General features: G+C 66.6%; 56 protein-coding genes (1 of these 56 cut by a window edge). 25 read left to right on the top strand and 31 right to left on the bottom strand.

Translation table 11 applies throughout. The annotated features are described in order from the left end of the window. The 3 genes in view from ACZ6YI_RS10015 to ACZ6YI_RS10005 are tightly spaced (each overlapping or abutting the next) and all read left to right on the top strand, a layout consistent with a single transcriptional unit that may run on beyond the window. Nucleotides 1-333 carry the 3' end of a hypothetical protein gene (locus tag ACZ6YI_RS10015; protein ID WP_465778514.1) on the top strand. 978 nt of this gene lie to the left of the window's left edge, so the window shows 333 of its 1311 coding nt (coding positions 979-1311); its start codon lies beyond the left edge, outside the window; it ends in the stop codon at nucleotides 331-333. Then, nucleotides 326-1045 carry a hypothetical protein gene (locus ACZ6YI_RS10010; protein WP_465778513.1) on the top strand — a complete coding sequence of 240 codons (720 nt, stop codon included), beginning with the start codon at nucleotides 326-328 and terminating at the stop codon, nucleotides 1043-1045. Before ACZ6YI_RS10015 ends, ACZ6YI_RS10010 begins: the two co-directional genes overlap by 8 nt. Beyond that, nucleotides 1038-3830 carry an AAA family ATPase gene (locus ACZ6YI_RS10005; RefSeq protein WP_465778512.1) on the top strand — a complete coding sequence of 931 codons (2793 nt, stop codon included), beginning with the start codon at nucleotides 1038-1040 and terminating at the stop codon, nucleotides 3828-3830. Before ACZ6YI_RS10010 ends, ACZ6YI_RS10005 begins: the two co-directional genes overlap by 8 nt. 94 nt (nucleotides 3831-3924) lie before the next feature. Here the strand turns inward: ACZ6YI_RS10005 and ACZ6YI_RS10000 are convergent, their stop codons facing one another. Both ACZ6YI_RS10000 and cysK read right to left on the bottom strand, forming a co-directional pair. Next, nucleotides 3925-4533, bottom strand: a complete 609-nt coding sequence (locus ACZ6YI_RS10000; RefSeq protein ID WP_465778511.1) for an EGFR-like transmembrane domain-containing protein — start codon at nucleotides 4531-4533, stop codon at nucleotides 3925-3927. Between the two features lie 201 nt (nucleotides 4534-4734). Beyond that, complete coding sequence (gene cysK / locus ACZ6YI_RS09995; protein ID WP_465778510.1) at nucleotides 4735-5688, bottom strand: cysteine synthase A; 954 nt, start codon at nucleotides 5686-5688, stop codon at nucleotides 4735-4737. A 78-nt stretch (nucleotides 5689-5766) separates the two neighbouring features. On the opposite strand from cysK, the gene ACZ6YI_RS09990 reads away from it, so the two are divergent. From ACZ6YI_RS09990 to ACZ6YI_RS09975, 4 genes are all read left to right on the top strand, one after another. After that, the gene (locus ACZ6YI_RS09990; RefSeq protein ID WP_465778509.1) at nucleotides 5767-6117 is read left to right on the top strand and encodes an EF-hand domain-containing protein; all 351 of its coding nucleotides are present in this window, start codon (nucleotides 5767-5769) and stop codon (nucleotides 6115-6117) included. A gap of 57 nt (nucleotides 6118-6174) precedes the next feature. Continuing rightward, the gene (locus ACZ6YI_RS09985) at nucleotides 6175-7362 is read left to right on the top strand and encodes a cation:proton antiporter (protein ID WP_465778508.1); all 1188 of its coding nucleotides are present in this window, start codon (nucleotides 6175-6177) and stop codon (nucleotides 7360-7362) included. Next, nucleotides 7355-8614, top strand: a complete 1260-nt coding sequence (locus tag ACZ6YI_RS09980) for a TCR/Tet family MFS transporter (protein ID WP_465778507.1) — start codon at nucleotides 7355-7357, stop codon at nucleotides 8612-8614. Before ACZ6YI_RS09985 ends, ACZ6YI_RS09980 begins: the two co-directional genes overlap by 8 nt. Nucleotides 8615-8687: 73 nt before the next feature. Continuing rightward, nucleotides 8688-10055: a GGDEF domain-containing protein gene (locus ACZ6YI_RS09975; RefSeq protein ID WP_465778506.1), complete on the top strand. Its 1368-nt coding sequence runs from the start codon at nucleotides 8688-8690 to the stop codon at nucleotides 10053-10055. Nucleotides 10056-10153: 98 nt separating this feature from the next. Here the strand turns inward: ACZ6YI_RS09975 and ACZ6YI_RS09970 are convergent, their stop codons facing one another. Together ACZ6YI_RS09970 and ACZ6YI_RS09965 are read right to left on the bottom strand one after the other, a co-directional pair. Next, complete coding sequence (locus ACZ6YI_RS09970) at nucleotides 10154-10849, bottom strand: VIT1/CCC1 transporter family protein (RefSeq protein ID WP_465778505.1); 696 nt, start codon at nucleotides 10847-10849, stop codon at nucleotides 10154-10156. After that, the gene (locus tag ACZ6YI_RS09965) at nucleotides 10846-11448 is read right to left on the bottom strand and encodes an FUSC family protein (protein WP_465778504.1); all 603 of its coding nucleotides are present in this window, start codon (nucleotides 11446-11448) and stop codon (nucleotides 10846-10848) included. Before ACZ6YI_RS09965 ends, ACZ6YI_RS09970 begins: the two co-directional genes overlap by 4 nt. A 77-nt stretch (nucleotides 11449-11525) precedes the next feature. Between ACZ6YI_RS09965 and ACZ6YI_RS09960 the strand changes: the two genes are divergently transcribed. Then, nucleotides 11526-12035: a DUF1993 domain-containing protein gene (locus ACZ6YI_RS09960; RefSeq protein ID WP_440329044.1), complete on the top strand. Its 510-nt coding sequence runs from the start codon at nucleotides 11526-11528 to the stop codon at nucleotides 12033-12035. A 104-nt stretch (nucleotides 12036-12139) separates the two neighbouring features. Here the strand turns inward: ACZ6YI_RS09960 and ACZ6YI_RS09955 are convergent, their stop codons facing one another. Both ACZ6YI_RS09955 and ACZ6YI_RS09950 read right to left on the bottom strand, forming a co-directional pair. Next, complete coding sequence (locus tag ACZ6YI_RS09955) at nucleotides 12140-12901, bottom strand: ABC transporter permease (RefSeq protein ID WP_440329042.1); 762 nt, start codon at nucleotides 12899-12901, stop codon at nucleotides 12140-12142. Then, nucleotides 12898-13848 carry an ABC transporter ATP-binding protein gene (locus ACZ6YI_RS09950; RefSeq protein ID WP_440329041.1) on the bottom strand — a complete coding sequence of 317 codons (951 nt, stop codon included), beginning with the start codon at nucleotides 13846-13848 and terminating at the stop codon, nucleotides 12898-12900. Before ACZ6YI_RS09950 ends, ACZ6YI_RS09955 begins: the two co-directional genes overlap by 4 nt. A 120-nt stretch (nucleotides 13849-13968) precedes the next feature. Here ACZ6YI_RS09950 and ACZ6YI_RS09945 point away from each other — a divergent pair, with 120 nt between their 5' ends. From ACZ6YI_RS09945 to ACZ6YI_RS09925, 5 genes are all read left to right on the top strand, one after another. Beyond that, nucleotides 13969-14460, top strand: coding sequence for a DUF1993 domain-containing protein (locus ACZ6YI_RS09945; RefSeq protein ID WP_465778503.1), 492 nt, complete (start codon nucleotides 13969-13971; stop codon nucleotides 14458-14460). Further along, nucleotides 14457-15041 carry a DNA-3-methyladenine glycosylase I gene (locus ACZ6YI_RS09940; protein ID WP_465778502.1) on the top strand — a complete coding sequence of 195 codons (585 nt, stop codon included), beginning with the start codon at nucleotides 14457-14459 and terminating at the stop codon, nucleotides 15039-15041. Before ACZ6YI_RS09945 ends, ACZ6YI_RS09940 begins: the two co-directional genes overlap by 4 nt. Nucleotides 15042-15143: 102 nt before the next feature. Continuing rightward, nucleotides 15144-15422 carry a DUF2188 domain-containing protein gene (locus tag ACZ6YI_RS09935; protein ID WP_440329036.1) on the top strand — a complete coding sequence of 93 codons (279 nt, stop codon included), beginning with the start codon at nucleotides 15144-15146 and terminating at the stop codon, nucleotides 15420-15422. 41 nt (nucleotides 15423-15463) lie between these two features. After that, nucleotides 15464-17560 carry an ATP-dependent DNA helicase DinG gene (dinG, locus tag ACZ6YI_RS09930; protein ID WP_440329034.1) on the top strand — a complete coding sequence of 699 codons (2097 nt, stop codon included), beginning with the start codon at nucleotides 15464-15466 and terminating at the stop codon, nucleotides 17558-17560. Further along, entirely contained in the window at nucleotides 17557-18087 is a 531-nt protein-coding gene (locus tag ACZ6YI_RS09925) for a HutD/Ves family protein (protein ID WP_465778501.1), read from the top strand. The genes dinG and ACZ6YI_RS09925 overlap by 4 nt, the downstream gene beginning before the upstream one ends. A gap of 77 nt (nucleotides 18088-18164) precedes the next feature. Here ACZ6YI_RS09925 and ACZ6YI_RS09920 read toward each other — a convergent pair whose 3' ends face one another. After that, entirely contained in the window at nucleotides 18165-18584 is a 420-nt protein-coding gene (locus ACZ6YI_RS09920) for a hypothetical protein (protein WP_465778500.1), read from the bottom strand. Nucleotides 18585-18665: 81 nt separating this feature from the next. Here ACZ6YI_RS09920 and ACZ6YI_RS09915 point away from each other — a divergent pair, with 81 nt between their 5' ends. After that, on the top strand, nucleotides 18666-19196 hold the full coding sequence (locus tag ACZ6YI_RS09915; RefSeq protein WP_465778499.1) for a lipocalin family protein: 531 nt from the start codon (nucleotides 18666-18668) through the stop codon (nucleotides 19194-19196). 65 nt (nucleotides 19197-19261) lie between these two features. Continuing rightward, nucleotides 19262-19654, top strand: coding sequence for a YchJ family protein (locus ACZ6YI_RS09910; RefSeq protein WP_465778498.1), 393 nt, complete (start codon nucleotides 19262-19264; stop codon nucleotides 19652-19654). Nucleotides 19655-19748: 94 nt separating this feature from the next. Here the strand turns inward: ACZ6YI_RS09910 and ACZ6YI_RS09905 are convergent, their stop codons facing one another. Continuing rightward, nucleotides 19749-20543 (bottom strand): SDR family NAD(P)-dependent oxidoreductase, encoded by a 795-nt coding sequence (locus ACZ6YI_RS09905; RefSeq protein WP_465778497.1) that lies wholly within the window; start codon nucleotides 20541-20543, stop codon nucleotides 19749-19751. Between the two features lie 274 nt (nucleotides 20544-20817). Between ACZ6YI_RS09905 and ACZ6YI_RS09900 the strand changes: the two genes are divergently transcribed. Further along, entirely contained in the window at nucleotides 20818-21351 is a 534-nt protein-coding gene (locus ACZ6YI_RS09900) for a hypothetical protein (RefSeq protein ID WP_465778496.1), read from the top strand. Nucleotides 21352-21366: 15 nt separating this feature from the next. Here ACZ6YI_RS09900 and ACZ6YI_RS09895 read toward each other — a convergent pair whose 3' ends face one another. The 3 genes from ACZ6YI_RS09895 to gltB form a co-directional block, all read right to left on the bottom strand. Beyond that, nucleotides 21367-22128 (bottom strand): NRDE family protein, encoded by a 762-nt coding sequence (locus tag ACZ6YI_RS09895; protein ID WP_465778495.1) that lies wholly within the window; start codon nucleotides 22126-22128, stop codon nucleotides 21367-21369. A gap of 173 nt (nucleotides 22129-22301) precedes the next feature. After that, nucleotides 22302-23738, bottom strand: coding sequence for an FAD-dependent oxidoreductase (locus ACZ6YI_RS09890; RefSeq protein ID WP_465778494.1), 1437 nt, complete (start codon nucleotides 23736-23738; stop codon nucleotides 22302-22304). Then, complete coding sequence (gltB, locus tag ACZ6YI_RS09885; protein ID WP_465778493.1) at nucleotides 23735-28183, bottom strand: glutamate synthase large subunit; 4449 nt, start codon at nucleotides 28181-28183, stop codon at nucleotides 23735-23737. Before gltB ends, ACZ6YI_RS09890 begins: the two co-directional genes overlap by 4 nt. Before the next feature lie 220 nt (nucleotides 28184-28403). Here gltB and ACZ6YI_RS09880 point away from each other — a divergent pair, with 220 nt between their 5' ends. Together ACZ6YI_RS09880 and ACZ6YI_RS09875 are read left to right on the top strand one after the other, a co-directional pair. After that, on the top strand, nucleotides 28404-29576 hold the full coding sequence (locus ACZ6YI_RS09880; RefSeq protein WP_440329202.1) for a murein hydrolase activator EnvC family protein: 1173 nt from the start codon (nucleotides 28404-28406) through the stop codon (nucleotides 29574-29576). Nucleotides 29577-29590: 14 nt separating this feature from the next. Continuing rightward, entirely contained in the window at nucleotides 29591-30937 is a 1347-nt protein-coding gene (locus ACZ6YI_RS09875) for a S41 family peptidase (RefSeq protein WP_465778492.1), read from the top strand. Between the two features lie 107 nt (nucleotides 30938-31044). Here ACZ6YI_RS09875 and ACZ6YI_RS09870 read toward each other — a convergent pair whose 3' ends face one another. The 5 genes from ACZ6YI_RS09870 to ACZ6YI_RS09850 form a co-directional block, all read right to left on the bottom strand. Continuing rightward, nucleotides 31045-31656, bottom strand: coding sequence for a hypothetical protein (locus ACZ6YI_RS09870; RefSeq protein ID WP_465778491.1), 612 nt, complete (start codon nucleotides 31654-31656; stop codon nucleotides 31045-31047). Nucleotides 31657-31661: 5 nt separating this feature from the next. Continuing rightward, the gene (gene tatC / locus ACZ6YI_RS09865; protein WP_465778490.1) at nucleotides 31662-32414 is read right to left on the bottom strand and encodes a twin-arginine translocase subunit TatC; all 753 of its coding nucleotides are present in this window, start codon (nucleotides 32412-32414) and stop codon (nucleotides 31662-31664) included. Further along, a complete protein-coding gene (tatB, locus tag ACZ6YI_RS09860) occupies nucleotides 32401-32823 on the bottom strand; it encodes a Sec-independent protein translocase protein TatB (protein ID WP_465778489.1) in 423 nt (140 codons plus the stop codon). The genes tatC and tatB overlap by 14 nt, the downstream gene beginning before the upstream one ends. Before the next feature lie 15 nt (nucleotides 32824-32838). Further along, nucleotides 32839-33078: a Sec-independent protein translocase subunit TatA gene (gene tatA, locus ACZ6YI_RS09855; protein WP_440329193.1), complete on the bottom strand. Its 240-nt coding sequence runs from the start codon at nucleotides 33076-33078 to the stop codon at nucleotides 32839-32841. 74 nt (nucleotides 33079-33152) lie between these two features. Continuing rightward, nucleotides 33153-33842: a lipid-binding SYLF domain-containing protein gene (locus tag ACZ6YI_RS09850; RefSeq protein ID WP_465778488.1), complete on the bottom strand. Its 690-nt coding sequence runs from the start codon at nucleotides 33840-33842 to the stop codon at nucleotides 33153-33155. Nucleotides 33843-33948: 106 nt separating this feature from the next. Here ACZ6YI_RS09850 and hemH point away from each other — a divergent pair, with 106 nt between their 5' ends. Together hemH and ACZ6YI_RS09840 are read left to right on the top strand one after the other, a co-directional pair. Then, a complete protein-coding gene (gene hemH / locus ACZ6YI_RS09845) occupies nucleotides 33949-35070 on the top strand; it encodes a ferrochelatase (protein WP_465778487.1) in 1122 nt (373 codons plus the stop codon). Continuing rightward, a complete protein-coding gene (locus ACZ6YI_RS09840) occupies nucleotides 35063-35899 on the top strand; it encodes an alpha/beta fold hydrolase (protein ID WP_465778486.1) in 837 nt (278 codons plus the stop codon). Before hemH ends, ACZ6YI_RS09840 begins: the two co-directional genes overlap by 8 nt. Nucleotides 35900-35955: 56 nt before the next feature. Here the strand turns inward: ACZ6YI_RS09840 and cyoE are convergent, their stop codons facing one another. From cyoE to ACZ6YI_RS09820, 4 genes are read right to left on the bottom strand one after another with little or no spacing between them, the layout of a single operon-like run. Next, on the bottom strand, nucleotides 35956-36852 hold the full coding sequence (gene cyoE / locus ACZ6YI_RS09835) for a heme o synthase (RefSeq protein WP_465778551.1): 897 nt from the start codon (nucleotides 36850-36852) through the stop codon (nucleotides 35956-35958). Nucleotides 36853-36869: 17 nt separating this feature from the next. Next, entirely contained in the window at nucleotides 36870-38015 is a 1146-nt protein-coding gene (locus ACZ6YI_RS09830) for a COX15/CtaA family protein (RefSeq protein ID WP_465778485.1), read from the bottom strand. Beyond that, nucleotides 38015-38575, bottom strand: a complete 561-nt coding sequence (locus ACZ6YI_RS09825; RefSeq protein WP_465778484.1) for a hypothetical protein — start codon at nucleotides 38573-38575, stop codon at nucleotides 38015-38017. Before ACZ6YI_RS09825 ends, ACZ6YI_RS09830 begins: the two co-directional genes overlap by 1 nt. Further along, nucleotides 38572-39303: an SURF1 family protein gene (locus tag ACZ6YI_RS09820; protein WP_465778483.1), complete on the bottom strand. Its 732-nt coding sequence runs from the start codon at nucleotides 39301-39303 to the stop codon at nucleotides 38572-38574. The genes ACZ6YI_RS09825 and ACZ6YI_RS09820 overlap by 4 nt, the downstream gene beginning before the upstream one ends. A 41-nt stretch (nucleotides 39304-39344) precedes the next feature. Between ACZ6YI_RS09820 and ACZ6YI_RS09815 the strand changes: the two genes are divergently transcribed. After that, nucleotides 39345-39581: a twin transmembrane helix small protein gene (locus tag ACZ6YI_RS09815; RefSeq protein WP_211352661.1), complete on the top strand. Its 237-nt coding sequence runs from the start codon at nucleotides 39345-39347 to the stop codon at nucleotides 39579-39581. 117 nt (nucleotides 39582-39698) lie between these two features. On the opposite strand, the gene nadS is transcribed toward ACZ6YI_RS09815, so the two are convergent. The 8 genes from nadS to ACZ6YI_RS09775 all read right to left on the bottom strand — a co-directional run bounded on the left by nadS (nucleotide 39699) and on the right by ACZ6YI_RS09775 (nucleotide 45177). Next, a complete protein-coding gene (gene nadS / locus ACZ6YI_RS09810) occupies nucleotides 39699-39986 on the bottom strand; it encodes a NadS family protein (RefSeq protein WP_465778482.1) in 288 nt (95 codons plus the stop codon). Beyond that, the gene (locus tag ACZ6YI_RS09805; RefSeq protein ID WP_465778481.1) at nucleotides 39983-40306 is read right to left on the bottom strand and encodes a type II toxin-antitoxin system RelE/ParE family toxin; all 324 of its coding nucleotides are present in this window, start codon (nucleotides 40304-40306) and stop codon (nucleotides 39983-39985) included. Before ACZ6YI_RS09805 ends, nadS begins: the two co-directional genes overlap by 4 nt. 178 nt (nucleotides 40307-40484) lie before the next feature. Further along, nucleotides 40485-41048, bottom strand: a complete 564-nt coding sequence (locus ACZ6YI_RS09800) for a hypothetical protein (protein ID WP_465778480.1) — start codon at nucleotides 41046-41048, stop codon at nucleotides 40485-40487. Nucleotides 41049-41053: 5 nt separating this feature from the next. After that, the gene (locus tag ACZ6YI_RS09795; RefSeq protein WP_440329184.1) at nucleotides 41054-41944 is read right to left on the bottom strand and encodes a cytochrome c oxidase subunit 3; all 891 of its coding nucleotides are present in this window, start codon (nucleotides 41942-41944) and stop codon (nucleotides 41054-41056) included. A gap of 32 nt (nucleotides 41945-41976) precedes the next feature. Next, nucleotides 41977-42102 carry a hypothetical protein gene (locus ACZ6YI_RS09790; protein ID WP_465778479.1) on the bottom strand — a complete coding sequence of 42 codons (126 nt, stop codon included), beginning with the start codon at nucleotides 42100-42102 and terminating at the stop codon, nucleotides 41977-41979. A 3-nt stretch (nucleotides 42103-42105) separates the two neighbouring features. Beyond that, a complete protein-coding gene (gene ctaD / locus ACZ6YI_RS09785) occupies nucleotides 42106-43719 on the bottom strand; it encodes a cytochrome c oxidase subunit I (RefSeq protein WP_440329180.1) in 1614 nt (537 codons plus the stop codon). A 50-nt stretch (nucleotides 43720-43769) separates the two neighbouring features. Next, on the bottom strand, nucleotides 43770-44675 hold the full coding sequence (gene coxB / locus ACZ6YI_RS09780) for a cytochrome c oxidase subunit II (RefSeq protein ID WP_440329178.1): 906 nt from the start codon (nucleotides 44673-44675) through the stop codon (nucleotides 43770-43772). A gap of 19 nt (nucleotides 44676-44694) precedes the next feature. Further along, nucleotides 44695-45177: a DUF2244 domain-containing protein gene (locus tag ACZ6YI_RS09775; RefSeq protein WP_440329177.1), complete on the bottom strand. Its 483-nt coding sequence runs from the start codon at nucleotides 45175-45177 to the stop codon at nucleotides 44695-44697. A 144-nt stretch (nucleotides 45178-45321) separates the two neighbouring features. Here ACZ6YI_RS09775 and putA point away from each other — a divergent pair, with 144 nt between their 5' ends. The 3 genes from putA (at nucleotide 45322) to ACZ6YI_RS09760 (ending at nucleotide 50003) form a co-directional block, all read left to right on the top strand. Next, nucleotides 45322-48507: a bifunctional proline dehydrogenase/L-glutamate gamma-semialdehyde dehydrogenase PutA gene (gene putA / locus ACZ6YI_RS09770; RefSeq protein ID WP_465778478.1), complete on the top strand. Its 3186-nt coding sequence runs from the start codon at nucleotides 45322-45324 to the stop codon at nucleotides 48505-48507. 196 nt (nucleotides 48508-48703) lie between these two features. Then, nucleotides 48704-49303, top strand: a complete 600-nt coding sequence (locus tag ACZ6YI_RS09765) for a hypothetical protein (RefSeq protein WP_465778477.1) — start codon at nucleotides 48704-48706, stop codon at nucleotides 49301-49303. Nucleotides 49304-49511: 208 nt separating this feature from the next. Then, entirely contained in the window at nucleotides 49512-50003 is a 492-nt protein-coding gene (locus ACZ6YI_RS09760) for a hypothetical protein (RefSeq protein WP_465778476.1), read from the top strand. A gap of 125 nt (nucleotides 50004-50128) precedes the next feature. Here the strand turns inward: ACZ6YI_RS09760 and dcp are convergent, their stop codons facing one another. The 3 genes from dcp to bioD all read right to left on the bottom strand — a co-directional run bounded on the left by dcp (nucleotide 50129) and on the right by bioD (nucleotide 53566). Beyond that, complete coding sequence (gene dcp, locus ACZ6YI_RS09755; protein WP_465778475.1) at nucleotides 50129-52318, bottom strand: peptidyl-dipeptidase Dcp; 2190 nt, start codon at nucleotides 52316-52318, stop codon at nucleotides 50129-50131. A gap of 201 nt (nucleotides 52319-52519) precedes the next feature. After that, nucleotides 52520-52858 (bottom strand): hypothetical protein, encoded by a 339-nt coding sequence (locus ACZ6YI_RS09750; RefSeq protein WP_440329170.1) that lies wholly within the window; start codon nucleotides 52856-52858, stop codon nucleotides 52520-52522. A 36-nt stretch (nucleotides 52859-52894) separates the two neighbouring features. Then, nucleotides 52895-53566: a dethiobiotin synthase gene (bioD, locus tag ACZ6YI_RS09745; protein WP_465778474.1), complete on the bottom strand. Its 672-nt coding sequence runs from the start codon at nucleotides 53564-53566 to the stop codon at nucleotides 52895-52897. A gap of 76 nt (nucleotides 53567-53642) precedes the next feature. On the opposite strand from bioD, the gene ACZ6YI_RS09740 reads away from it, so the two are divergent. Next, the gene (locus tag ACZ6YI_RS09740) at nucleotides 53643-54131 is read left to right on the top strand and encodes a GAF domain-containing protein (protein WP_465778473.1); all 489 of its coding nucleotides are present in this window, start codon (nucleotides 53643-53645) and stop codon (nucleotides 54129-54131) included. Nucleotides 54132-54256: the final 125 nt, after the last annotated feature.

Genomic DNA, 54256 nt, shown 5'->3' with positions numbered 1-54256 from the left:
CCCGATACGGCCGACCTGCCCATGGGCGAGGAAGACCTGCGTTACCTCGACGACTGGCACGCCGAACTGGCCGCCATCGTGGCGCCGCGCGAACTCGCCGAGACGCTGATCCCGAACGATTACGCATTGTCCGCCTACCGTCTTTCCCTGCTCGGCCTGCTCGGCGACCCTGAATCCGCAGCGCTGGAGGGCGGCACCGCCGACCTCGCCCGCCTGCCGCTCGCGCTGGAAATCGACCCCGTGCTGATCGACCCCGAATTGCCCCAGATCGCGCTGGTGAGCGCCGGGCGCCTGCGCCCGCGCACCGCCGCGAAGGACACCCCCGATGCATGACGAAACCGCCAGCCTGGTGACCCGCCTGCTCGCGCAACGCTGGCTGCCGCGCGATGACGTGCAGGCACGCAAGGCGCTGCTCGACGAGGCCTTCCGCGAAGACCTGGACCGCCGCCTCGAGGCGGTCGGCCTGGAACTGCGCGAACACCCTTACGCCGCGTACATCGGCCTCGCCGTCGCCCGGCGCAGCGAGCGCGCCGTGTTCGGCGGCAGCGACAGCTGGATCAGCAACACCATGCAGCTCGACCGCGACGGCGTCGCCCTGCTTGTGGTGATCTGGGCGCTGATCGTTCTGCCCAAGCGCCAGCGCCAGGTCGAGCGGCAGGAGATCGAGGCCGCCGCGTCGCAGTCGCAGATGTTCGCGGAAGAAAAACCCATTCCGCGTGACCCGACGATCTCACCGGTCATCGCCGAGCGCACCCTGCTCGCCGACTTCGCCGACAAGCTCGGTGGCAAGACGCGCGTGAACTTCAACCTCGGCACGCTGAACCGCCTGGGCTTCATCATCCGCCGCAAGGGCGAAGTAGCCGAAGGGCCGCTGCTCGACCTCGCCTTCGATTACGAGCGCACCGCACGGCGCATCCTCGATGGCGCGCTGGGCGACCTGCTCGCCGATGCCGCGTCGCGCGCGGCGAACGCGCCCGCCGATACGGCCGACGACGAGCCGCTGTACGACACCGAGACCGATCCCGAGGCCACCGACGATGTTTGATTTCCGCAGCCTCGAAGTCGTCCATTGGGATTACTGGCAGCGCTTCAGCCTTCCGCTCGATACCAACATCGTCACCGTCGTGGGCCCGAACGGTTCGGGCAAGACCACGCTGCTCGATGCCCTGCGCACGCTGCTGACCATCGACTGCGCGGGCAACCGCGATTACAAGAGTTACCTTCGCCACAACGGCAAGCCGTTCGCGTGGCTGCGCGCCCGGGTCGGCAACATCCCCGGCCCGAATGGTGAGCGCCCGTTCTTCCCACTGATGGATCGCGAGGTCACCCTGGCCTGCCGTATCCAGAAGAAGGGTGGCGAGTGGACCCGCCAGTACGCCGTGCTCGGCGGCGACGTCAGCGTGGAAGAGATCGAGGCGCGCAACGACTTCCTCGGCCTGCGCGAGTACCGCGTGCGGCTCGAGGGCGCCGGCCTCTCGCAGGCGATCCGCCGCGTGCTCACGCTGGAACAGGGGGCGACCGACAAGCTCTGCCAGCTGCCGCCCAAGGCGCTGCTCGACCTCGTCTTCGACGTGTTCGGCGACAAGGCCGTGCTCGACGATTACCAGCGCGCGCGCAACGAACAGTCCGAGGCCGACCGCGAACAGCACGGCCTGGAGCACCAGCTTTCCCTCATCGGCGTGAGCCTGCAGGAAGCCGAGGCGCGCGCCCGTTCCTACCAGGAATGGAACGCGCTGAAGGACGAGCGCGTGTCGCTCGTTGCCGAAGTGCTCCCGCGTACCGAATTCGCCGACCTCGCCGCCAGCGTGCGTGGCGCCCGCCCGGCGCTGAACGGCGTGAAGCGCCGCGTCGCGGAACTGGAGCAGCGCGATGCCGAACTGACGCGCCAGCTCGGCGAGCTCGATGCCACCGGCGAGCAGCTGCGTGGCGAACAGCACGAGGCGGACATCGCCCGCCAGTCGACGCAGAAGAGCCTCGACGCGGCACGTGCTGCCCTCGCCCAGAACGACCTGGTCATCCGCCAGGAGAATCGCCTGCGTGAAATGGTCGCCGCGCAGAACGGCGCTGACCACGAGCGCCTCGCCGACATCGCCCGCGACGCGCGCGCCCGCCTGCATGCGCTGCAGACGGAAGAGACCGGCCTGCGCCAGGAACTGGGCACGCTCACCACCAAGCTCACCGCCTGGCGCAGCGGCCGTCGCTACACGCCTGAGTTCGAGGCGGCTTTCCGCCGCGCGCTCGATGACGCGGGCATCCGCCACAGCATGCTCAGCGAGATCGTCGAGATCACCCAGCCGCGCTGGCAGCCGGCGGTCGAAGCGGTGCTCGCCGGCTATCGCCATGTCGTGCTGCTGGATGATCCGCGCGATCGCGAGAAAGCCTGGAAGCTCGGCGAATCGATGCGCTACAAGCATTTCGTCGTCGCCGACCGCGCGCCGGCCGAGAAGCCTGTCGCTGGCTCACTGCATGAAGTGGTCGAATTCTCCGCCGCCGCGCCGGACTGGCTGCTGCGCAACCTCGATCGCATCCAGCGCGTGGAAGACGTGCCGGAGGGTTCGAAGCTGGGCCGCGACCAGGACTGGATCACGCCGCAGGGTTATTTCCGTGAGCGCCGCGGCGGCCGCCACCTCGGCGTGGATGACATGTATTTCGGCGCCTCCGCGCGCGAGCGCCAGCTGCGCGATGGCGAAGCGAAGCTGCGCGAGATCGAAGGCCGCCTGCGCGACATCGCCGACGAGCGCAAGACCGCCTCGGCCCAGGCCGGCGATGCGGAGAGCATCCTGCGCGGCGCGAACGCCAGCAGCCAGCTCGCCGATCGTGCGGAAGAGTTCAACGAAGCACGCGAGCAGCAGCCGCGCCTGCAGGAAGACGTCCAGCGCACGGCCGACAGCCACGCCGCCGCCGAGCAGTATTACGAAGGCGTGCGCGAGAAGCGCCTGAAGACCTCCAACGGCCGGGATAACGCCGCGCGCGAACAGCGCACGGTGCAGAACCAGCTGGCGGACTCCGTGCGGCAGTACCACACCTCGCGCGGCGAGCAGGTGGAGCGGCTCAAGGCGTTCCGGGCGAAGCGCAAGGGCGTCGTGCTCGCGCACCGCACGCGCGCTGCCATCGCGGCGCTGCGCGAGCGCTTTGAATCCCCCGCCGCCGTGCGCCGCGAGATGGATCGCGTCGAGCGCCGGCTGGAAGAAGGCCATTGGGAACAGGATCCCAGCGTGCTCGCCTTGCGCGAGAAGCTCGGCGCCGACCATGAAGGCCTGAAGCACGATCTCGAGAAGCGCCGCCTGCACCTCGAACGCGCCGGCCGCATCACGCATGAAGCGCGCGGGGCGTATATCCATGTGCTGCGCAACACCGTGCGGCGCTACGCGAAGAACCTGAAGATCCTCGCCGAGCTCGCCGGCATCGGCGTTGAAGTCGATCTGCCCGAACTCAATAACGACGACCTCGCCCTTGCCTCGGCCGCGCTGCACGTGCGCTTCGAGTTCGACAAGAAGGGCTGGATCGGCATGGACGACGGCGAGGCCTCTGGCGGCCAGCAGGTGATGAAGTCGCTGCTCCTGCTCGTCGCACTGATGCGCGACGAAGACCGCCCCGGCGGCTTTGTGTTCATCGATGAACCGTTCGCCCACCTCGACATCTTCAACATCGACAAGGTCGGCGCGTTCCTCAAGAGCACCCGCGCCCAGTACATCCTGACCACCCCGGCGACGCACAATGTCAACGTGTTCCAGCCCTCGGAGCTGACGCTCGTCACGAGCAAGCGCCGACCGGGCGCGGTCTGGGCACAGCCGCTGGCGGTGCTCCGCCGGCGGGCCGAGGTCGCCTGACACGCCATCGCGCGCAAGCGCGCTCCCACAGGGCATTCGCAGACCTTGTGGGAGCGCGCTTGCGCGCGATGTTTTTCAGCGAGCCGTCAAACGATCAGTACAACCCGCTCTCACCCGGCACCGGGTTGTCCTCACCCGAGCCATCCAGCGCGTCGCCGGAGTCGTTGCTCGCGCGGTAGCGGGTCGGGTCGTGTTCGTCGTATTCCAGTTCGGCCTGCTGCTTGAGCTGGTGACGACGGAGCAGCCACGCGGCGGTAAGCGCGGCGATACCAAGACCGGCACCCACGGCGATCGAGGTGCGCGGATGACTGCGCATCTGTTTACCGGCACGCGCTGCAGCGGCGCTGGCCTGCTTGCCGGCACGTGCGGCGGCCTTGCTTGCGCGCTTGCCGGCACGGGTCGCGGCATTGCCTGCCTGCGCGCCCGCGAGTTCGGCCAGCTCACTGGCCTGTTTCTGTGCGAGGGCGGCCAGGTCGACGGACCGATGGCCTGCGTGGTTGGCGAAACGGCTGGCCCGTTTCTCGGCCTGGGCGAGAAGCTCGCGCACATCATCACCGACGCGCGAGGCGACGACGCCAGCGTGGCCGGCGTACTGCCGGGCGGCGCCCTTCAGCTCAAGCGCACGGTCGTGGGTAAGCGCACCGGCCAGGCGCTGGGCGCGGCCACCGAGTTCCGCCGTGAGGCTCTTGCGGAAGAGGGACATGGGTGGGGTCTCCTTGGGCATGCTGAGGAGTCCACGTTGCCGCCGCGGGCGTGATGATCGTGCGTTGGGGATGTTCCCATCGCGTCATGGGTTCAGCTTTTCCCATGGGTTTGTGGGAGCGGGCTTGCGCGCGATGGGTGCTCGCGGCTAGCCCTATCGCGCGCAAGCGCGCTCCCACAATGGGTCTGGCACTCGAATGCTTTAGAGGCTGTTGAGCCAATCCTCGTCCGTGCCTTCGTTCACGCCTTCGAACAGGAAGGTGGAGAGGTAGCGTTCGCCGGTGTCGGGGAGCATGGCGAGGATGACGCTGCCTTCGGCGGCGCCCTTCGCATACTCGAGTGCCGCGGCGACCGTGGCGCCGGCGGACACGCCGACGAACAGGCCTTCCTCCGCGGCAAGGCGGCGGGCGGTGTCACGGGCGACCACCTCATCGACGACCAAGTCCTGGTCGAAGACCTTGCGGTTCAGAACGTCGGGGACGAAGTCCGGCGTCCAGCCCTGGATCTTGTGCGGCGACCATGGCTTGTCCTGGAGCAGCGGCGCGGCCGCCGGTTCGCAGGCGATGATCTTCACCTCCGGCCGGGCGACCTTCAGCACCTCGCCCACGCCGGTGAGCGTGCCGCCGGTGCCCCAGCCGGTCACGAACGCATCGAGGCGGCGGCCAGCGAAGTCCTGGAGGATCTCGGCGGCGGTGGTCTGGCGGTGGTAGGCCGGGTTGGCCGGGTTCTGGAACTGGCGCGGGAGGAACCAGCCGTGCTTCGCCGCGAGTTCCTCGGCCTTCTTCACCATGCCACTGCCGCGCTCGGCGGCAGGCGTCAGGATGACCTTGGCGCCATAGGCGCGCATGAGCTTGCGCCGCTCGACGGAGAAGGAGTCGGCCATCGTGGCCACGAACTTGTAACCCTTGGCCGCGCAGACCATGGCGAGGGCGACGCCGGTGTTGCCGGAGGTGGCTTCGATCACCGTATCGCCGGGCTTGAGCAGGCCTTTCTGTTCGGCATCGAGGATGACCGCGATGGCCAGGCGATCCTTGACCGACCCACCGGGATTGAAGGATTCCACCTTCGCATACAGACTGACGTGCCTGGGGGCGATGCGGGGCAGGCGCACGATCGGGGTGCGGCCGATCGTGTCGAGGATGCTCTCATGGATCATGGAAGGTTCCCGGATTGGACGCAGTCCTTCGAGAGTACGCCGCTCCGACACGACCGACAAACACCTATGCAGGTTTCCATGTACCGGACTTCCCGCGGCCTGCTGGCCGCCTTCGCCCTCTTCGCCGCCACCGCCGCGGCCGCCCAGGATTTCCCCAGCACGCCGAAGGAATACCTGCGGCGGGTGGACGCCAATGGCGATGGCAAGGTGGATGATGCGGAATACGTCCGTTACATGAGCCAGGGCTTCCAGCGCATGGACATCAATGGCGATGGCGTGATCGATGCGAACGACGGCCCGATGCGCCCCGGTGCCCGACCGATCCACCTGGATGAGTTCCAGCGCAACCTCATCCATCAGTTCCACAAGCTGGATACGAACAAGGATGGCTACCTCAATGCACGCGAGCTGACCCAGCCGCCGCAGTAGCCCGATTGGCGCGGCCGCGCCGGTCAGCTACCCTCTCCCGATCCTGGGGAGGACTTGATGAGTACAACGGAATTGTTCCTGGTCGCCATGGTGATCATCCTTGGCGTGCCTTACCTGATCTGGCGGATCTTCCGCACTGACTACTGGGCACCGCTGGTCGTGGTGCAGATCATGACCGGCATCCTGCTGGGGCCAGGCGTGCTGGGCAAGGCCTTCCCCGATTACTACGCCACGGTGTTCGCGCCGCCGGTCATCGGTGCGCTGAACGGCATCGCGTGGTGGGCTGTCATGTTGTTCGTCATGATCGCCGGCATCGAGCTGGATCTCCGCGAGGTGTGGCGCCAGCGCAAGGAATGCGGGACCACCGCCGCCCTGGCGCTGGGCGCGCCGCTCGCCGCCGGCTGTGCGGCCGCACTGGGCCTCATGGCGTGGCGCAGCGGCTGGATCGGCGAAGGTACCCAGCCCTGGCAGTTCGTGCTGGGCATCGGCATGTCCTGCGCCGTCACCGCCCTGCCGATCCTGATCCTGCTGATGGAGAAGCTCGACATCCTCCGTGCCCCACTGGGCCAGCGCGTGCTGCGTTATGCCAGCCTCGACGACATCGCCATCTGGGCGGTGCTAGCGATCCTGCTGCTGGACTGGAAGCGCGTCGGCCACCAGGCCGCCTTCCTCGCCATCTTCGCCGTTGCGGCGTGGGCGTTCCGCTTGCTGATGGCGCGCCTGAAGGAAACCGACCGCTATTACGTCAGCCTGATCTGGCTTGCCGCCGTGGCCTACGGCGCCGACTGGTGCGGCCTGCACTTCATGGTCGGCGCGTTCCTCGCCGGTGCGATCATGGAGCGCGACTGGTTCGATCTCGAACGCCTCGACGGCCTGCGCCACAACGTGCTGCTGACCATCATGCCGATCTACTTCCTGTCGACCGGCCTGCGCACGAACTGGAACATCGGCGGCACCGCCGTGTTCGTAGCGGCGGGCGTACTGCTGGTGGCGTCGGTCGTCGGCAAGCTGGCCGGCGTCGGCCTGGCGGGCAAGCTGCTCGGCTGGAAGCGTGGCGATGCCTGGCTGATCGGCTGGCTGCTGCAGACCAAGGCCCTCATCATGATCATCTTCGTCAACGTGCTGCTCGATAAGCACATGATCACCAGCGAGACGTTCACCGCGCTGCTGCTCATGGCCGTCGCCAGCACCATGATGACCATTCCCATCGTCGCACCGCGACTGAAAGCACTGGGCTATGTCTGACGCCGAACACACCGTGCTGGCCACCCCCGTGCGTCGCGCGGCGGTGGTCTTCGTCTTCATCACCGTGCTCATCGACATCCTGGCGTTCGGCATCATCATCCCGGTGCTGCCGCACCTGATCGAATCGATGACCGGCGGCACCGTGAGCAACGCCGCGTGGTGGGTGGGCGTGTTCGGCACGGTGTTCGCCGCCGTGCAGTTCTTTTCCTCGCCGATCCAGGGCGCCCTCTCCGACCGGTTCGGCCGGCGCCCCGTGATCCTGCTCTCGAACCTGGGCCTGGGCCTGGATTTCGTGCTGATGGCGCTCGCGCCGTCGCTGTGGCTGCTGTTCGTGGGCCGCATCATTTCCGGCATGACGGCGGCGAGCTTCACCACGGCCAACGCTTACATCGCCGATGTCACGCCGCCGGAAAAGCGCGCGGGCGCGTTCGGCCTGCTGGGCGGCGCGTTCGGCATCGGCTTCATCATCGGCCCGGCGCTCGGTGGTTTCCTCGGCGGCATCGACCTGCGCCTGCCGTTCTGGGTCGCCGCGGGGCTGGCCCTCGCCAACTTCCTGTATGGCTTCTTCATCCTGCCCGAATCGCTGCCGCCGGAACGCCGCGCCGCCCGTTTCGAGCCGCACACCGCGCACCCCATGGGTGCCCTGCGCCTGCTCCGCTGCAGCCCCACGGTGTTCGGGCTGGCCATCGTCACCTTCCTGTTCTACCTGGCGCACTACGTGCTCCAGACCACCTTCGTGCTCTACGCCGATTACCGCTACCACTGGGGCGCGCAGGCGGTGGGCTTCGTGCTGGCCCTGGTTGGTGCGTGCGACGGCTCCGTGCAGGCGTTCCTGACCGGCCGGCTCACCAGCCGCTTCGGCGAGCGGAAGATCCTGGTCACCGGCCTGCTCTTCGGCACGCTGGCCTTCGCGGTCATGGGCCTGGCCAATACCGGCTGGGTGTTCCTGCTCGGCATCCCGCTTATGGCGCTTTGGGGCCTGTCGGGGCCGCCGATGCAATCGATCATGACCCGCTGCGTCTCCGCCGACCAGCAGGGCCGGCTGCAGGGCGCGATCACCAGCCTGGGCAGCTTCGCCGGGATCTTCGGCCCGTACCTGTTCGCGCAGATCTTCGCCTTCTCGATCGCCCCGGAGCGGACGGTCCATGTGCCGGGGGTCGCCTTCCTGCTCGCGGCCGTGCTGATCGGCGTCGGGGCGGTCGTGGCGGCCCGGGCGACGCGGTGGATGCCCGGCCCGCAGGATCCCCCATAAGGCAGATCGAAATTCCCAGATTTCATCGTATGATGCGCGACGTATTTGAGAAACTTCACGCGACGGTCGGGGCGTGCGTTTGGACAGCCAGCTCTGGGAAAATAAATACCGCGAGTCCGTCGAACGGCTCACCCGTGAGGAAGCCCAATGGCGGGCCGTGGAGTCCGTGCTCCGCCAGCTCGTCGCCAGCCTTACCCGCGCCGCCCATGGGGCGCATGACCAGGTCGATCCGCACATCGAGCGCCTGAGCGCGGCGCTTGCCGCCGGGGCGGCGGACGCCATGGTGCTGGAAACCCTTTCCAACAGCCTGCGCGACTCCCTGGAAGGCCTGGCCACCCGGCCCCTGCGCGTCCCGGAAGAGCGCGCCATCCCGATCACCCGGCCGCAGCGCACCGAGTACGGCTCGTCGGTCCAGGCCTCCCTGCACCGCCTCGTCGACCGGATCGTCGTCCAGCCCAAGCTGGCCGACCGCGCCAACGGCCTGCGCCGCGACGTGGCCGATGCGGGCGACCTGGTGGCCCTGGCGACCTGCAGCGACCGCCTCGCCGACCTGGTCAACGAGCAGCGCATCGGTATGCAGCGCGAGATCGATGCCCTGCAGGCGGTGCTGCGCCACGTGGCGGGCCGCCTCGACGAGATGACCCAGTACATGGCCCGCGAGCTCGCGGACCAGTCCACCGGCGAATCCAACGGCCAGGCCCTGGATGCCTCGGTGGCCCACGAGATGCGCCTGCTCAGCGAAGCGATCCTCGAGGCCGAGGATGCGCACGAGCTGCGCGAGCGGGTGAACGCAAGCCTCGAGACGATCGCCGCGTGCTTCCGCGATTTCCGCGAACGCGAGGGCTCGCGCCTCACCGCGTACCGTGACCGCGCCGAGAAGATGCGCCAGCGCGTCGAGCAGCTCGAGACCGAGCGCAATGCGTTGCAGCGTTCGCTGGAGCGCGAGCACGAGCTGGCCCAGACCGACACGATGATCGGCATGCCGAACCGGCTGGCCTACGAGAAGCGTATCGAGGCGGCTTACGAGAGCTGGCTGACGACGTCGCGCGCGCTCTCCATCGCCGCGATCGACATCGACCATTTCAAGAGCATCAACGATACGTATGGGCATACCGCGGGCGACGCGGTGCTGCGTGTGATCGGCCAGGCGCTGCTTAAGCACGTGCGCCCGGTGGATTTCGTCGCGCGTTACGGCGGCGAGGAATTCATTGTCATCTTCGATGGTGCCGATGAAGCCGAATCGCTGCAGGTATGCGAGCGGTTGCGCGGGAAGATCCAGCACCTCGCCTTCCACGCCAGCCGCCAGCCGGTGCGCGTCACCGCCTCGATCGGCGTGGCGCAGTTCCGCCAGGGCGATACACCGCAGTCCGTGTTCGAACGCGCCGACCTCGCGCTTTACACGGCGAAGAACGGCGGGCGTAACCGCTGCGTGGCTGGCTGAGGCCATCGCGCGCAAGCGCGCTCCCACGAAAGCATCGTTCGCAAGCTCACTCCCACAACGCTACAGAGAGGTTGTGGGAGCGCGCTTGCGCGCGATGGCTACGCCGCAACGCCAAATAGCCGCCCAACCACCGCCGTAAGCGCCATCGCCGCCGCACCCCAGAACAGGATCCGCACGACACCGCGCCACATCGCCGCGCCGGCAAGCCGCGCGCTCGTCGCGCCCAACACCGCCAGTGCGGCCAGCGAGACCGCGACCGTCACCGTCGCCATGTGCTCGCGTGGCGTGGCGGCCGTCGCGAGGATCGGCACGATCGCGCCCACGGCGAAGCTGGCCGCCGAGGCCGCGGCCGCCTGCAACGGCCGCGCGGCCGTGGCGGACGACAGGCCCAGTTCGTCGCGCGCATGCGCTTCCAGCGCGTCATGCGCCATCAACTGTTCGGCCACCTTGCGCGCCAGCTCGCGGTCGAGCCCACGGTGCACGTAAATCTCCGTGAGTTCCTTGTGCTCGCCATGCGGGTCCTCGCGCAGCTCGCGCAGCTCCACCGCCAGCTCGGCGCGTTCGCTATCGGCCTGCGAGCTCACGGAAACGTACTCGCCCGCGCCCATCGACATCGCGCCAGCGACCAGGCCTGCCACGCCCGCGATCATCACGCTGGAAGCGCCCGCTTCCGCGGATGCCACGCCGACCAGCAGGCTGGCGGTGGAAAGGATGCCGTCGTTGGCGCCCAGCACGGAGGCGCGCAGCCAGCCCAGGCGGCCTAGCCGGTGGTGTTCGGAATGTTTGCGGATCAACCCTCGTCCCCTTCAGCCTTTGCTTCCACGCGGTGTTCCAGGCGGGATACCAGCCAGCCCACCACCAGCGCGCATACCGTGCCGCATATCACCTCGCCCAGCCGGGATGCGGCCACCTCCCAGCGCGGGCCGGTCGCCGGCACCAGCAGCACGATGGCCGAGGTGATACCGCCGATCTTCGCCGCCGCACCCGCGTTCGCGGTCCAGCACGCCACGGTGACCAGCGCCAGGGCCAGCGCGAACGACACCAGGTCGCCCGTGCCGCCGACCCACAGGCCAAGCAGGCCCGCGATGCCGCCGAAGGTCGTGCCGAGCACCCGGTCGCGGCCCGCCCCGCGCGTGTCGCCATAGTGGGGCTGGGTCACCGCGACCGCGCTGATCGCGGCCCAGAACGCCTCCTCCGGCCTCAGCAGGTAGCCGGCGCCGTAAGCCGTGATCGAGGCGAGCATGGCCTTGAACGCCATGAACAGGCCCACGCGCAGGCGCGATGCGAGCGGCAACCCCTTGAACAGCCGATCGAGCAGCCGTTGCGCCCGGCGCACCCGCAGGATGTCCAGGGCGCCGCGCCGTGTCGACCGTTCTGCCTCGGGCTCGCTCATGCCCCTATCGTAGCTTTTCGCGCGCACAATACGCGCCGCCCCGGCCAGCCGGCCGACCCACCACCAAGAGCCCGTCCATGTCCATCACGATGTACCAGACCACCGTCCCCGTCCTCGTCCGCGCCCTGACGAACCTCTCCGGCGTGCTGAAGAAGGGTGCCGAACACGCGAAGGAACGCAACATCGCCGAAGAAGTGCTGCTGAACACCCGCATCACCCCGGACATGTTCCCCCTGGTCCGCCAGGTGCAGATCGCCACCGACATGGCCAAGGGCGCCGCCTTCCGCCTCGCCGGCGAAGAAGCCCCGAAGATGGAAGACAACGAAACCACGTTCGACCAGCTGCAGGCGCGCATCGCCTCGGTCATCGACATGCTGAAGGGTTTCAAGCCGGAACAGATCGACGGCAGCGAGAACCGCGAGATCGTGCTGAAGCTGCGCTCGGGCGACATGCACTTCAAGGGCCAGCCGTACCTGCTCGGCTTCGTGCTGCCGAACGTCTATTTCCACTGCACCACCGCCTACGCGATCCTGCGCGGCGTCGGCGTGGTGCTCGGCAAGTCCGATTTCATCGGCAAGCCGGAGTAAGCAATCCGGCCGTCGTGGGGGGGGGGGGGGGGGGGGGGGGGGGTTTTGGTGGGGGGGCCCCCCCCCCCGCCCCCCCCCCCCGCTCCCACAACAGTGTCGGCAACTCAGTTCTTCAGCTTCCACCCCGTGCGGAAGATCCACCACACGATGGCGAGGCACACCAGCATGAAGCCCACGGTGGCCGATACGCTCACCACGACGTTCACGTCGGCCTGCCCGTAGAAGCTCCAGCGGAAGCCGTTCACCAGGTACACCACCGGGTTGAACAGGGTCACTTTCTGCCAGAACGGCGGCAGCATGTTGATGGAGTAGAAGCTGCCACCGAGGAAGGTGAGCGGCGTGATCACCATGAGCGGCACCACCTGCAGTTTCTGGAAATCATCCGCCCACAGGCCGATGATGAAACCGAACAGGCTGAAGGTCACCGCGGTCAGCATCAGGAACGCGACCATCCAGACCGGGTGCATGATCTGGTAATCGACGAACAGGCGGGACGTCACGAGGATCAGCGCGCCAAGGATCATCGACTTCGTCGCCGCCGCGCCGACGTAACCAAGCACCACCTCGACATAGTTCACCGGGGCGGAGAGCAGTTCGTAGATCGTGCCCGCCCATTTCGGCATGTAGATGCCGAACGAGGCGTTCGAGATGCTCTCGTTGAGCAACGAAAGCATGATGAGGCCCGGGATGATGAAGGCGCCGTAGCTCACGCCGCCTATCGCGCCCATGCGTGAGCCGATCGCCGCGCCGAACACGATGAAGTACAGCGACGTCGAAAGCACGGGCGACGCGATGCTCTGGGTCAGCGTGCGGAACGTACGGGCCATCTCGAAACGATAGATGGCGCGGATGCCGTGGATATTCACAGGCCACCTCCCCTGACGAGGCTGACGAAGATATCTTCCAGCGAGCTCTCGCTGGAGTGCAGGTCCTTGAAGTCGATACCGAGCGCGCCGAGCTTCTTCAGGAGTTCGGCGATACCCGTGTCGTCGGCCTGCGTATCGAAGGTGTAGGTCAGGCTCAGGCCGTCCTTCGACAACTCCAGGGGCCAGTGCTCGAGCCCTTCCGGCACGCACTGGAGCGGAGCCTGCAAGGTCAGGGAAAGCTGCTTCTTGCCCAGCTTCTGCATCAGCGTCCGCTTGTCTTCCACGAGGATCAGCTCGCCGTGGTTGATGACACCGATGCGGTCGGCCATTTCCTCGGCCTCTTCGATGTAGTGCGTGGTGAGGATGATGGTGACGCCCGATTCGCGCAGGCGACGCACCATCTGCCACATATCGTGGCGCAGCTCGACGTCCACGCCGGCGGTGGGTTCGTCGAGGAACAGCACGCGCGGCTCGTGCGAGAGCGCCTTGGCGATCAGCACGCGGCGCTTCATGCCGCCGGAGAGCGCCATGATCTTCGAATCCTTCTTCTCCCACAGCGAGAGTTCGCGCAGGATCCGCTCGAGGTATACGGGGTTCGGTGCCTTGCCGAACAGGCCGCGACTGAAGTTCACCGTCGCCCACACCGTCTCGAACGCATCGGTGGAAAGCTCCTGCGGCACCAGGCCGATCAGGCTGCGCGCGGCGCGGTAGTCACGCACGATGTCGTGGCCATCGACGGCCACGCTGCCACCCGTGCCGTTGACGATGCCGCAGATGATGCTGATCAGCGTGGTCTTGCCGGCGCCGTTAGGGCCGAGCAGCGCGAAGATTTCGCCGCGCCTGATCTCGAGATCGACATGTTTGAGTGCCTGGAAGCCCGTCTTGTATTCCTTGGACAGGCCACGCACCGCGACGATCGCGTCGGGTGCCGGTGGGGAAGAGGACATGGGGGACCGTTCGTGGCGGGGATGGCGGGTGATGGTAGTCCCTTGGGTTCCAGCGCGCACGGGCCTTGAAGGCGCGCCCCGCCCGCCCCAACATCGATGGATTACCCAGGAGCCACCGCCATGAGCATCTCGCTACACGAAGCCTCCGCAGCCGCCTACATCCGCGGTTTCCGCGTCCTTGCCGACCTGCTGGCCAAGGCGAAGGAACATGGCGGTGACGCCCTGGTCGAGCAGCGTCTCGCCCCCGACATGCTGAACCTCGCCGGCCAGGTCCAGCGCGCCAGCGACACCGCCAAGTTCGGCATCGCCCGCGTGGCCGAGGTCGATCCGCCGGCGTTCGAAGACAACGAAACCACGATCGACCAGCTGATCGCGCGCATCAACGGCACGGTGGACTTCATCAAGTCCGTACCTGCGGAGAAGGTGAATGCCGGCGCATCGCGCACGATCACGCGCAAGTTCGGCCCGAACGAGCGCACCTTCACGGCGAGCGAGTACCTCATGGTCTTCGCCCTGCCCAACTTCTATTTCCACATCACCACCGCGTACGACATCCTCCGCCACAACGGCGTCGGCGTCGGCAAGCTGGATTACCTCGGCTTCGCCGGGTGAGTGACGGCCTGGTCCGCTGCGCCTGGGGCGAGGCGGACGAGCTCATGCGCGGTTACCACGACCGCGAATGGGGCGTCCCCGAGCGCGATGGCCGCAAGCTCTGGGAGAAACTGGTCCTGGACGGGTTCCAGGCCGGCCTGTCGTGGCGGACGATCCTCGCCCGCCGCGATGGCTTCCGCGCCGCGTTCGAGGGCTTCGACCCGGAGGTCGTGGCGGCCTATGGTCCGCGCGAGGTGGAGCGCCTGCTCGCTGACCCGGGGATCATCCGCTCGAGGAGCAAGATCGGCGCCGCCATCAACAATGCGAAGGCCTACCTGGCCATGCGCGACGCCGGCGAGGATTTCGCCACGTTCTGCTGGCATTTCGTTGGCGGCGAGCCCATGGCCTGGGAGGGCCCGGTGCCGCCGAACAGCCCGCTCTCGGAGCAGGTCTCCAAGGCGCTGAAGCAGCGCGGGTTCACCTTCGTGGGGCCGACCATCGTTTTCGCCTGGATGGAGGCCACGGGGTTAATCAACTCCCACGCCCCAGACTGTTTCCGGCGCGCCCTTTTGCTTCGTAAACCCTTGCGGAACAAGGCTTAATGGTTTTTTTAGCCGCTTAGGCGTAGCGTCGGAACCCAAGGCCCGCGGCATCCGCCCCCGGCCCGTTCGTCTGGCCTGACCACCGACCTATGCGAGGGTTCCATGGCATCGAGCTCCGCCCAACTGTTCATTCCGTACAACGAATCGACACAGGGACCGTGGATCGTCCGCCACGGTACCGCCGACACGCTCGGCCGGTATCCCACGCAAGCCGACGCCATCCACGCCGCTGAAGGCCTGGCCCCTGGTCTCTCCGACAGCCTCGGCCGCCCGGTCGCCATCCACGTCCAGCAGGCCGACGGCACGTGGGAGGAACACACCTGGGTGGTGGCGGGACTGGTCGCCGGCGCACCGCTCAGCCCGCCGATCCACGCGCGCTGACGACACGGGGTGAGACCCCGATAAGGTAACCTTGGTGGGCTATGCTCACCGAAGACACCAAAGCCGCGATCCGCGCCGCCTATGCGCGCCTGAAGGACGGCCTTGCGGGGTTCCGCGGGCGTCCGTCGCAGCTGAAGATGATCGCCGAGGTCGCCAAGGCGCTGGCTGAGCCGGCGGGCGCGGCCGTGATCGAAGCGCCCACCGGCACCGGTAAGTCCATGGCCTACCTGATCGGCGGGCTCGAGGTGGCGCGGGCGCAGAAGAAGAAGCTGGTGATCGCCACCGCGACCGTGGCCCTGCAGGAACAGCTGGTCCAGCGCGATATCCCGCAGTACATGAAGCTGTGCGGCGTCGAGGCCAAGGTGGCCCTGGCCAAGGGCCGCGCGCGTTACCTGTGCCCGCGCAACCTCCGCATGGCTGGCTCGGAGCCCAGCGCCCAGGGCGGCTTCGATTTCGACGCCGATGTGGCGCTGTGGTCACGGCCGCCGGCCGAGCGCGATACGAAGGCCATCGAGAAGCTCGGCAAGGCATTTGAGTCGCGCGAGTGGAACGGCGATATCGATACCAGCCCGGAGCCGCTGTCGGATCTGGTGCGCGGCATGATCACCACCAGCGCTGGCGGGTGCACCGGCCGCAAGTGCAACGCCTTTGCTGTTTGCCCGTTCTTCCTCGCCCGCCGCGCGATTGGCGAAGCGGACATCGTCGTCGCGAACCAGGACCTGGTCCTCGCCGACCTGACCATGCCGCGCGATGAAGACACGTTCGGCGGCGTGATCCTGCCGAAGCCCGAAGAAACCCTGTACATCTTCGACGAGGCGCATCACGTGCCGTCGAAGGCGATTGATCGCGGCGCCGCCGACGTGCATCTCGCAAGCGCGGTGCGCCGCATCGGCCGCCTGCAGAACCAGGTGCACGCGGCGTATTCGCTTACCGACAAGGAATCCATCGGCAACCTCACGCTGGAAACCGGCGACGAGAAGATGCTGGAGATGTCGAACGCGTTGGAGGAGATCGAGCGCGAGATCCGGCTTTCATGGACGCCTTCGTCCAGCGAGCTGGAGCCCGTGTTCCGCGCTTCGCTCGGCCAGTTGCCCGAAAACTGGGTAATCCACGCCTCGCACCTGCATACGGTGACGCGCGACGTGCAGCGCTGGCTGCGCACGGTGCGCCGCACCGTCGTGGAAATGGAAGCCGGTGGCCCCACGCAGGAAGCTCTCTCGCGCGAGCTGGGCATGGCGCTGGAGCGACTCGAGCGCCAGGTGCGCACGTGGTACGCGTGGTCGACCGAGGATCGCGAGAACGGCCCGCCGCTGGCGCGCTGGGTGAGCATGGGCTCGGACCAGCAGCTCATCTGCCATGCCTCCGCGGTATCCGCGGGCGGCTTGCTGCGCAACGTGCTGTGGGACAACGCGTCGGCGGTGGTGATGACCTCCGCGACGCTCTCCGCGGGCGGTAACTTCCGCGGCTTCGCCGATTCCGTCGGCCTGCCGAACGAAGCGGTCACCATCAGCCTGCCTTCTCCGTTCGACCTGGAGCGACAGGCGAAGCTGGAAGTCCCCGCCTTCAACACGCTGCCCGACGACCGCGAAGGCCACGCACGCGAAGTCGCGGGCTGGCTGGCGAAGCACCTCGACTGGGATGCCGGCAACCTCGTGCTGTTCACCTCGCGTGCGAAGCTCGACCGCGTGTTGCAGGTGTTGCCGATTGACCACGTGCGCCGCGTACGTGCGCAGGGTTCGCTGGCGAAAGCCCAGCTGATCGCCGAACACTGCGCGGATATCGAAGCCGGCAAGGGCAGCACGATCTTCGGCCTGGCCTCGTTCGGCGAAGGCCTCGACCTGCCCGGCAAGCTGTGCGAAACGGTGGTCGTTACCCAACTCCCGTTCGCTGTACCGACCGATCCGGTCGGCGCCACCTACGCCGAATGGCTCGAATCGCGCGGCCGCAATCCGTTTATCGAAGTCAGCGTGCCGGATGCCACGCGCATCCTCACGCAGTACTGCGGGCGCCTGATTCGTACGGAAACCGACACCGGCCGCATCGTGCTGCTCGATCGCCGCGTCATCACCAAGCGCTACGGCACCGGCATGCTACGCGCGCTCCCACCCTTCGCCCGTGAGATCGAGCGCGTCGCATGAAGATCATTCGCTTTGACGAACTGAAAGCCGTGCCGTGGAAGAACGGGCTGGGTATCACGCGTGAGCTGGCGGTCGAACCGGCCGGCGCGTCGATGGAGGATTTCGCGTGGCGGGTCAGCATCGCCGATGTCGATACCGCCTCGCCGTTCTCTGTGTTCCCTGGCATCGATCGCACCATCGTGCTGCTCGAAGGCGCGGGATTCACCATGATCCTGGATGGCCAGCGCGAACACGCGCTGACCACGCCGTGTGAGCCGTTTGCATTCCCCGGAGAGGCGAAGGTGGATGTACGCCTCGCCGGAGGCGCCACGCGTGACTTCAACCTGATGGTGCGGCGTGGCGTGGGCAGCGCGCGCGTTGAGGTACTGCGCGGCCCGGGCGAGTTCGTCGGTACGACGGTCGCCTATGTCGTCGAAGGCTCGGGCACCGCCGACGGACACCCCGTCAGCGCCGGCGATTCCGTCTTCGATGCAGAGCGACTTACGCTGGCGGCTAACGCCAGGGTCATCGCCATCTTGTGGGAGTGAGCTTGCGAGCGATGCTCTTCCGCAGGCCCATCGCGCGCAAGCGCGCTCCCACAACGGACCATCTGCAACCCTGATTGTTACGGCGCCTCAGCCGTATCGGCGACAGGCCCCTCGGGCGCATCGCGACGCCACAGGTCCACCGAGGTCAGCTGGAACTTCACCGAGGGCACGGCGGACTCCCAGCCCTCAATGCCGGGAAAGGTCGCCCGCAGGTCATCGACCAGCTCGACGAACCCTTTGTCGTGCTCGGAAAGCACCAGGGTCTCTTCCCCATCGACGTGGAAGAACAGGAACACGTTGTCCCAGGCGTCCGTATCGCGGTTGCCGGCCTCGACCCGGAAAACCCGGGCCAGCGGCACCTCGCGCATCCTGAACACGCCCGGCGTCGCGACGATCATCCCTGCCTCGGAATCCACGTGAGCCGCCCCCGGCGACACCAGCCGCTCGCGCAGCCGCGTGAAGAGCGGGCGTTTGGCGGGGCTGTCGTCGTGGTCCATGGCACGGTTCCGGTGGCGCAATTTATTGGGGATTCACCCGTCATCGGCATCGTAGTGCGTTCGCTTTAACGGAATCCAGCCATGCGCGACCTCCTCGCGGCCCTGAACGGGGCCATGGCCAACCCAGGCATCGCCTCCGCGCCGGTGACGGCCGTGGCCGACCTCGACCTGGAGCGCTACGCCGGCACCTGGCACGAAATCGCCCGGCTGCCCATGTATTTCCAGCGGAAGTGCACGGGGAACGTCACCGCCCGCTATACCCCGAACGTCGATGGCACGGTGGCCGTGGAGAACCGCTGCGGTACCGAAGACGGCGAGATCGCCAGCCAGGGCATCGCCCGGCGCCCCGAGGCGTTCGCCCGCGGCAAGCTCGAGGTCACCTTCGTCCCACCCTGGCTCCGCTGGCTGCCCCTCGTTTGGGCCGACTACTGGGTCATCGCCCTGGACGAGGACTACCAGTGGTCGATGGTTGGCCAGCCGGGGCGGAAATACCTGTGGATCCTGTCGCGTACGCCGAACCTGGACCGGGCGACGTTCGAGCGGTTGAAAGCGGCCGCTGTGGCGATGGGATATGACTTGTCGGCACTGATCGTTTCGAGTCACGTCGACTAACGACCACGCACGGCCAGAAGACAGCGGTTAGCATGGGCGCCCTCTGATCGCTCGAGAACCCGGCCATGCCGAATGCAGCCACCGCCTGCCCCTGCGGCACCGGCAAGCCCTACCCTGACTGCTGCGGCCGCTGGCACGCCGGTGAGCCCGCCCCCACGGCGGAAGCGCTCATGCGTTCGCGCTACAGCGCGTACGTGATGGGGCTGGAGGACTACCTGCTGGCGTCGTGGCATCCGTCGACACGGCCGCCCGCGCTCGATCTGGCGAGTCAGTCACCGGCGCCGACATGGCTGGGGCTGACGGTGAAGCGCCATGAGAACCCCACGCCCGCTACGGCCGTTGTCGAGTTCATCGCACGGCTGCGCTACGGCGGCGGAAGCGCGAAGAAGATGCATGAGATCAGCCGCTTCGTTCGCGAAGACGGTCGTTGGTACTACGTCGACGGTGATGTCGATTGAGGCATTGAACTGTGGGAGCGCGCTTGCGCGCGATGGGTGCTTGCGGCCAGGTCCATCGCGGGCAAGCCCGCTCCCACAAGAGCAAGGTCGTTGCTTAGACCACCTGGCGGGCTACGCCACCGTCGACACGCACGGCCGCACCGGTCGTGCCGCTGGCCTGTTCGGAGGCGAGGTAGACCGACATGTTGGCCACTTCCTCGACGGTGAGCAGGCGCTCGATCAGCGAGGTCGGGCGGTGGGTGCTGATGAAGTCCTTCTCGACCTCTTCCAGCGACTTGCCCTGGTCCTTCGCGATCTTGTTGAAGAATTCGCCCACGCCTTCGGACAGGGTCGGGCCCGGGAGCACCGAGTTCACCGTAACGCCCGTACCCGAAAGCGTTTCAGCCAGGCCGCGCGACACGGCGAGCTGGGCGGTCTTGGTCATGCCGTAGTGGACCATCTCGGCCGGGATCTGCAGGGCCGATTCGCTGGAGATGAACTGCACGCGGCCCCAGCCACGGTCCGCCATGCCCTTCGCATAGTGACGCGACAGGCGCACGCCCGAATTCACGTTCACTTCGAAGAAGCGGCTCCATTCCTCGTCGGTGATATCGAAGAAGGCCTTCGGCTCGAAGATGCCGAGGTTGTTGACGAGGATGTCGGTGCTGGGCACGGCCTTGATCAGGGCGGCGGCGCCTTCGGCCGTACCGAGGTCGGCGGCGACGCCGGAGAGCTTCGCGTCCGGCACGGCCTTCTTGATCTCGGCGATGGCGGCGTCGACGCGCGCCTGGGTGCGGCCGGTGATCACGACGCTGGCGCCCGCGCCGGCCAGGCCCTGGGCGATGGCGAGGCCGATGCCGGCGGTGGAACCGGTGACGATGGCACTACGCTTGGAAAGGTCGATCTTCATGGGTGACTCCCGGTGGGAAAGTGGATTCCACCATCGTCGGGGCAGCGGCGGCTTGGATCAACCGCTGCCCGGGTGAAAGACTTTTGCCGGCCCGGGAAGAATGGCGCGCCTGCGAGCAGCGAGCTTGCGCCGCCTTGTTGGTCCCGCACCTTCGGGCTAATCTTTTGAAAAATCGGGGCTCCAGGGACAGGACATGGAAATGCGCCATCAGCGACCAACCGGGGCAGTCTGTCCATCGTTGCGGCATGGGCTCCGCCGGCCGCGCATTTCTGGCATGAAGACCGCGACGCTCCTTGCGGCGGCCATTGCGTTTGCGTCCATGGCGAACCTTCCGGCAAATGCTTCGGCGGCACCAGCGAAGGCAGAAGAACCGCAGTTCTGCAACATCTACCTCGATACGGTGTGCTTCTCGGTGCCCGTCGGGCTATCGGTTGATGTGTCGCTTCCCATGGACTTCATGCTTTACAAGATGTCTCTGCCCGATGGTGGGAAGGTAACCATTTACAGTGGTTACAACCCGGAGAATGCACTTGAGGGCAAGACGACCCAGAAGTGCGCGACCGGCATGAAGGTCGAACGCTGCGAATTCGCCGATAGCGGAAAGGTGTTCGACCTGATCTATGACACGGGTGGCATGGCGCATATCACGCACATCCAAATCGACGGATTGACCGAGACGAACCGTGGCGTAGCCAGGTCGCTGCTAGACGGCTTTCATGCATGCACGTCGCAGGGCATCAGCATCGCGTGCACGCCGGAAAGGCCGTTCCGCGGCGTCCTGCGCGAGGCGAAGCGCGATAAGCCCTGAATCGACGACCCCGTCCTACGGCGAGAGGTCAAGCACCGTTTCGCCCTCAGGCACACCGTTCGGCCCAAAGCGGCGTTCGATGATCGTGGTCCCATCATCGTGGCCGACCAGCACCACCGTACTCGCCCGGGTGCCGTAGTTCTCCCCGACGATGAAGGCGCTGGAGAGGAAGCGTTCGCGCTCGATGCCGATGCCGGTGTCGGGCAGCAGGTCGTCGGGCCAGCGGCCCTGGTCGGAGAGCATGCGGAACAGGGATTCCGTGTCTTCACGTTCGTCTTGCGCCCACGCCTCCAGGCGATGCGTGAGTGCGCGGGTCTTCGGCCACGGCGCATTGAAGTCGGCGTTCGACAGCCCGTGGATGCCATCGCTGACCGGCTGGTAGCGTGCATCGGGATGGTTTCCCAGGTAGTACGCGCTGTCGTGGTCGAAGGTGAGCAGGTTGAAGGGACGGTAGTCACGCGCGGTGGCGATCAGTTCCTGCGCGTGGACGGAGGCAGGGAGATTCGAACCGAGGTAGTCGGCGACCAGCAACCCGCGCGACAGCCCACTGTGGTCGGCGTGGAGGTCGCGCACGTTGGTGATGATGCTCGCGCGGCCGTTGGGCGCGACGCCTGCCCACGTTCCGTCGGCTTCAAGGTCGCGGCCCGCCGCGATCTGCGGCGCTTCATCCCAATGCGCCAGGGGCGCCGTGGGACGGGCATGGAATTCATCGCGGTTACCGAGCATGACAAGGCGCCAGCGCGGGTGGGCGCGCCAGGCGAAAGCGATCAGGCACATGGGTGGGGGGCCGCCGTGGAGGGCATGGCGTATTGTGCGCCTTTTCCGCGTGAGCCGTTTGTCACTTCAACCTCTTGTGGGAGCGCGCTGAGATTGCGCGTTTATCCCCTCTTCGGGGGCGATGGGCCGTGACGCGAGCACCCATCGCGCGCAAGCGCGCTCCCACAGGGGTTTCATGCGGCAACTGTGCTGTTGGCTTTCTTCGTGGCCAGCATGCGCGTGATTGAAACGGCAGCTTCACGGCCGTCGTAAACCGCGCGCACCACGAGGTCCGCGCCACGCACGTTATCGCCACCCGCAAAAATTTTCGCATGGCTGGTCTGGTGCGGCAGGTCGCCGTCCGCGCCCGTGATGATGCGGCCGCTGCGATCGCGCGCGATGCCGAACGCATCGCACCAGTCGGGCGGGCTGGGCTGGAAACCGAACGCCTGGATGACGACGTCCGCGCGCAGGTCGGTTTCGCTGCCTTCCACGTTGCGTGGGCGCGGGCGGCCATCGCCGTCGTCGACCAGCTGGGTCTCGACGACGCGCACCGCCTTCACCTTGCCGTTCTCGCCGACCAGCGTCACCGGCTGGCGCTGGAACAGGAAGCGCACGCCTTCTTCGCGGCTGTAACCCACTTCGCGCCGCGAGCCCGGCATGCTGGGCTCGTCGCGGCGGTAGACGCACGTGACCGACGCAGCACCAAGGCGAATGGCCGTGCGGTTGCAGTCCATGCCTGTATCGCCGCCGCCGAGCACGACGACGTGCTTACCGGCAAGGTCGTATTCCGGCGCGGGCGCCTGCTCGCGTAGCAGCCGCTCCGTATTCGCAATGAGGAACGGCAACGCGTCATGCACGCCACCAAGCTCACGGCCTTCGAGCTGGCCATCGACATAGGTGTAGGCACCCGTGCCGACGAACACCGCGTCGTAATCGTTGAGCAGCTCATCGAACTCGATGTCACGACCGATCTCGACACCGAGGTGGAAGCGCACGCCCATGCCCTCGAGCACGCCGCGGCGGGTGCGTACGATGGTCTTGTCGAGCTTGAACGGCGGAATGCCGAAGGTCAGCAGGCCACCGATCTCGTGTTGCTTATCGAAGACATCGGCGGCGATGCCCGCACGGCGCAGGCGATCGGCACAGGCCAGGCCTGCCGGACCCGCGCCGACGATCGCCACGCGCGCACCGGTCTCCTTCACGCGGGAAAGATCCGGGCGCCAGCCCTGGCGGAACGCTTCGTCGGTCACCCAACGCTCGACGCTGCCGATCGTCACCGCACCGAAGTCGCCCTGCTCCAGCGTACAGGCGCCTTCGCACAGGCGATCCTGCGGACACACGCGCCCGCAGATTTCCGGCAGCGGATTCGTCTCGTGCATCAGCGCCGCGGCTTCGAACAGGCGGCCATCCTGGACCAGCTTCAGCCAGTTCGGGATGTAGTTGTGCACCGGGCAGGCGTGTTCGCAATACGGGTTGCCGCAATCGATGCAGCGGCCCGACTGCGTGGACGCCTCGGCCGAGGCGAAGTCACCGGAAATCTCGCCGTAGCCGAGCACGCGCACCGCGACAGGCACCGTGCGCGGCGTCTGCCGCGCGATCTCGAGGAAGCGGAAGTCTTTTGCGCTCATGCGGCACTCCGCAGTTCTTCGGCAAGGGCATCGAGGCTCGCGGCCTTGGGTTTCACCAGCCAGAACCGCTGCAGCAGTCCACGGAAATCGCCAAGCACCTGGCGGCCCCAGGCACTGCCGGTGAGTTCGGCGTGGCGGGCGATGAGCTGGCGGAGATGCTGCATGTAATGTTCCATGCCCTCGTGGGAGATACGCAGGATGTCCACGAGTTCGTGGTTGTAGCAGTCGACGAAGTTGCGCTCGGTATCGAGCACGTAGGCAAAGCCGCCCGTCATGCCCGCGCCGAAGTTCAGCCCGGTACGGCCCAGCACGGCGACGACGCCACCGGTCATGTATTCGCAGCAATGGTCGCCCGCACCTTCCACGACCGCCAGCGCGCCCGAGTTACGGACGGCGAAGCGTTCGCCCGCCTGCCCCGCGGCGAACAGCTCGCCACCGGTCGCGCCGTAGAGGCAGGTATTGCCGATGATCGATGCGTCCTGGCTCTTGAACGGCGAATCCGCCGGCGGGCGGATGATGAGCCGGCCACCGGCCATGCCCTTGCCCACGCCGTCGTTGGCTTCACCGACGAGGTCGATGTGCAGGCCGGCCGCATTCCACGCGCCGAGGCTTTGCCCGGCGGAACCGGTGAGGTGCAGGTGGATCGGGCGTTCCGCCATGCCGGCGTCGCCCCAACGGCGGGCGATGTCACCGGACAAGCGCGCACCGATCGCGCGATCGGTGTTCACGATCGGGTAGCGGAACGTGCCACCGTGGCCATCGGTCACGAGCTGGCGAACATCCGCCGAAATCCGCGAAGCCAGCGCCGCTGGATCACGCATCGGATTACGTGCGAGCGTGCAGGCGAAGTCGACCTTCTGGCCGAGCCCGTCCTCTGCGATCAGCGCGGACAGGTCGAGACGCTCCTGCACCGCGGTGATGCCGCCACGCTGCTCGAGTCGGCCTGCCTGGCCGATGAGTTCGGCGAGCGAGCGTACGCCCAGCCGCGCGAGGTGGCGGCGCACGTCTTCCGCGATGAAGCGGAAGTAGTTCATCACCATGTCGGGCAGGCCGATGAAATGCTTCTGCCGAAGCACCGGGTGCTGGGTCGCCACGCCCGTCGCGCAGTTGTTGAGGTGGCAGATGCGCAGGTACTTGCAGCCGAGCGCGACCATCGGGCCGGTGCCGAAGCCGAAGCTTTCCGCACCGAGCATCGCCGCCTTGATCACGTCGAGGCCAGTCTTCAGCCCGCCGTCGGTCTGCAGGCGCACGCGGCCGCGCAGGTCGTTCAGGCGCAGGGTCTGCTGGGTCTCGGCGAGGCCGAGTTCCCACGGCGTGCCGGCGTACTTGATCGACGTCAGCGGGCTGGCGCCGGTGCCGCCATCGTGGCCGGAGACGGTAATGAGGTCGGCGCCGGCTTTCACCACGCCGGCAGCAACTGTGCCCACGCCTGCGTGCGACACCAGCTTCACCGACACCAGCGCCTGCGGATTCACTTCCTTCAGGTCGTGGATCAGTTGGGCGAGGTCTTCGATGGAATAGATATCGTGGTGCGGCGGCGGCGAGATCAGGCCGATGCCGGGCTTGGCATAGCGCAGCCGGGCGATCGTGGCATCCACCTTGTGACCTGGCAGCTGGCCGCCCTCGCCCGGCTTCGCGCCCTGCGCGATCTTGATCTGCAGGACCTCCGCGTTGACGAGGTAGGCGGGCGTCACGCCGAAGCGGCCCGAGGCCACCTGCTTGATCTTCGACTGGCGATCGGTGCCGTAACGCGAGGGATCCTCGCCACCTTCACCGGAGTTGCTACGTGCGCCGAGGCGGTTCATCGCGATCGCCAGCGCCTCGTGCGCTTCCGGCGACAGCGCGCCCAGCGACATGCCCGCGGAATCGAAGCGCTTGAGGATCGCCTCCGCCGGCTCGACCTCGTCGAGCGGAATGGCGGTGGCTTCGCGCGGCACCAGCAGGTCGCGTAGCGCCGATGCCGGCCGTGTGTCGACGTAGTGCGCGTACTTCTCGTAATCCTTCCACTCACCCGTGCGCACCGCCACCTGCAGGCTGGCGATCACGTCGGGGTTGTACATGTGGTATTCGCCGCCATGCACGTACTTGTAGAGACCACCGGCGCGCAACGACTGGGCTTCATCCCACGCTTCGGCGGCGAGCAGGCGCTGCTCCGCCTCCAGGTCGGCGAACGTGCTGCCGCCGACGCGCGAAGGCGTGCCGGGGAAGCACAGGTCGACCACGTCGCTGGACAGGCCGACGATCTCGAACAACTGCGCGCCGCGATAGCCAGCGACGGTGGAGATGCCCATCTTCGAGAGGATCTTCAGCAGGCCCTTGCGGATGCCCCTGCGGTAGTTGCGGCCGATCTCGCGCGGCGCGCCTTCACCCTTGCGCAGATGGCCGCTGCGGCCCATGTCGAACAGGCTCTGGTAGGCGAGCCACGGGTAGATCGCGGTGGCGCCGAAGCCGAGCAGGCAGGCGAACTGGTGCGGATCACGCGGCGTCGCGGTCTCGACCATGATGTTGCATTGACATCGCAGGCCGGTCTCGACGAGGCGCGCATGCACGGCGCCCGTGGCCAGCAGCGAATGAATGGGCAGCAGGTCGCGTCGCGGATAGCGGTCGCTGAGGAAGACCACCTCCACGCCACGGCGCACGGCCGCCTCGACGTCATCGCAGATCCGCCGGATCGCCTGGTCGAGCGTTTCGTCGGCACCGTACATCAGGTCGAAGCGTGGCGTATTCGCGTAAGCGGGCGTAGCCAGGATCTGGCGCAGCTTGCGCTGCGAGAGGATCGGCGAGTTCAGCAGGATCTGCTTCGCGTTTTCCGGACCGAGATCGAAGATGTTCCGCTCCTGGCCGATCTGGGTCACCAGCGACATCACCAGCCGCTCGCGCAGCGGATCGATCGGCGGGTTGGTGACCTGGGCGAAGGCCTGGCGGAACCGATCGAACAACGGACGCACCTGGCGCGAGAGCACGGCCATCGGCGTGTCATCGCCCATGGAGCCGGTGGCTTCCGCTTCCGTCTCGGCGATGATTTTCAACACCGATTCGCTTTCCTCGCGGGAAAGCCCGTACAGCTTCTGGTAGCGGCGCAGCTCTTCGGCCGGCAGCGGTTCGGCGGCCAGGCTCGGGTCGATCAGGTCGGATTCGAGGTAGGTGACGCCATCGCGCAGCCAGTCGCGGAACGGAGCGCGCGCGCGGTTGATCGCGTCGATATCGGCATCGCGCAGCAGGCGGTGCTCGCGGAAATCCACGGCGATCATTTCGCCGGGTGCGAGGCGCCCCTTCGCGACGATGCGCGATGAGGGCACATCCCACAGGCCCGCTTCCGACGCGACGATCAGGTGGTTGTCGTCGGAGAGCGCCCAGCGCGCCGGGCGCAGGCCGTTGCGGTCGAGCGTGCACGCGGCATAGCGCCCATCGCACATCACCAGGCCCGCCGGGCCATCCCAAGGCTCGCTGTGCAGCGCGTAGTACTCGTAGAACGCCGCGAGATCTTCGTCGATGTCTTCGCGCGCGCTGTATGCGGGCGGCACGAGGACGCGCATCGCCGTGAGCAGGTCCATGCCGCCCATCAGCAGCACTTCGAGCGCGTTGTCGAGGCTTTCCGAATCCGAGCCATCCTGCGTGACGAGCGGGCCGATATCGGAAAGATCGACGCGCTCCGAACGCATCACGGTGCCGCGTGCCTGCATCCAGCGACGGTTCGCGCGGATGGTGTTGATCTCGCCGTTATGGGCGAGGAAGCGGAACGGCTGCGCGAGGCGCCACTTCGGCGACGTGTTCGTCGAAAAGCGCTGGTGGAACACCACCGCATCCGCGACCAGCGCGGGATGCTTGAGGTCGGGATACACGTCGCGCAGGTGCCCCGGCGCGGCCATCGCCTTGTAGCCGACCACTTCACCGGAGAGCGAGACCACGTAGAACTGCCGGTCGCCCTTCAGCGCCTGCTCGGCGCGGCGGCGTGCGCGAAACAGGGCTGCCTCGAAGCGCGCCGGCGGCATGTCGCCCGGCGCGTCGACGAAGACCTGGCGTACCAGCGGCATCGAAGACGCCGCGAGCGGACCGCACGCGTTGGTATCGACGGCAACATCGCGCCAGCCGGCAACACGCAGGCCAGCAGCCACGAGTTCGGTTTCAAGTGTAACTACCGCATGCGCCTGCGTGTCGTTGTCGAGGAACACGACACCGGCAGCAAACTGCGTGGAAACCGTGATGCCTGCCTCACTCGCGAGCGCGCGCAGCCATTCGACGGGACGCCGGATGAGGACGCCGCAACCATCGCCGCTGATGCCGTCGGCGTTGACGCCGCCGCGGTGGGAAAGCTTCGAAAGCGCTGAAAAAGCGGTGTCTACGAGCTTCGCGCTCGCATGGCCATCGATCTGCGCGACGATACCGAAGCCGCAGCTGTCGTGTTCAAACGCCTCGTCGTATAGGCGCGGTGTGCCTTGCTTCACCTAACGCCTCCTGTGGCATACGGTTGTGCTGGGTCTTCAGAAGCGTGCACGTGGCCCCGCAGCCGTGAACCGGCCGACCATCACATGCACGCGAAGGGCATGGCTCCGAAGGTACACACATTTGCGGCGCTGCGTCAAAGCGTTTGGACGTCCGAACGAAAACCTTACGTCTCACGCATCCACGGCACGCCCACCCCGCCGGATAGGTCATAATCGGCCGATGCGCCCAAACCTCCGCCTGCCCGCCCTCTGCCTTGCCCTCGCCGCCAGTCTCACCCCCACCTTCACGGCCCATGCCGCGCAGGACGGGAAGGCCCGGGCCGAGCAGGACGAGGCCCGGCAGAAGCTCCAGGGGGTGCGCCAGCAGATCGAGTCGCTGACGAAGGACCAGCGCGACACGGCCAACGCCCGTGACAGCGCCAACGCCAGCCTGGCGAAGAAGGCCGAAGAGGTCTCGTCCGCCGCGAAGGCGGTCCGCGAGACGGACACGGAGCTCGCCCAGCGCCAGCACGACCTGGACCAGCTGAACCAGCAGCGCGATGGCATGCAGGCCGAACTGGCGAAGCACAAGGGCGCCCTCGGCGACCTGCTCCGCGCCACCTATACCCTTGGCCGGGGTTCCGACCTCCAGCTCCTGCTGGGCGACGAGGACATCAACCGGATCTCGCGCGCCCTCGCCTACTCGCGTTACTTCCAGGAGAACCGCGTCGAGCGGATCAAGGGCCTGCTCGCGGATCTTTCCCGCCTGCAGGATGTCGAAACCGCGATCACCGCCGAGCAGGACAAGCTGGCGGCCACGCGGGCCGAACGCGAGAAGCGCGCGGGCGACCTGGAACGGCAGCGCGCCGACCAGCAGAAGCTGGCGGCCGAGGCCGAGGCGAAATACAAGGACCAGGGCCAGCGCATGGCCGCCCTGAAACAAAACGAGCAGGACATGAACGCCCTGGTGGCGAAGCTGCAGAAGGTGATCGACGACGCCGCGAAGGCGGCCGAACCGGCACCGGCGCCGAAGGGCGTGCCGGCGGGTCCGGCGCTGGGCAACCTGCGCGGCAACCTCCCCTGGCCAGCCAACGGCCCGGTCCACGCCTTCGGCAACGGCGTCATCATCGTCGCGCCGCGGGGCAGCGAGGTGAAGGCCGTCGCGCGCGGCCGCGTCGTGTTCGCCAACTTCCTGCGCGGCTACGGCATGATGATCATCGTGAACCACGGCAACGGCTTCATGAGCATGTACGGCAACAACGAAACGCTGCTGCACGGCGTGGGCGACATGGTGGAGGCCGGCGAAGCCGTCGGCACCGCCGCGGCGCCGGCCGGCGACAACGGCGCCTATTTCGAGCTGCGCCAGGGTGGCAAGCCCATCGATGCGCGTGGCTGGCTAGCGAAAAAGCATTGACCACGGAGAACGGCATGCGCCAGCACCCCCTTCGCCTCGCCCTTGCCCTGGCCCTGGCCAGCGCGCTGGCGCTCCCGGCCCAGGCCCAGCAGAAGAAGGTGCCGGTGAAGCAGCCCGATGCCCCGGCAGCGTCGAGCAGCGCGGCGGCCGCGGTCGCTGCGAAGGCCGATGACAGCGTCGACCTGGATGACATCCGCAACTTCACGCGGGTCTACCACATCATCCAGCAGGCCTACGTCGAGAAGCTCGACAACAAGACCATCATGAAGGCCGCCATCAGCGGCATGCTGCAGAACCTGGATCCGCACAGCGAGTACCTGGACAAGGAAGGCCTGGACGAGCTCGATGAAGACACCACCGGCCAGTACGGCGGCCTGGGCATCGAGGTACTGCAGGTCGATGGCCTGCTGAAGATCGTCTCGCCGATCGACGACACGCCGGCCTCGCGCGCGGGCATCAAGCCGGGCGACACCATCCTCAAGGTGGATGGCATGGTCGTGGACCAGCAGAACATCGACGACGCGTTCAAGAAGCTGCGCGGCGACCCGGGCTCGAAGGTCGTGCTCACCATCCTGCACGAGAAATCCGACAAGCCGATCGACATGCCGCTCACCCGCGAGCGGATCAACGTCACCTCCGTGAAGGTGCGCCAGCTCGATCCGGGCTTCGTCTACATCCGCCTGAGCCAGTTCCAGGAAGACACGGCGACGGACCTGGAGAAGAAGCTCGGCGACTACATCAAGAAGAACGGCGCGCCGCGCGGCGCGGTGCTCGACCTGCGTTCCAACCCGGGCGGCCTGCTGACCACGGCGGTCGGCGTAGCCGATGCGTTCCTCGACTCGGGCACGATCGTCACCACCAAGGGCCGGCTGGCCGACGCCAACCTGCATTTCGATGCGCACCCGGGCGACATGCTCAACGGCGCACCGATCGTGATCCTGGCCGACAACGGCACCGCATCCGCCGCCGAGATCGTCTCCGGCGCGCTCAAGGACAACCACCGCGCCCTGATCATGGGCCGGCGCACCTTCGGCAAGGGCGTGGTGCAGACCGTGCTCCCGCTGGACCAGGACAGCGCGGTGAAGATCACCACCGCGCGTTATTACACGCCGAACGGCACGTCGATCCAGGCCGAGGGCATCAAGCCGGACATCGCCTTGGCCGATCTCGCCGTGAACAAGAGCGACACCGCGCCGTCGCTGATCGGCTCGGAAGCCGACCTGCCGAACCACCTCGCCAATGAAAAGGCATCGTCCGAGGCCCCCGCGGCCAACGATGACGACGGGAAGCTGGCGATCGAGGATTACGCGCTGTCGCAGGCGTTGAATGTGTTGAAGGGCCTCGAGCTCAACCGCCGTTGAGGCATCACCGCCCTGTAGGGATCGCGCGCAAGCGCGCTCCCACAGGGCTGGCTAGCGCAAACGGTACCGGCGGCCTTTTGTGGGAGCGCGCTTGCGCGCGATGGCATTCACCAGAACTTCCACCAGGGCCGCGCCGACCGCGCCATCCGCCGCCTCAACCGACGCGATGCCGCCCGCGGAATCGCTTCCTGCCCGATCTTCCAGCCCTCAAAGGCAGGCACGCCGTAAGCGCCCGCACCGAGCTCATACTCGAACCCCGTGACGGTCTCGGCCAGCTCCACCGGCAACGCGTGGAAACAATCGACATCCTCACCGGCTGCGTCCGCCTCATCCTGCTCGGCCTCGAACCGCGCATGCAGGATGTCGAACGGCGGCGGCAGTTCGCCGCTGGTGACCAGCACGCGAACCTCGCTCTCGGCGTTGTGTTCGACATGCCAGGCCGGCTTGCCGTTTTCATAGGCGGTGGCCACGCTGACGTCGTTCTCGCTCCACTGCACGCCGATCACCTTGCAGCCCTGTGACAGGGGCAGGAGCGAATCCTCGGTGAGCAACGGCGAGCCGAAGCGGGTGATAACGATGAACCAGCCATTCGGGAGGCCAATCGCCATCCCCCGTTGGGCATGCGGGGCCGACTCACCGGTACGGACAAGGTCAAGCTCGGCGAGCACCGCCGCGCCATCCTTTCCCTTGACCGCCAGCCAGCCGCGGGTCCCGGCCATCGCGCTTACTCCCGTTCGGGGGCCTTCAGCAGGAAACGTACGGCAAGCAGGCCCAGTTCGTAGAGCAGGCACATTGGCACAGCCAGCATGACCATGGAAAGCAGGTCAGGCGGGGTGATGAAGGCGGCGATGGCGAAAGCACCGACGATGGCGTAGCCACGGCCCTTGCTCAGCTTCTCCGCATCGACCACCCCGATCGCGGCCAGGATCACCACTGCCACCGGCACCTCGAAACAGAGGCCGAACGCGAAGAACATCAGGGTGACGAAATCGAGGTAGTGCGTGATGTCCGTCATCATGGCCACGCCCTCGGGCGTGACCGCGTTGAGGAACTTGAACGCCGCCGGCATCACGACGAAATACGCGAACGCACAGCCCGCGTAGAACAGCACCAGCGAGGCCACCAGCAGCGGCCGGGCCAGGCGCTTCTCATGCTTGTACAGTCCGGGGCTTACGAACGACCACAGCTGGTACAGGATCATCGGCATGCTGATGAACAGCGCGACGTAAAAGGCCAGCTTGAGCGGGGTGACGAACGGGCTGGCGACCTCGGTGGCGATGAGGTGCGCGCCGTTGGGCATCTTCTCGACCAGCGGTTTGGCCAGCTCGGCGTACAGGTGGTTGGCCATCGGCACCAGGGCCAGGAGCACCACCAGGAGGACCACGATCGCCCGCATCAGGCGGCTGCGCAGTTCGATCAGGTGGGAAAAGAGGCCTTCTTCCAGCTCGTCTTCGGCCGATGGATCACGTGCGGTCATGCGGTTCGTTCCGGCCGGGCTCGTCGCCCTGGTTCAACGGGAGCATGTCGCGCTCCGGGTCGGGCTCGCGCCGGCCCGCATGCGCGGACTGGGCTTCGGTGTAGGCATCGCGCACCTGCGCTTCCGTATCCCGGAAGGCGCCCGTGACATCGGTGCCGGCGTCACGGAAGTTCTTCTGCACGTCTTCCTGCGCCGTACGGGCGCTCTCGGCCGTCTCGCGCAGGGTGCGCTTGATTTCCTCGGCCTGGATTTCGCGCTCCACCTCGGACTTCACGCTATCCCAGCCGTTGCGCACCCGGCGCAGCAACGCGCCCGCGGTGCGGGCAGCGTGCGGAAGGCGCTCGGGACCGAGCACGATGAGCGCCACCAGGGCGAGCAGCAGCAATTTGCCGAAGCTGATCTCGATCATGGCGCGGAACGCCGCTTACGGGTTGCGGTCGTGGGTCTCGGTGCTGTCGCGCCGGACGTTTTCCTGGGAGACGGTGCTGTCGGCACGCAGCTTCTCGGCTTCGCGGCGGCGCTGCTCTTCCTCGTCGCCGCCATCCATGCCCTTCTTGAAGTCGCGCATGGCGCCGCCCAGGTCAGAGCCGATGTTACGCAGCTTCTTCGTGCCAAAGATCAGCACGACGACGAGCAGCAGGAGGACGATATGGGTAATGCTCATGGGAACCTCGGGGCACCCCCTGGGGCACCGTTGGGACGGGGGCGGGCCCTAAAGGACGCCGCCCGGGAGGGGACTCACTTCTGAGTGTACTCCTCAAGTTTATCCCGGAACGCCACCACCTCGCTTGGAACGTTCGTCACACCTCCTTCAAAGATCCGGCGGGCCGTGATGCCCTTGCCGTAGATCTCCTCGTTGGAGTCGTCATCGATGCTGATGCGCGAACCATCGAGGGAGATGCCTGCAAAAAGGCCCTTGGAACGGGAGTAGGTGTAGATCTCGGCGTTCATCTTGCCGTTGGTGGCGGCCATGGCCGAGCGGCCGACCGGGCCGGCGGCCGCGGAGGCGCTGGCGCCCATGGTGAACTGGCCATCGATGATCTGGTCGACGCCCTTGTGGGTACGGAACACGAGGATCACGTCGGTCGACTGGATGCCGGCCTGGAAGCCCACGCCCGCGGCGGCGGTGGAGATGAAGTTCGGGTTGGACCATTCGCCCGTGCAGTCACGGCGCTCGGCGATCACGCCCTCGCCCTTGGCACCCGAGAAGACGAAACCGCCCTTCACCATGCCGGGGATGATCGCCACGGCGCAGGCGTTCTTGAGCAGGTCGGCCGGGATCGATTTGTCCGGTGCGTCGTTCATCATCTCGTCGAGCACGCGGACCGCCTCGCTGGCCTGCTTGCGCGGGGGATCGGCGGCCTGGGCAGCCATGGAAGGCAGCAATGCGGCAAGGCCAAGGGCAAGCAGGGAAAGGCGTGAGGTCATCGGTGGCTCCTTTTGAACGCTTTAGGCAGGATCCGTGACAATGTGTTGCGGGAGGCAGACGCCAGCGTATGGCAGACTGCATGGGTCCCCGCGAACACCGAATCCAATGCCAGGTACCCCGAACTATACCGGCCTGAACGAGCATTCCCACGACCTTCCGGCGAAGGCGGCGGTGTTGCTGGTTAACCTTGGTACACCTGAGGCGCCCACGGCCGCCGCCGTGCGGCCTTACCTCGCCGAGTTCCTTGGCGATCCGCGCGTCATCGAGTACCCGCGACTCCTCTGGAAGCTGATCCTGCACGGGGTGATCCTGAGGATTCGCCCAAAGCGCTCGGCCCATGCGTACGAGCGGATCTGGACGGCCGAGGGTTCCCCGCTGCGGGTCGGCAGTGAAGCACTGGCCGCCTCGCTTGGCGCGGAACTGGCCCGGCGCCGGCCCGGCCCGGTGACGGTGGCGCTCGCCATGCGCTACGGCAAGCCGTCGGTGGCCGACACGATCGCGAAGCTGCAACGCGACGGCGTGCGTCGGCTGCTGGTGCTGCCGCTTTATCCCCAATATTCCGGCACCAGCACCGGCAGCGTCTTCGATGCCGTGGCCGATACGGTGAAAGGCCTGCGCTGGCCGCCCGAACTGCGCCAGATCAACGACTACCACGATAACCCCGCTTACATCGCCGCCCTGGCGGCCAGCGTGCGGGCCCATTGGGACGCGCACGGCCGCGGCGAGAAGCTGCTCATGAGCTTCCATGGGATTCCGGAGCGTTACACCCGCGCCGGCGATCCGTATTACTGCCAGTGCCACGCCACCGCGCGCCTGCTGCGCGAGGCGCTCGGCCTGTCCGAGGACGAGGCACTCTTCAGCTTCCAGTCCCGCGTGGGCCGCGAGCGCTGGCTGCACCCGTACACCGACGAGATGGTGAAAGCCCTTGGCGCGAAGGGCATCAAGCGGATCGACGTGATCAGCCCGGGCTTCGCCGTCGATTGCCTCGAGACGCTGGAAGAGATCGCCATGCAGAACGCGGACTTCTTCCGCGAAGCAGGCGGCGAGACGTTGACCTACATCCCGTGCCTCAACAGCGCGCCCGACCACGTGGCCGCCCTCGCCGATCTCGTACTGAAGCACACCCAGGGCTGGCCGGAATTAGACCCCGCCTACGATGCCGCCGCCGAGGCGGTAAAGCTCGCCGCCGCCCGCGAACGCGCGCGAAAGGCTGGCGCCGGTGCGTGAGCTGAAGGTTTCGATCCCCGGCCTCGAGCTGGGCGGGCTGGCTTGGGGCGAGCCTGACGCGCCGCCGCTCCTGCTGGTGCACGGCTGGCTCGATAACGCCGCGAGCTTCGCCCTGCTCGCACCGAAACTCGCCGACCGCTTCCACGTGATCGCACTGGACCTGCCGGGCCACGGCCACTCAGACCACCTGCCGGAATCCACGATCTACCAGCATGTGGACTACGTGCGCGCCGTCCTCGCCGCAGCGGATGCGCTCGCCCTGCCCCGCTTCCACCTGCTCGGGCATTCGCTGGGTGCAGGCGTGGCGACGATGCTGGCGGTCGCTGCGCCGGAGCGCGTGCGCGCCCTCGCGCTCATCGAAGGCCTTGGACCGCTCGGCGACGATGGTTCCCGCACGCTCGATCGCTTCCGCGAAGCGATGGCGCTCAAGACCACGGGTAACCGCCCGCTGCGAGTGTTCCCCACGATCGAATCCGCCGCGGAGGCACGCGCATTGGCCAGCGGCCTGGCACCCGAACTCGGACGCTACATCGTCGAGCGAGGCCTCAATGCCGTGGAAGGCGGCTATAGCTGGTGCAGCGATGCACGGCTCTCACGCCCGACCGCGGTGCGGCTCGCGGAAACGCAGGTGATGGCATTGCTGCTGGGCCTGGCGGCACCGACGTCCCTTCTGCTCGCGCGCCCCCACCCGCCCTACCTCGAGCCGGAAGCGCTCCAAGTACGCATCGATTGCGTCGACAACATCCGCGTCACCCACATGGATGGCGGGCACCATCTGCACCTGGAACACCCGGACGCCGTCGCTGACTGGCTGCATGCGGCTTTCTGACTTGACTCTTGTGGGAGCGCGCTTGCGCGCGATCGCGCGCAAGCGCGCTCCCACAGTTACACGATCGGATCGAACCTCACCGGCAGGTGCACCACCGGCTCCACCAGCCAGTGGTCCGCCAGCAGGAAGGCGAACAACACCATCAGGTAGATGATGGAGTAGTTGAACATTTTCATCGGGAAGAAGTCGTCGGTCGACGTGAACAGCCGCACCGCATACCAGAGGAAGCCGATGCCCAGCACCACGGCGCCGAACAGGTAGATCAGGCCGTTCATGCCGGTGAGGAACGGCAGCAGCGTCACCAGGAACAGCAGCACCGTGTAGAAGAAGATGTGCCAACGGGTGAACTTCACGCCGTGCGTCACCGGCAGCATCGGCACCTGGGCGCGCGAGTAGTCGTCCACGCGGAAGATCGCCAGCGCCCAGAAATGCGGCGGGGTCCAGACGAAGATGATGAGCAGCAGCTGCAGTGCATAGGGGTGCAGCGAGCCAGTAACCGCCGTCCACCCAAGCACCGGTGGCGCCGCACCGGCGAGACCGCCGATGACGATGTTCTGCGGCGTGGCGCGCTTCAGGTACGCCGTGTAGATCACCGCGTAACCGATCAGCGAGAAGAAGGTGAGCACCGCCGTGAGCATGTTCACCAGGAACACGAGCACCAGCATCGAGAGGATGCCGAGCGTCATGGCGAACACGAACACCTTCATGGGCGTGAGCTCGCCGGTAGCGAGCGGTCGGTGCGACGTGCGCGCCATCACCTTGTCAATGCGCTGATCGATCAGATGGTTGAACGCGGCGGCCGACGCCGACGCCAGCCAGATGCCCAGCGTGCCGAAGATGCCGGACTGCCAGGTCGGCAGCACGCGGTTACCCTCTGAATCGACGGCGAGGAACATGCCAATGACCGCGCAGAACACCAGCAGCGCGACGACGCGCGGCTTGGTCAGTTCCATGTATTGCTTGAACTTGGTCACGGGGTCTCCGACGGCAGGCGTTGCGTGCTGGCCAGTGCCGCGAGCAGGGTGAAGAGGAGCAGCGCGGCCACGCCATTGTGCGCCGTCGCCATGGGCAGCGGCAGGCCCAGGTGCACATTGCCGATGCCGAGCAGCACCTGGGTGACCAGCACCACGGCCACGGCGATGCCGACCTTGCGCAGGCCCGCGCGGGCGAGCTTGTGCGACAGCCACGCGAGGTAGATGAAGGTGATGCCGGCGCCGATGCGGTGGGCCATCTGGATGGCGCTACGGGCGGCCATGTCGAGTACGCCACCTTCGTAGTTCACGCCAATGCCGCGCCACAGGATGAAGGCTTCATGGAAGTCGGTCGCCGGCCACCACTGCCCGAGGCACTTGGGGAAATCCGTGCCGCAGGCGAGCGCCGCGTAGTTGGTGCTCGTCCAGCCACCCAGCGTGATCTGGCACACCAGCACGACGATGCCGACCGTGACCGGCACGCGCAGCGCGGCGAAGCGCTCATCACGCGCACCGACGCCCCACCAGCGCAGCGCGGCCCAGGCCAGCAATGCGAAGGTGGCAAGACCGCCCAGCAGGTGGGCCGTCACGACGATCGGCTTCACCAGCAGCGTGACGGTCCACATGCCGAGCATGGCCTGGAAGATGATCACGGCGAGCGCGGCGATGCCGACGCGCCACGCGCCCGGCCGATCGAGCCGCGCGGCGGCGATGAGCGGCAAGGCAATCGCCAGCGCGGAGAGGACCGACGACACCGCATAGGCGCCACGCATGTACAGGACGACGCCGACCGCGGCGAACACCGAGGCGGCAATGACAGCGACCACTGCGGTCTTCCGCCGCCATGCTGCGATCAGCGCGATGGCGAGCACCATTACGCCCAGGCTACCCGCCAGGAAGCGATGCACCTGCTCGCGCCAGGCCTTGCTGTCCTCGTAGGGACGATCGGGGAACGCCTCGTTCGCCTGCGCGATGTCATGCGCGTGGCCTGGCCAGGTGACCTTGCCGTAGCAGGTCGGCCAGTCCGGGCAGGAAAGGCCCGCATTGGAAAGACGCACGAACGCGCCGAACATCACCACGCAGAAAGCGAACAGTGCGGCCAGCAGGGCCAGGGTGCGCAGGGCTTTCACGGCGCGGGGAGACATCAGCGGATCACCTTCTGCAGATCCTTGCGCAGCCCGTTCGGGTCGAAGCCCGCCGGGTACCACGCAAGGGCGGTGGCATTCGATTCGACCAGCACCACCGCGACGCTGTCGGGGGTGTGCGGACGGAAAGGCGCAAACGTATCGGCCGGCTCGGTACCGGTCACGTAATCGGCCATGACGGCCTGCCCGTCGGAGCCCGTGGGCGCGGCGCCGATATAAAGAAGGCGCAGGCGATCGGCGTTGCGGTTGAGCACGATGCGCGCATTCCGCACGAGGCCGAGGGTTTTCACGCACTCAACCGCGCAAGCCGGCCCGGGCAACACCACCAGGGTCAGTCGCGGCTCGCTGTCGCGCCATGCCCAGGGCTTGCCGCCCACATCGACACGCACGCCCTCGAAACTGCGCTGCGGCACGATGGGCTGGCCATTGCCCTTGCCCGTCGGCTGCCAGCCGGTCAGCGTGAGAATGCCTGCCGCCACGATGGGCGCCAGGAACACCAGCATGATCATCACCAGCTTCAGGCGTCCCGAGCGGACGGTGGGGGCTTTCGGTTCGGTCATGGGTTTCCGTTCTGCGGGCGGCGCCGCTTGCGGTGGAGAAGGATGAAGATCACCACCGCGGCGGCAGCGAAGGTGAACCACTGGAACGCATACGCACGGTGCCGGGCCGGTGGCATCACCGCCGGGGTCCAGTCACGCGCATAGATCGTGGCAGGATCCGCGTCGAGCAGCAGCACGCGAGGATACAGCGAGTGGTGCAGGTCGGCGGCGATCTCACCCAGGTCGATGTAGACCACGGATTTGTCGGCTCCCTTCTGCTCCGGCAAGCGGTCGCCACCCAGGCGCACGCCGACGCCGGGCGGCGGCACGTAAAGGCCGCGCACGGTGGTGTGCGCCTCGGGCACCGGCGGCAACCGTGGCTGGGCCCCGGCCTCGCGCGGCAGGAAGCCCAGGTCGACCAGGACCGCGTGGTTATCGCCATCCGGAAGGAACGGCACATAGACATGCACGCCTGCCTGGCCCGCCCGCGTCTGGTCATCCAGCACGTAGCGATGGCCCGGCAAGTAGGCGCCAGAAAGGGCTATCCGCGGATAACGATCCGCCGGGGGTGCCGCAGCCACGCCGGGGAAGTCCTCGACCGGCGCTTCGGCGGCTGCGGCGTAGCGCCGCAGGAGCTCGTCCTTCTCGGCCGCCCTGTCCAGCTGCCAGACACCCAGACGCGTAAAAACCAGCACCCCGGCGACAGTCAGTGCGACAGCGAACCACGTCGGGCGGCGCAGGAAGCTCATGCAAAGCCCCGCGTACCCACCGCTATACTCGGATTGTCGCAATGAAGCGGAACGGTCACGTGGAAACCATCTACAAATACGCGCTGGTGGTCCTGCTCCTGGTGGTGCTGTTCAACCTGGGCCAGGCGCTGTTCTTCATGATGACCGACAAAGGCCAGAGCAAACGCACCGTCTGGGCGTTGACCCGGCGAATCGGCCTCTCCCTGCTGCTCATCGCCATGGTGGCCCTGGGCATCTTCATGGGGTGGCTACACCCGCACGACGTGGGCCAATTCTAACCCGCCCCCACCGCCCACCAAGGCGCAGTGCGGCAATCTGCGGCAATCGGCCCCACACCCCTGCGCTCCACCACCGCCCCGCCCCCTGTGGGAGCGCGCTCGCGCGCGATGCCCCCCTTACCCGACCAGCGCAGCCATCACATGCTGCGGGTCGTTCCGGATAGCCCGCAACAATGCCCTGGCCGGCCCGGTCGGTTCACGCCGCCCCTGCTCCCAGTTGCGCAAGGTCCCGACATCGACATCGAGCACCTTGGCGAAGTTCGGCTGCGACAAGCCGGTGGATTCCCGAATGGCCCTGATCGTCGCGGGATCGACGTGGAACTCGCGGGAAGGCGCGCGCTTCCCGCGGTGCATCTCGTCCATCTGCTGGACGCTTTCGAGCAGTTCATCGAAGAAAGAAGTCATGGTGGCTGGTTCCAGTGTTCGACGATTTTTCGCAACGTTGCGCGTTGATCGTGCGTGAGATCGTCACGCTCGTTCTTCGCGTAGATCAGCAGCATGGCGATACGTGCCTGCTGCGCGAAGTGGTAGTAGATGACCCGAACGCCGCCGCGTTTACCGCGCCCGCTCGCGGCAAACCGGACCTTGCGGAGCCCACCGGTGCCTTCGATGAGATCGCCTGCTTCAGGAAATGCGGCGAGTGCATGCTGTAACCGCGTGTACTGATCGTCGCAGAGAAGTTCGCGGACCCGCCGCGTAAACGGCGGCGTCTCGACGAAGATCATGACCGGATAGTGCGCCATTGACGTACATATGTCAATGGCGCACCCCTCGATGTGGTTGCGTGTTTCATCGCTTTTCCCATACATCGGTGCATGCGGCACCGTCAGGAAAAGGCTCCTCGATTCGCCATGCGTCTCACAGTCGCCCACGCTCGCCAGCGCACGTAGGAACTGTCCAGCTCTAGCGACCGGGCATCAGCTGGTGCAGCAGGTGGTCGTATCGCTCGATGGCGTCGACATCATGGTCCATCAAGGTGTCTTCGCCCGTGCGCACCAGCCGAAACCGGGCGCCGGCGGCAAACAGGCGGCACGATCCATCCGCTATGCCCTCACGGAATACCCGACGCTCGCCAGCAACCACCGCGGCCAGCGCGGCTCGAATCCGCGCGTCATCCCGCGGCGTCAGCGCTTTCACGAGTACCCGTTCACCGTCATTGAACCGCAACGATGCACCCCTGGCATCACGATGGATCGTCGTTACGTACGTGGACGAGAAACCCACGCCAACGGAAGCATCCAGTAGTTGGTCCCTTCCCACGAAAGTGGCCAGATCGTCCGCACTGTTTCGCAGACCGCCCGCGCACTCGCGTGCGACGCCTTCGCCCCGCACCGCACGCAACTCGGCGACCGCGGCATCAAGCGCGGCTGGCGCAGGCGCTTCCGCCATGGCGGTGAACGCGAAGGCCGCGGCAAGGATAGGTATGAAGAGACGCATAAAAGAAACCCGCCTTCCGGCGGGTTTCATCAGGCTCAAAGCACGTAAACGAACAGGAACAACGCCAGCCACACCACGTCGACGAAGTGCCAGTACCACGCCACGGCTTCGAAGCCGAAGTGGTCATCCTTCGTGAAGTGGCCCTTGGCGCAACGCACCCAGATGATCGCCAGCATGATCGTGCCCAGGGTCACGTGCATGCCGTGGAAGCCCGTGAGCATGAAGAACGTGGCGCCGTAGACACCGCTGCCCAGGGTGAGGTTGAAGTGCTCGTAGGCCTCGGCGTACTCGTGGGCCTGGCAGAACAGGAACGTCGCACCCAGCAGCACGGTGAAGCCCAGGCCGATCAGCAGCGCCTTGCGGTGGCCGGCCTTCAGCGCATGGTGCGCGATGGTGATGGTCACGCCCGACGAAAGCAGGATCAGCGTATTCAGCAGGGGCAGCCCCCATGCCGCGATCGTGTGGAATGAACCACCGATCTTGTCCGGACCGCCGCCGCCCGAGGCACCCCAGGCGGCGTTGTAGCCATCCCACACGAACTGGTGGGTGAGCACGCCATGGCCCTCACCGCCCAGCCAGGGGATGGAGAAGATGCGGGCGTAGAACAGCGCGCCGAAGAACGCGCCGAAGAACATCACCTCGGAGAAGATGAACCACATCATGCCCATGCGGAACGAGCGGTCCACCTGGCCGTTGTAGCTGCCGGCCATCGACTCGTTGATGACCGAGCGGAACCAGCCGAAGAACATGCCGAGGATCATCACCACGCCGACATAGAACACCGTCTTGCCGAACCCGGACTCGCCAGGCTCGGCGTTAAGCCAGTGCGCCGCACCGAACACGGTAACGAACATCGACACGGCAGCCACGATCGGCCACTGGCTCTTGCTCGGTACGAAATAAGCGTCTTGTTGCTGGTGACCCATGCTGGTTTCCCGTGGAAGTCGCTCTATGGCCGTTACAGCTTCAACATCTGCACGATCGACACAACGAAGATCGCAAGCGCCACGCAACCCGCGATCCAGGCGGTGCGGCGGGCGCGCTTGCGGCGTTCATCCAGTTCGTTGTCGACCATGGCATTCATCGATCAGTGGTCCGTGTTGCCGTGCGCCAGCTCGTCATCATGGATGACCGGCGGCACGTCGAAGGTGTGGTGTGGGGCCGGCGACGGCACCGTCCACTCCAGGCCCTTCGCGCCTTCCCACGAGCGGTCCGCGGCCTTCTTCTTCGAGAACCACACGCAGTGCACGATCACGCCCAGGAAGATCAGCTGCGAGGCGCCGAACCAGAAGCCGCCGATCGAGCTGATCATGTTGAAGTTGGCGAAGGCCACGTTGTAGTCGGGGATGCGGCGCGGCATGCCGGCCAGACCCAGGAAGTGCTGCGGGAAGAACAGCACGTTGACCGAGATGACGCTCGACCAGAAATGGATCTTGCCCCAGGTCTCGCTGTACATGTGGCCCGACCACTTCGGCAGCCAGTAATACGCGGCGGCCATGATCGAGAACGCGGCGCCGGTCACCAGCACGTAGTGGAAGTGGGCCACCACGAAGTACGTATCGTGGTACTGGAAGTCGGCCGGGGCCAGCGCCAGCATCAGGCCGGAGAAGCCGCCGATGGTGAACAGGATGACGAACGCGATGGAGAACAGCATCGGCGTCTCGAACGTCATCGAGCCGCCCCACATCGTGCTCACCCAGTTGAACACCTTCACGCCCGTCGGCACCGCGATGAGCATGGTGGCGTACATGAAGAAGATCTCGGCCCCCATCGGCAGGCCCACGGCGAACATGTGGTGGGCCCAGACGATGAACGAGAGGAAGGCGATGGACGCGATGGCGAACACCATGGCCTTGTAGCCGAAGATCGGCTTGCGGGCGAAGGTGGGGATGATCTCCGAGATGATCCCGAACGCCGGCAGGATCATGATGTACACCTCGGGGTGCCCGAAGAACCAGAAGATGTGCTGGTAGAGGACCGGGTCACCGCCGCCGGCGGCATTGAAGAAGTTGGTGTGGAAGTACTTGTCGGTGAGCAGCATGGTCACCGCGCCCGCCAGCACCGGCATCACCGCGATCAGCAGGAACGCCGTGATCAGCCAGCTCCACACGAACACCGGCATCTTCAGCAGGTCCATGCCCGGCGCGCGCATGTTGAGGATCGTGGCGATGATGTTGATCGCGCCCATGATCGAGCTGATACCCATCAGATGCACCGCGAACACCACGTAGGCGATGGATTCGCCCTGCAGCGACAGCGGCGGATACATCGTCCAGCCACCGGCGGGGCCGCCACCCGGCATGAACAGCGTGCTGAGCAGCAGCAGGAACGCGAACGGCATGATCCAGAACGACAGGTTGTTCATGCGCGGCAGCGCCATGTCCGGCGCGCCGACCATGAGCGGGATCATCCAGTTCGCCAGGCCCACGAACGAGGGCATGATGGCGCCGAAGATCATGACCAGCGCGTGCATCGTCGTCATTTCATTGAAGAAATACGGCTGCACGAGCTGCATGCCCGGCTTGAACAGCTCCGCGCGGATCACCATGGCGAACGCGCCGCCGATGAAGAACATCAGCAGGGCGAACACCAGGTAAAGCGTGCCGATGTCCTTGTGGTTCGTGGACATCACCCAGCGCTGGAAGAACCCCTGCGGTGCGTGATGGTGGTCGTGATGGTCGTGGGTGGCATCGTGCGCCATGGGCCTTGCACCTCTACCTAAGACGAAAACGGACTAAGACGGTGTGGGAATTAGCCCTGGGGGGCCGTGGCGGGTGCTGCCTGGGCGGTCTGCGCGGCCTGTTCCACCTTCGCCGCGTCGACCTGGGTGGCAAGCCACTGCTCGAACTCGGCCTTGGGCACGGCCTTCACCACGATCGGCATGAAGCCATGGTCCTGGCCGCATAGCTCGGCGCACTGGCCGCGGTACACGCCCGGTTCCTTGAGGTTCGTCCAGGCCGAGTTGGCGATGCCCGGGATGGCATCCATCTTCCAGCCGAGCGCCGGCACCCACCAGGAGTGGATGACGTCGCCGCCAACGATGATGAAACGGATCTTCGTGCCCACCGGTACGACAAGCGGCTTGTCGACGTCGAGCAGGTAGGTCTTGTAGCCGTCGACCTGGATCTTCTCGGGGTCCAGGTTGGACTTGAGCTGGCGGGTGCGGTCGGAGCTCTCTTCCAGCTTGGACATGAAGCCCACGCGGTCGACCGGCTTGCCCTTGTATTCCACGTAGTCGTAGCGCCACTTCCACTGGTAGCCGGTGACCTTGATGGTCATTTCCGAGCCGGTGGTGTCGGCGAACGTGGTGAGGCCGCCCGTGGCGAGCTTGGCCAGGAAAATCAGGATGATGACCGGGATGACGGTCCAGACGATCTCGAGCTTCGTGCTGTGCGTCCACTTCTCCGCGACGGCGCCGCGCGACTTACGGAAGCGGAACATCGCCACGAACATGGCGCCAAACACCACGATGCCGATGACGACGCAGACCCACAGCGCCACCATGTGCATGCCATACGGAGACCACTCCGCGGCGCCCTTGGTCATGTTGAGCTGATCCGGCTCCGGGTTGGCCATTGCCGCCCCGCCCGAAAGGGCTAGTACCACGCCTGCCGTCCACGCCGAAGCCAATCGTCGTCCGATGCCGCCAGATGTCATGTTTGCACCTTTGTTGAACCTACCTGCGCGACTGATCCAGGACCTCGGACAGAAGCACCATGAGTTTCCTTGACACCTCGGCCCTTTCCTCTTCCCCAAGGAAGGCGCCGATTTCGAGCTCGTTGCCGTGCGATGTGATCAAGAGCCGCTGGCGTCGTTCCCCCGGCGCCAACCCGATGCGTACCCAATATGTCTGGAATTGGCTCACCCGTCGACCCGGGAGGTGCCGCACTTCCAGTGTGTCCGGGCCGATGGCAATGCGTTCACCCCTGTCGCCAGCCCGCCAGGCCGCGCCGAGCGCGAACCCCACGACGAACGCCTCGATCAGCGCGAAGAGGGGTGCGAACACATTCCCCTGCCACGCGCCGAGCGCCGCGGTCGCCAGGGCCAACGCCGAAAGCCCGATGATCAGCCGACGCAGGCCGCGCTTGTCCAGTGCGCGGTTAGGCCTAAGCCACACCACGCGCGGGTGACCCGCGACGGTCGGTCGAAGCACGAACATGGGAATCCGGCGTGCCTGGAACAGCCGGATGATAGGGCGCGGGTCCGAAAGCGGCAAGGTTGCAGGGCGGCGGATTGTCGCAGGCGGCCCCGCGACACCCGGCTGTCGCGGCGCACCACGCACGAACTCGCGGCCTCCCCTACAATGGGCGGTCTTCCCCGTCCCCACAGCCCAATCGTGAATCCGTCCATCCTCAGTCCCGAACTCCCCACCGGTGCCGAGCCGGCGCGTGCGCGCATTACCGCCGCCTGGCTGCGCGACGAAACCGAGGCCGTCAACGACCTCCTCGTCCAGGCCACGCTGCCGCCGACCGAGCGCGAGCACGTCATCGACGTGGCCGCCGGCCTGGTCACCCGTGTGCGCGCCCGCGCCAAGGACCAGAGCGCCGTCGAATCCTTCATGCGCCAGTACGACCTCTCCTCCGAGGAAGGCGTGCTGCTCATGTGCGTGGCGGAAGCCCTGCTGCGCATCCCCGACAAGGCCACGGCCGACAAGCTCATCCGCGACAAGCTGGGCGATGCCGACTGGAAGAAGCACCTGGGCCAGAGTGAATCCGTGTTCGTCAACGCCTCCACCTGGGGCCTGATGCTCACCGGCCACCTCGTGAACCTGGCGGAAGAAACCCGCCACGACTTCACCTCCGCCCTGCGCCGCCTCGTCGGCCGCGCGGGCGAGCCGGTGGTGCGCCTCGCCGTGCGCCAGGCCATGCGGATCATGGGCCACCAGTTCGTGATGGGACGCACGATCAAGGAGGCCCTGGACCGCGCCGAGGAGAAGGACCACGCGGTGTACCGCTATTCGTACGACATGCTCGGCGAATCGGCGCTCACCCAGGCCACGGCCGAGCGTTACCAGCAGGATTACCGCGACGCGATCAACGCGCTCGGCAGCCGCGGCCCGTTCAAGAGCAACGTGGAAGCGCCGTCGATCTCGGTGAAGCTCTCCGCGCTGCACCCGCGCTATGAAATCGGCAACCGGGCCCGTGCCCGTGCCGAGCTGGGCGCCAAGCTGCTCGAACTCTCGCAGCTGGCCTACAAGAACGGCATCGCCCTGTCGGTGGACGCCGAAGAGACCGATCGCCTCGAGCTCTCGCTCGACATCATCGGCGATGTCTTCGCCCACCCCTCGCTCGAGGGCTGGAACGGCCTCGGTATCGTCATCCAGGCGTACCAGAAGCGCGCGCCGTTCGTCATCGACTGGGTGGTCGAGAAGGCCCGCGCGACCGGCCGCCGCTGGTTCGTGCGCCTGGTCAAGGGCGCCTACTGGGATGCCGAGATCAAGCGTTCGCAGGAAAACGGCCTCAGCGGCTACCCGGTGTATACGCGCAAGCCGAACACGGATGTCAGCTACCTCGCCTGCGCCCACCGCCTGTTCAACGCCGGCAGCGACCTGGTCTACCCGCAGTTCGCCACGCACAACGCGCACACCATCGCGGCGATCAACCATATCGCCAAGGGCCGCCCGTACGAGAACCAGCGCCTGCACGGCATGGGCGCCGACCTGTACGCGGAAGTGATCGGCAAGGACAAGCTCAACGTGCCCTGCCGCGTCTACGCGCCGGTCGGCACGCACGAGGACCTGCTGCCCTACCTGGTCCGCCGCCTGCTCGAGAACGGCGCCAACACCAGCTTCGTCAACCGCGTGGTGGACGAGAGCGTCCCCGTGCGCGACCTGGTCGCAGATCCTTGCGAAATCGTCCGCGCCTTCACCTCCATTCCGCACCCCCGCATTCCCCTGCCGGTCAATCTGTACGGCGAACTCCGGAAGAACTCCATGGGCATGAACTTCGCTAACGACAACGAGCTCAACGAGCTCGCCGACGCCGTCAACCGCCACTCCGGCCCGTGGACGGCCGCGCCGCTCGTCGCCGGTGGCGCCACCGGTGGCAGCAAGGTCGAAGTGACCGACCCGTCGGATCGCCGCCGCATCATCGGCACGGTCGAGAACGCCCCGGAAGGCCTCGTGGACCAGGCGCTGCGCGCCGGCGTGGCCGCCCAGCCGGGCTGGGACCGCCTGCCGGCCGCCAGCCGCGCCGCGATCCTCGAGCATGCCGCCGAGCAGCTCGAGCACAACCGCGCCGAGTTCATCGCCATGTGCGTGCGCGAAGCCGGCAAGAGCCTCCCGGACGCGATCGCGGAAATCCGTGAGGCCGCCGACTTCCTGCGCTACTACGCCACGATGGCGCGCCGCCTGTTCGGCCAGCCGGAACAGCTCCCGGGTCCCACCGGCGAGAGCAACCAGCTGTTCCTCAACGGCCGCGGCGTGTTCGTCTGCATCAGCCCGTGGAACTTCCCGCTGGCCATCTTCCTCGGCCAGGTCGCCGCGGCGCTCGCCGCCGGTAACGCCGTGATCGCCAAGCCGGCCGAACAGACCGCGCTGATCGGCTACGCCGCCGTGAAGCTGCTCCACGCCGCCGGCGTGCCGACCGACGTGCTGCAGTTCCTGCCGGGCGACGGCGCCACCGTCGGCGCCGCGCTCACCCGCGACCCGCGCGTCGCCGGCGTGGCCTTCACCGGCTCCACCGACACGGCCTGGGCGATCAACCGCGCCCTCGCCGCCCGCAATGCGCCGATCGCCGCGCTGATCGCCGAGACCGGCGGCCAGAACGCGATGATCGCCGACTCCTCGGCACTGCCCGAGCAGATCGTGAAGGACGTGATCAACTCGGCGTTCCAGTCGGCCGGCCAGCGTTGCTCGGCCGCGCGCATCCTGTTCGTGCAGGAAGACATCGCCGACAAGGTGATCGGCATGCTCGCCGGCGCCATGGCCGAGCTGAAGGTCGGCGACCCCGGCCTGCTCTCGACCGACGTGGGCCCGGTGATCGATGAAGACGCGCGCCAGATCCTCGTCGACCATGCGGCCCGCATGGATCGCGAAGCGAAGAAGATTGGCGAAGTGGCGCTACCGGAAGGCACGACCAACGGCACGTTCTTCGCGCCGCGCGCCTACGAGATCCCGTCGCTGCAGACGCTGACCCGCGAGATCTTCGGCCCCGTGCTTCACGTCATCCGCTGGAAGGGTTCCGACCTTGCCAACGTCGTGGAGCAGATCAACGCCACCGGCTTCGGCCTCACCCTCGGCATCCACAGCCGCATCGACGACACGATCGAGTACATCTCGTCGCGCGCGAAGGTCGGTAACTGCTACGTCAACCGCAACCAGATCGGTGCGGTGGTCGGCGTGCAGCCGTTCGGCGGCGAAGGCCTCTCCGGCACCGGCCCGAAGGCCGGCGGCCCGCACTACCTGCTCCGCTTCGCCGGTGAGCGCACGCTCACGATCAACACCACGGCGGCGGGTGGTAACGCTTCGCTGCTGACGATCGGCGAGTAACGCGCCAGCAAGGTGATCGCAAGAAGCCGCGCCCGCGAGGGCGCGGCTTCTTTGTGCAGGGCGCTCTAGCTGACGGGCGAGCGACACCCGGGACTACAACGAAAGTGATATTGCGGCGGTCGCTCGGCTGGGGCGAGGCTGTGCGCACCTAGCGTCGGCCGGTACCCGACGTCCATCCAGCCTGGAGGACAGCGACATGATGTCGCCCGGTACCGTTCACGCATCCCTGAAATGCGATTCCCCGTCGGTGGCCGCCGCGCCAGGCCCGAAGCCAGGCCGCAAGCGGAGCGTGCGCGAGATCGCCGAACACCATGCCGCGCTTGGCCACATCGACCAGCGGCGCCTTGGCCCGCACGGCCTAACCATCGACTTCGCCAGGGCGAAATTCCTTCGAGTGCCAGCCAATGGTTACCAATTGTTCGAGGACCTGGTCCTGGTCACCGGCAGCACCGACCTGATCATCGGCAGTTCCAGGGATGGATCGATCTCGTACCTCACCGGGGTGAAGGGCCACCACAACGATTGCCTGATCCTGTTCAGGCATGCCTACGGGAAAGCAATTTGCAGGCTGGGCATCGGCAACCTGGGCGCCGATGCGCACGTCGGCTTCCTCACGCACGGCACGTTCAAGGAAGCCTGGCACGCGACTTACGGCAAGCAGCCCGAGGCGCGGGCGCCAGAAGACCGGGGCTTCTGGACCGACCTGCCTTACGAGGCCATGCAGCTCAACGAGCTCCAGGGCATCGTCTGGCGCGGCGGCACGCTTTGCATTGAGCGGATCACGCTGGAACCCTGAGGCGATCGCGAGTACGCGATGCCTGGACTTTTTTGCATGACCGTCGGCTGGCGGCATTCACGAATACGTGGCGCTTGTGCCCGTTCCGTTACCCTTCCGGATGAAGGGATTCAAGAGGTACCGCGTGTTACCGGCGAGAGGTTGTACAGGGCAAAACTCACGCTCATATCGCCCGATACGCGCGCCTCCCAATTCAAGGAGAAACGACATGGCAATCACAACGAAAGCCAAAGGCAAGGCTTCCGGCACTCACGCAGCGCCCACGCACATTACCTTCACTGATTTTAAGGTCGGGCATATCTTCAAAAGCGGACCACACAAGAATCCATTCCCTAGCGCGCCAGATGTAGATCTCCTCGAGATTGTCGGTACAGCTGCCATCATTGGGAGAGATGCGCACGACCACATGCTTGTGAAAAATTCGGGACCTGGAGAGGTAGAAGGTTTCGCGATCTACACGAAGACGCAGCACAAGCGCGCAACATTCCGATTAAAGAACACATCGACCGCCGAGCCAGTATTGCTCTGGGTAATCTTGTTGACGCGCAACGATGACATTGTGGATGAGCGCTACATCCATATCGCCCGCGACACGGAGATCCATGAGACGCTGGTTTCGACCCATGAGTTCGCAGGCGTCCAGTTCGTCGTCTACGAGGACGTTGGCCAGATTGGACTGGCCGAACTGCAACTAAGCTAAGGCAGGGCACGCCGCGAATCGCGCGCAAGTGCGCTCCCACAGGGCCGTGTCAGCTCTTGTGGGAGCGCGCTTGCGCGCGATACACGCCGCGATAAACGAAGGGCCCCTTGCGGGGCCCTTCCAGGTTACTGCTTCAACCCACGATCCTTGAGCATCGGCTCGATACTCGGATCCTTGCCGCGGAAATCGCGGTACAGCTTGCCCAGCTCGACAGTGTTGCCGCGCGAGAGGATCTTGTCGCGGAAGATGTCGCCGTTCTCGCGGGTCAGGCCGCCGTGCTCCTTGAACCACTCGAACGCATCGGAATCGAGCATCTGGGTCCACAGGTAGGCGTAGTAGCCGGCGGCGTAACCGTTACCCCAGATGTGCTGGAAGTAGCTGGAGCGGTAACGCGGCGGGACCTGCACGAGCGTAAAGCCGACCTTCTTCAGCGCATCGGCTTCGAACTTGTCGACATCCTGCTTCGGCGCGTCGGCCGGCAGCATGTGCCACTGCATGTCGAGCAACGCGGCCGAGATGAGCTCGCTCATCGCATAGCCCTGGTTGAAGCTCGAGGCCTTCTTGATCTTCGCCACCAGCTCGGCCGGCATCGGCTCGCCGGTCTTGTAGTTCTTGGCGAAGTTCGCAAACACCTTGGGATCCGACGCCCACTGCTCGTTGAACTGCGAGGGGAACTCGACGAAGTCACGCGCGGTGTTCGCGCCCGACAGCGACGGGTACTTCGCGTTCGAGAACATGCCATGCAGCGCGTGGCCGAACTCGTGGAACATGGTGGTCACGTCGTCCCACGACAGCAGCGCGGGCTGGCCGGCGGCGGGCTTGGTGAAGTTGGCCACGTTGAACACGACGGGCTTGGTGCCCATCAGGTGCGACTGGCCGACCAGGTTGTCCATCCAGGCGCCGCCGTTCTTGTTGTCGCGCTTGAAGTAATCGCAGTAGAACAGCGCCATCGAGGTGCCATCCTTGTCGAACACTTCGAACACGCGGACGTCCGGCGTGTACACCGGGATATCCTTGCGCTCCTTGAACGTGATGCCGTAGAGCTGGTTGGCCGCGTAGAACACGCCGTTCTGCAGCACGTTATCCAGCTCGAAGTACGGGCGGACCTGCGCTTCGTCGAGATCGTACTTGGCCTTGCGCACCTTCTCGGCGTAGTGGTCCCAATCCCAGGCCTGCACCTGGAAGCCACCCTTCTCCTGGTCGATCACGTCCTGGATGTCCTTCGACTCGGACTTCGCGCGCGCGACCGCGGCCGGGACCAGGCGTTCCATGAACTTCTCAGCGGCTTCCGGCGTCTTCGCCATCTGGTCGTCGAGCTTCCACGCCGCGTAGTTCTTGAAGCCAAGCAGCTTGGCGCGCTCGGCGCGCAGCTGGGCGATGCGCGCGGCGGTGTCGCGCGTATCGTTGGCGTCGTTGTGCTCGGCGCGCTCCCACGAGGCCTTGAACAGCTTCTCGCGCGTCGCGCGGTCGTTCATCGGCTGCAGCTCCGGCTGCTGCGTGGTGTTCTGCAGCGGGAACACGTACTTGCCTTCCAGGCCGCGGCCCTTCGCGGCATCGGCAGCGGCGGCGATATCGGCGTCGGAAAGGCCATCCAGCGCCTTCTTGTCGTCGACCACCAGCGCAGCGGCCTTGGTTGCCGCCAGCAGCTTGTTCGTGAACTGCGTGCTGAGCGTGGATTCTTCCTTGTTGATCTCCTTCAGGCGGGTCTTGTCCGCCTCGGAGAGCTTGGCGCCAGCGTGCACGAAGTCCTGGTACTTCACTTCGAGCAGGCGCTTCGATTCCGGGTCGAGGTTCAGCGAATCGCGCTTGTTGTACAGCGTCTCGATGCGCTTGAAGAGCTTGTCGTTGAGGTAGATCGCGTCGCTGTGCTCGGCGAGCTTCGGCGCTTCGTCCTCTTCCACCTTCTGCAGGGTGTCATTGGTATTCGCGCCGGTGAGCGCGCCAAAGATCATCTGCGCGCGGGTCAGCAGCACGCCGGTCTTCTCGAGGGCGACGACGGTGTTGTCGAAGGTCGGCTCATCGGCCGAGTTGGCGATGGCGTCGACTTCCGCCAGTTCCTGCTTCATGCCTTCTTCGATCGCCGGCTGGAAGTCGGCATCGGTGATCTTGTCGAACGGCGGCGCCTGGAACGGAAGCGTGCTCGCGGTGAGCAGCGGATTCACATGCGCTGCCGGGGCGGCGGCCGTCGTGGCCGCCGAAGCCGGGGCCGTGCTGGCCGGTGCCGGGGCGGCTGCCTTGTCGGCGTCGTTCGACTGCGAGCAGGCGGCGGTGGTGAGGGCGATCGAGGTGGCGATCACGAGCGTGCGTACCTTCATGGACAGGCGGACCCCTGGCGTGTTCGAAAGCGGGGACTCTAGCCCTGGCGGCAGGCCGGGGACAACCGCCACAGGTACTGGCATCCATGCTGCGTTGCACCGCACTCCATCGACTGTGGGAGCGCGCTTGCGCGCGATGGGTCGTCCCGCAAGCACCCATCGCGCGCAAGCGCGCTCCCACGGGCGTTAGCAAAACACGGGTTACTTCGTGTCGCGCAGCTCCCAGCTATTGCCGATGAGCAGGTTCAGGCGGTGCTTGACCAGGCGCATGGGCAGGCTGGTGGTGAGCTTGACGTCGTGGCGGTCACCGGCGGCCAGCTCGCCCGTCGCGGAGGCGCCGGGATCGGTGGCGCCCAGGCTCGGGTCCACCTCGTCCGGGTCGGGCTGCTTGGCGCGCCAGCGCTGGAACAGGCTGTCGCTGCGCATCGCATCGGCGATGTCGGCGGCCAGCTTTTCCGGGCCGATACCTTCGAAGGAGAGCTCCGGATCCGGGCCCTTCGCCTTCGCCATGTCTTTTACCGAAAGAAAGTACGTCGTCATGGGTATCCGTTTAAGGCGGGCGCCGTGAAGGGGCCGTCAGCCAAGCGGCGCGAGGTCGAGGAGGATCGCTGCGTCGGCGGGTGCGACGCGGTAGGGCAGCACGCCCAGGCACGGCGCGGGGAGGAGGCGCCTCAAGGTGTCCACGTTCTCATCGCGGAGCAGCATGTCCGGCTCCACGAGGTTGGCTATCCACCCGGCCAGCCGGCAGCCGTCGGCTTCGATGGCCCGCGCCGTCAGCCGCGCATGGCTGATACAGCCAAGGCGGATGCCGACTACCAGCACGACGGGAAGATTCCATCGCTGCGGGATCTGCTCGGCCGACATGTCGGGGGAAAGCGGAACCATCCAGCCGCCCACGCCCTCCACAACCACGCGCTCATAGTCACGCCCCAGGCTGGAAAACGCCGCGTCCAGCGGTGCCCAGCCCACCGCGACGCCCTCGCGCGCGGCAGCCAGGTGGGGTGAGACCGCCTCCTCCAGGGCCAGCGGGTTGACCAGCTCGTACGGCGGCCGTGGGTGGCTGGCCGCCTGCAGGTCCAGGGCATCCTGGTTGCGCAGGCCGTCCCGGGTGCGGGCCGAGCCGCTGGCCACGGGCTTCATGCCGGCCACCCGCTCGCCGGCCTGGCGGAACGCATGCACCAGCGTCTGCGCGCCGTGGGTCTTGCCGATGCCGGTATCGGTACCGGCCACGAAAAGGTGTCGCGCCATGGGTCAAGCGGCCTTGCGGAAGCGGGGACGTGGCACCATACACGGCTTCGATTCCCCGTTGAACGCAGGACCCGCCATGTACGAAGCCCGTGCCATCGCCACCGACGACAAGGCCGCCCTCTACGCCGAGCTGGCGGAGCAGGCCGCTGGCCTCATGCATGGCGAGACGAACATGATCGCCAATGCCGCCAACTTCGCCGCGCTGGTGTATGACGTGCTGCCCGACCTGAACTGGGCGGGCTTCTACCTGTTCGATGGGGATGAGCTGGTCGTCGGCCCGTTCCAGGGCAAGCCGGCCTGCATCCGTATCGCGCTTGGCCGCGGCGTGTGCGGCACGGCCGCGCAGACCGGCCAGACCCAGCTCGTCCACGACGTGCACGCGTTCGCCGGGCACATCGCCTGCGATGCCGCGTCGAATTCGGAAGTGGTGGTGCCCCTGTTCCGTGCCGATGGCAGCCTGTTCGGCGTGTGGGACGTGGACAGCCCGTCGGTCGGCCGCTTCGATGAAGACGACAAGCGCGGCATGGAAGTGCTCTGCGCCGCCTTCATGAAGACGCTGGGCTAACCAAACCCCTGTGGATCGACACCCTTGTGGGAGCGGGGGTTGGCGCGATCGCGCGCCAGCGCGCTCCCACAACGCCCCCGCTGGCCCCCCGTGGGCAGAGCAAGGGGGCGCGGGGGGGGTGTGGC

It is taken from the genome of Luteibacter sp. NPDC104163 (genome assembly GCF_055584245.1).
This window is presented reverse-complemented; position numbering and strand designations above follow the sequence as displayed.

What these genes read in the sequence shown, in the direction of transcription:
- ACZ6YI_RS10010 (WP_465778513.1), top strand. Translation starts at nt 326, where the DNA reads ATGCATGACGAAACCGCCAGCCTGGTGACCCGCCTGCTCGCGCAACGC.
- ACZ6YI_RS10005 (WP_465778512.1), top strand. Translation starts at nt 1,038, where the DNA reads ATGTTTGATTTCCGCAGCCTCGAAGTCGTCCATTGGGATTACTGGCAG.
- ACZ6YI_RS10000 (WP_465778511.1), bottom strand. Translation starts at nt 4,533, where the DNA reads ATGTCCCTCTTCCGCAAGAGCCTCACGGCGGAACTCGGTGGCCGCGCC.
- cysK (WP_465778510.1), bottom strand. Translation starts at nt 5,688, where the DNA reads ATGATCCATGAGAGCATCCTCGACACGATCGGCCGCACCCCGATCGTG.
- ACZ6YI_RS09990 (WP_465778509.1), top strand. Translation starts at nt 5,767, where the DNA reads ATGTACCGGACTTCCCGCGGCCTGCTGGCCGCCTTCGCCCTCTTCGCC.
- ACZ6YI_RS09985 (WP_465778508.1), top strand. Translation starts at nt 6,175, where the DNA reads ATGAGTACAACGGAATTGTTCCTGGTCGCCATGGTGATCATCCTTGGC.
- ACZ6YI_RS09980 (WP_465778507.1), top strand. Translation starts at nt 7,355, where the DNA reads ATGTCTGACGCCGAACACACCGTGCTGGCCACCCCCGTGCGTCGCGCG.
- ACZ6YI_RS09965 (WP_465778504.1), bottom strand. Translation starts at nt 11,448, where the DNA reads ATGAGCGAGCCCGAGGCAGAACGGTCGACACGGCGCGGCGCCCTGGAC.
- ACZ6YI_RS09960 (WP_440329044.1), top strand. Translation starts at nt 11,526, where the DNA reads ATGTCCATCACGATGTACCAGACCACCGTCCCCGTCCTCGTCCGCGCC.
- ACZ6YI_RS09950 (WP_440329041.1), bottom strand. Translation starts at nt 13,848, where the DNA reads ATGTCCTCTTCCCCACCGGCACCCGACGCGATCGTCGCGGTGCGTGGC.
- ACZ6YI_RS09945 (WP_465778503.1), top strand. Translation starts at nt 13,969, where the DNA reads ATGAGCATCTCGCTACACGAAGCCTCCGCAGCCGCCTACATCCGCGGT.
- ACZ6YI_RS09935 (WP_440329036.1), top strand. Translation starts at nt 15,144, where the DNA reads ATGGCATCGAGCTCCGCCCAACTGTTCATTCCGTACAACGAATCGACA.
- dinG (WP_440329034.1), top strand. Translation starts at nt 15,464, where the DNA reads ATGCTCACCGAAGACACCAAAGCCGCGATCCGCGCCGCCTATGCGCGC.
- ACZ6YI_RS09925 (WP_465778501.1), top strand. Translation starts at nt 17,557, where the DNA reads ATGAAGATCATTCGCTTTGACGAACTGAAAGCCGTGCCGTGGAAGAAC.
- ACZ6YI_RS09920 (WP_465778500.1), bottom strand. Translation starts at nt 18,584, where the DNA reads ATGGACCACGACGACAGCCCCGCCAAACGCCCGCTCTTCACGCGGCTG.
- ACZ6YI_RS09915 (WP_465778499.1), top strand. Translation starts at nt 18,666, where the DNA reads ATGCGCGACCTCCTCGCGGCCCTGAACGGGGCCATGGCCAACCCAGGC.
- ACZ6YI_RS09910 (WP_465778498.1), top strand. Translation starts at nt 19,262, where the DNA reads ATGCCGAATGCAGCCACCGCCTGCCCCTGCGGCACCGGCAAGCCCTAC.
- ACZ6YI_RS09905 (WP_465778497.1), bottom strand. Translation starts at nt 20,543, where the DNA reads ATGAAGATCGACCTTTCCAAGCGTAGTGCCATCGTCACCGGTTCCACC.
- ACZ6YI_RS09900 (WP_465778496.1), top strand. Translation starts at nt 20,818, where the DNA reads ATGAAGACCGCGACGCTCCTTGCGGCGGCCATTGCGTTTGCGTCCATG.
- ACZ6YI_RS09895 (WP_465778495.1), bottom strand. Translation starts at nt 22,128, where the DNA reads ATGTGCCTGATCGCTTTCGCCTGGCGCGCCCACCCGCGCTGGCGCCTT.
- ACZ6YI_RS09890 (WP_465778494.1), bottom strand. Translation starts at nt 23,738, where the DNA reads ATGAGCGCAAAAGACTTCCGCTTCCTCGAGATCGCGCGGCAGACGCCG.
- ACZ6YI_RS09880 (WP_440329202.1), top strand. Translation starts at nt 28,404, where the DNA reads ATGCGCCCAAACCTCCGCCTGCCCGCCCTCTGCCTTGCCCTCGCCGCC.
- ACZ6YI_RS09875 (WP_465778492.1), top strand. Translation starts at nt 29,591, where the DNA reads ATGCGCCAGCACCCCCTTCGCCTCGCCCTTGCCCTGGCCCTGGCCAGC.
- ACZ6YI_RS09870 (WP_465778491.1), bottom strand. Translation starts at nt 31,656, where the DNA reads ATGGCCGGGACCCGCGGCTGGCTGGCGGTCAAGGGAAAGGATGGCGCG.
- tatC (WP_465778490.1), bottom strand. Translation starts at nt 32,414, where the DNA reads ATGACCGCACGTGATCCATCGGCCGAAGACGAGCTGGAAGAAGGCCTC.
- tatB (WP_465778489.1), bottom strand. Translation starts at nt 32,823, where the DNA reads ATGATCGAGATCAGCTTCGGCAAATTGCTGCTGCTCGCCCTGGTGGCG.
- tatA (WP_440329193.1), bottom strand. Translation starts at nt 33,078, where the DNA reads ATGAGCATTACCCATATCGTCCTCCTGCTGCTCGTCGTCGTGCTGATC.
- ACZ6YI_RS09850 (WP_465778488.1), bottom strand. Translation starts at nt 33,842, where the DNA reads ATGACCTCACGCCTTTCCCTGCTTGCCCTTGGCCTTGCCGCATTGCTG.
- hemH (WP_465778487.1), top strand. Translation starts at nt 33,949, where the DNA reads ATGCCAGGTACCCCGAACTATACCGGCCTGAACGAGCATTCCCACGAC.
- cyoE (WP_465778551.1), bottom strand. Translation starts at nt 36,852, where the DNA reads ATGGAACTGACCAAGCCGCGCGTCGTCGCGCTGCTGGTGTTCTGCGCG.
- ACZ6YI_RS09830 (WP_465778485.1), bottom strand. Translation starts at nt 38,015, where the DNA reads ATGTCTCCCCGCGCCGTGAAAGCCCTGCGCACCCTGGCCCTGCTGGCC.
- ACZ6YI_RS09825 (WP_465778484.1), bottom strand. Translation starts at nt 38,575, where the DNA reads ATGACCGAACCGAAAGCCCCCACCGTCCGCTCGGGACGCCTGAAGCTG.
- ACZ6YI_RS09820 (WP_465778483.1), bottom strand. Translation starts at nt 39,303, where the DNA reads ATGAGCTTCCTGCGCCGCCCGACGTGGTTCGCTGTCGCACTGACTGTC.
- ACZ6YI_RS09815 (WP_211352661.1), top strand. Translation starts at nt 39,345, where the DNA reads ATGAAGCGGAACGGTCACGTGGAAACCATCTACAAATACGCGCTGGTG.
- nadS (WP_465778482.1), bottom strand. Translation starts at nt 39,986, where the DNA reads ATGACTTCTTTCTTCGATGAACTGCTCGAAAGCGTCCAGCAGATGGAC.
- ACZ6YI_RS09805 (WP_465778481.1), bottom strand. Translation starts at nt 40,306, where the DNA reads ATGATCTTCGTCGAGACGCCGCCGTTTACGCGGCGGGTCCGCGAACTT.
- ACZ6YI_RS09800 (WP_465778480.1), bottom strand. Translation starts at nt 41,048, where the DNA reads ATGAAACCCGCCGGAAGGCGGGTTTCTTTTATGCGTCTCTTCATACCT.
- ACZ6YI_RS09795 (WP_440329184.1), bottom strand. Translation starts at nt 41,944, where the DNA reads ATGGGTCACCAGCAACAAGACGCTTATTTCGTACCGAGCAAGAGCCAG.
- ACZ6YI_RS09790 (WP_465778479.1), bottom strand. Translation starts at nt 42,102, where the DNA reads ATGAATGCCATGGTCGACAACGAACTGGATGAACGCCGCAAGCGCGCC.
- ctaD (WP_440329180.1), bottom strand. Translation starts at nt 43,719, where the DNA reads ATGGCGCACGATGCCACCCACGACCATCACGACCACCATCACGCACCG.
- coxB (WP_440329178.1), bottom strand. Translation starts at nt 44,675, where the DNA reads ATGACATCTGGCGGCATCGGACGACGATTGGCTTCGGCGTGGACGGCA.
- ACZ6YI_RS09775 (WP_440329177.1), bottom strand. Translation starts at nt 45,177, where the DNA reads ATGTTCGTGCTTCGACCGACCGTCGCGGGTCACCCGCGCGTGGTGTGG.
- putA (WP_465778478.1), top strand. Translation starts at nt 45,322, where the DNA reads ATGGGCGGTCTTCCCCGTCCCCACAGCCCAATCGTGAATCCGTCCATC.
- ACZ6YI_RS09765 (WP_465778477.1), top strand. Translation starts at nt 48,704, where the DNA reads ATGATGTCGCCCGGTACCGTTCACGCATCCCTGAAATGCGATTCCCCG.
- ACZ6YI_RS09760 (WP_465778476.1), top strand. Translation starts at nt 49,512, where the DNA reads ATGGCAATCACAACGAAAGCCAAAGGCAAGGCTTCCGGCACTCACGCA.
- dcp (WP_465778475.1), bottom strand. Translation starts at nt 52,318, where the DNA reads ATGAAGGTACGCACGCTCGTGATCGCCACCTCGATCGCCCTCACCACC.
- ACZ6YI_RS09750 (WP_440329170.1), bottom strand. Translation starts at nt 52,858, where the DNA reads ATGACGACGTACTTTCTTTCGGTAAAAGACATGGCGAAGGCGAAGGGC.
- bioD (WP_465778474.1), bottom strand. Translation starts at nt 53,566, where the DNA reads ATGGCGCGACACCTTTTCGTGGCCGGTACCGATACCGGCATCGGCAAG.
- ACZ6YI_RS09740 (WP_465778473.1), top strand. Translation starts at nt 53,643, where the DNA reads ATGTACGAAGCCCGTGCCATCGCCACCGACGACAAGGCCGCCCTCTAC.